The sequence below is a fragment of the Caulobacter endophyticus genome, from assembly GCF_029543245.1.
GTDB classification, from domain to species: Bacteria; Pseudomonadota; Alphaproteobacteria; order Caulobacterales; family Caulobacteraceae; genus Caulobacter; species Caulobacter endophyticus_A.
The window spans coordinates 1-55,531 of sequence record NZ_JARQWV010000024.1 but is presented as its reverse complement, the minus strand read 5'-3'; the positions used below and the strand labels follow the sequence as shown (position 1 = coordinate 55,531).

At 68.9% G+C, this 55,531-nt stretch carries 54 protein-coding genes (1 of these 54 cut by a window edge); 25 read left to right on the top strand and 29 right to left on the bottom strand.

What is annotated here, in order from left to right; genetic code table 11:
- From P7A99_RS20425 to P7A99_RS20405, 5 genes are all read right to left on the bottom strand, one after another.
- A protein-coding gene (locus P7A99_RS20425; RefSeq protein WP_277795590.1) for an alpha/beta fold hydrolase crosses the window boundary here: on the bottom strand, nucleotides 1-455 show its beginning. 505 nt of this gene lie to the left of the window's left edge; only the first 455 of its 960 coding nucleotides appear in the window; the start codon lies at nucleotides 453-455; its stop codon lies beyond the left edge, outside the window.
- 3 nt (nucleotides 456-458) lie between these two features.
- Nucleotides 459-767, bottom strand: coding sequence for an SCP2 sterol-binding domain-containing protein (locus P7A99_RS20420; protein WP_101715565.1), 309 nt, complete (start codon nucleotides 765-767; stop codon nucleotides 459-461).
- Between the two features lie 109 nt (nucleotides 768-876).
- The gene (locus P7A99_RS20415; protein ID WP_277795589.1) at nucleotides 877-1,545 is read right to left on the bottom strand and encodes a hypothetical protein; all 669 of its coding nucleotides are present in this window, start codon (nucleotides 1,543-1,545) and stop codon (nucleotides 877-879) included.
- Nucleotides 1,542-2,444, bottom strand: coding sequence for a class I SAM-dependent methyltransferase (locus tag P7A99_RS20410; protein WP_277795588.1), 903 nt, complete (start codon nucleotides 2,442-2,444; stop codon nucleotides 1,542-1,544). The genes P7A99_RS20415 and P7A99_RS20410 overlap by 4 nt, the downstream gene beginning before the upstream one ends.
- A gap of 114 nt (nucleotides 2,445-2,558) precedes the next feature.
- Nucleotides 2,559-3,401: a class I SAM-dependent methyltransferase gene (locus tag P7A99_RS20405; protein WP_277795587.1), complete on the bottom strand. Its 843-nt coding sequence runs from the start codon at nucleotides 3,399-3,401 to the stop codon at nucleotides 2,559-2,561.
- Between the two features lie 285 nt (nucleotides 3,402-3,686).
- Here P7A99_RS20405 and P7A99_RS20400 point away from each other — a divergent pair, with 285 nt between their 5' ends.
- The 5 genes from P7A99_RS20400 to P7A99_RS20380 all read left to right on the top strand — a co-directional run bounded on the left by P7A99_RS20400 (nucleotide 3,687) and on the right by P7A99_RS20380 (nucleotide 8,519).
- A complete protein-coding gene (locus P7A99_RS20400) occupies nucleotides 3,687-4,145 on the top strand; it encodes an Hsp20 family protein (protein WP_277795586.1) in 459 nt (152 codons plus the stop codon).
- 178 nt (nucleotides 4,146-4,323) lie between these two features.
- Complete coding sequence (locus P7A99_RS20395) at nucleotides 4,324-5,049, top strand: response regulator transcription factor (protein WP_277795585.1); 726 nt, start codon at nucleotides 4,324-4,326, stop codon at nucleotides 5,047-5,049.
- Nucleotides 5,046-6,638 (top strand): sensor histidine kinase, encoded by a 1,593-nt coding sequence (locus P7A99_RS20390; protein WP_277795584.1) that lies wholly within the window; start codon nucleotides 5,046-5,048, stop codon nucleotides 6,636-6,638. The genes P7A99_RS20395 and P7A99_RS20390 overlap by 4 nt, the downstream gene beginning before the upstream one ends.
- 92 nt (nucleotides 6,639-6,730) lie before the next feature.
- The gene (locus P7A99_RS20385) at nucleotides 6,731-6,931 is read left to right on the top strand and encodes a hypothetical protein (protein WP_277795583.1); all 201 of its coding nucleotides are present in this window, start codon (nucleotides 6,731-6,733) and stop codon (nucleotides 6,929-6,931) included.
- 73 nt (nucleotides 6,932-7,004) lie between these two features.
- Nucleotides 7,005-8,519 carry a dipeptidyl-peptidase 3 family protein gene (locus tag P7A99_RS20380; RefSeq protein WP_277795582.1) on the top strand — a complete coding sequence of 505 codons (1,515 nt, stop codon included), beginning with the start codon at nucleotides 7,005-7,007 and terminating at the stop codon, nucleotides 8,517-8,519.
- Nucleotides 8,520-8,706: 187 nt separating this feature from the next.
- On the opposite strand, the gene P7A99_RS20375 is transcribed toward P7A99_RS20380, so the two are convergent.
- A complete protein-coding gene (locus P7A99_RS20375; protein ID WP_277795581.1) occupies nucleotides 8,707-9,915 on the bottom strand; it encodes a M24 family metallopeptidase in 1,209 nt (402 codons plus the stop codon).
- A 183-nt stretch (nucleotides 9,916-10,098) separates the two neighbouring features.
- On the opposite strand from P7A99_RS20375, the gene P7A99_RS20370 reads away from it, so the two are divergent.
- Nucleotides 10,099-10,740 (top strand): GntR family transcriptional regulator, encoded by a 642-nt coding sequence (locus P7A99_RS20370; protein WP_277795580.1) that lies wholly within the window; start codon nucleotides 10,099-10,101, stop codon nucleotides 10,738-10,740.
- Here the strand turns inward: P7A99_RS20370 and P7A99_RS20365 are convergent.
- From P7A99_RS20365 to P7A99_RS20340, 6 genes are all read right to left on the bottom strand, one after another.
- Entirely contained in the window at nucleotides 10,737-11,522 is a 786-nt protein-coding gene (locus tag P7A99_RS20365) for an ABC transporter ATP-binding protein (RefSeq protein WP_277795579.1), read from the bottom strand. The genes P7A99_RS20370 and P7A99_RS20365 overlap by 4 nt on opposite strands.
- Before the next feature lie 14 nt (nucleotides 11,523-11,536).
- Nucleotides 11,537-12,469, bottom strand: coding sequence for a nitrate ABC transporter permease (gene ntrB / locus P7A99_RS20360; RefSeq protein WP_277795578.1), 933 nt, complete (start codon nucleotides 12,467-12,469; stop codon nucleotides 11,537-11,539).
- Between the two features lie 13 nt (nucleotides 12,470-12,482).
- Nucleotides 12,483-13,787: a CmpA/NrtA family ABC transporter substrate-binding protein gene (locus P7A99_RS20355; protein WP_431307695.1), complete on the bottom strand. Its 1,305-nt coding sequence runs from the start codon at nucleotides 13,785-13,787 to the stop codon at nucleotides 12,483-12,485.
- Nucleotides 13,788-13,795: 8 nt separating this feature from the next.
- Complete coding sequence (locus P7A99_RS20350) at nucleotides 13,796-15,163, bottom strand: alginate export family protein (protein WP_277795577.1); 1,368 nt, start codon at nucleotides 15,161-15,163, stop codon at nucleotides 13,796-13,798.
- 297 nt (nucleotides 15,164-15,460) lie between these two features.
- Complete coding sequence (locus P7A99_RS20345) at nucleotides 15,461-16,744, bottom strand: alginate export family protein (RefSeq protein WP_277795576.1); 1,284 nt, start codon at nucleotides 16,742-16,744, stop codon at nucleotides 15,461-15,463.
- Between the two features lie 145 nt (nucleotides 16,745-16,889).
- Nucleotides 16,890-17,528, bottom strand: a complete 639-nt coding sequence (locus P7A99_RS20340) for a TetR/AcrR family transcriptional regulator (protein ID WP_277795575.1) — start codon at nucleotides 17,526-17,528, stop codon at nucleotides 16,890-16,892.
- Between the two features lie 176 nt (nucleotides 17,529-17,704).
- Between P7A99_RS20340 and P7A99_RS20335 the strand changes: the two genes are divergently transcribed.
- The 5 genes from P7A99_RS20335 (at nucleotide 17,705) to clpA (ending at nucleotide 23,909) form a co-directional block, all read left to right on the top strand.
- On the top strand, nucleotides 17,705-19,117 hold the full coding sequence (locus P7A99_RS20335) for a glycosyltransferase (protein ID WP_277795574.1): 1,413 nt from the start codon (nucleotides 17,705-17,707) through the stop codon (nucleotides 19,115-19,117).
- Nucleotides 19,118-19,134: 17 nt separating this feature from the next.
- Nucleotides 19,135-20,046: a class I SAM-dependent methyltransferase gene (locus P7A99_RS20330; protein ID WP_277795573.1), complete on the top strand. Its 912-nt coding sequence runs from the start codon at nucleotides 19,135-19,137 to the stop codon at nucleotides 20,044-20,046.
- 9 nt (nucleotides 20,047-20,055) lie between these two features.
- A complete protein-coding gene (locus tag P7A99_RS20325) occupies nucleotides 20,056-20,847 on the top strand; it encodes a TrmH family RNA methyltransferase (RefSeq protein WP_277795572.1) in 792 nt (263 codons plus the stop codon).
- A gap of 402 nt (nucleotides 20,848-21,249) precedes the next feature.
- Nucleotides 21,250-21,576 (top strand): ATP-dependent Clp protease adapter ClpS, encoded by a 327-nt coding sequence (gene clpS / locus P7A99_RS20310; RefSeq protein ID WP_058347605.1) that lies wholly within the window; start codon nucleotides 21,250-21,252, stop codon nucleotides 21,574-21,576.
- Between the two features lie 11 nt (nucleotides 21,577-21,587).
- Entirely contained in the window at nucleotides 21,588-23,909 is a 2,322-nt protein-coding gene (gene clpA, locus P7A99_RS20305) for an ATP-dependent Clp protease ATP-binding subunit ClpA (RefSeq protein WP_277795571.1), read from the top strand.
- A 68-nt stretch (nucleotides 23,910-23,977) separates the two neighbouring features.
- Here the strand turns inward: clpA and P7A99_RS20300 are convergent, their stop codons facing one another.
- Nucleotides 23,978-24,415, bottom strand: coding sequence for a BLUF domain-containing protein (locus P7A99_RS20300; protein ID WP_277795570.1), 438 nt, complete (start codon nucleotides 24,413-24,415; stop codon nucleotides 23,978-23,980).
- 121 nt (nucleotides 24,416-24,536) lie between these two features.
- Here P7A99_RS20300 and P7A99_RS20295 point away from each other — a divergent pair, with 121 nt between their 5' ends.
- Nucleotides 24,537-24,878 (top strand): hypothetical protein, encoded by a 342-nt coding sequence (locus tag P7A99_RS20295; protein WP_277795569.1) that lies wholly within the window; start codon nucleotides 24,537-24,539, stop codon nucleotides 24,876-24,878.
- 23 nt (nucleotides 24,879-24,901) lie between these two features.
- On the opposite strand, the gene P7A99_RS20290 is transcribed toward P7A99_RS20295, so the two are convergent.
- Both P7A99_RS20290 and P7A99_RS20285 read right to left on the bottom strand, forming a co-directional pair.
- Nucleotides 24,902-25,567, bottom strand: coding sequence for a DUF2625 family protein (locus P7A99_RS20290; RefSeq protein ID WP_277795613.1), 666 nt, complete (start codon nucleotides 25,565-25,567; stop codon nucleotides 24,902-24,904).
- Between the two features lie 12 nt (nucleotides 25,568-25,579).
- The gene (locus tag P7A99_RS20285) at nucleotides 25,580-26,011 is read right to left on the bottom strand and encodes an HIT family protein (RefSeq protein WP_277795568.1); all 432 of its coding nucleotides are present in this window, start codon (nucleotides 26,009-26,011) and stop codon (nucleotides 25,580-25,582) included.
- Nucleotides 26,012-26,065: 54 nt separating this feature from the next.
- Between P7A99_RS20285 and P7A99_RS20280 the strand changes: the two genes are divergently transcribed.
- On the top strand, nucleotides 26,066-26,656 hold the full coding sequence (locus P7A99_RS20280) for a DUF4287 domain-containing protein (protein WP_277795567.1): 591 nt from the start codon (nucleotides 26,066-26,068) through the stop codon (nucleotides 26,654-26,656).
- A 50-nt stretch (nucleotides 26,657-26,706) separates the two neighbouring features.
- The gene (locus tag P7A99_RS20275; protein WP_277795566.1) at nucleotides 26,707-27,192 is read left to right on the top strand and encodes a pyridoxamine 5'-phosphate oxidase family protein; all 486 of its coding nucleotides are present in this window, start codon (nucleotides 26,707-26,709) and stop codon (nucleotides 27,190-27,192) included.
- 69 nt (nucleotides 27,193-27,261) lie between these two features.
- On the opposite strand, the gene P7A99_RS20270 is transcribed toward P7A99_RS20275, so the two are convergent.
- The 4 genes from P7A99_RS20270 to P7A99_RS20255 all read right to left on the bottom strand — a co-directional run bounded on the left by P7A99_RS20270 (nucleotide 27,262) and on the right by P7A99_RS20255 (nucleotide 30,308).
- A complete protein-coding gene (locus tag P7A99_RS20270) occupies nucleotides 27,262-28,422 on the bottom strand; it encodes a GNAT family N-acetyltransferase (RefSeq protein WP_277795565.1) in 1,161 nt (386 codons plus the stop codon).
- The gene (locus P7A99_RS20265) at nucleotides 28,419-29,192 is read right to left on the bottom strand and encodes a glycerophosphodiester phosphodiesterase (protein ID WP_277795564.1); all 774 of its coding nucleotides are present in this window, start codon (nucleotides 29,190-29,192) and stop codon (nucleotides 28,419-28,421) included. The genes P7A99_RS20270 and P7A99_RS20265 overlap by 4 nt, the downstream gene beginning before the upstream one ends.
- Complete coding sequence (locus P7A99_RS20260; protein ID WP_058347593.1) at nucleotides 29,192-29,650, bottom strand: RidA family protein; 459 nt, start codon at nucleotides 29,648-29,650, stop codon at nucleotides 29,192-29,194. The genes P7A99_RS20265 and P7A99_RS20260 overlap by 1 nt, the downstream gene beginning before the upstream one ends.
- Nucleotides 29,651-29,873: 223 nt before the next feature.
- Nucleotides 29,874-30,308, bottom strand: coding sequence for a phasin family protein (locus P7A99_RS20255; protein ID WP_165259949.1), 435 nt, complete (start codon nucleotides 30,306-30,308; stop codon nucleotides 29,874-29,876).
- Nucleotides 30,309-30,644: 336 nt separating this feature from the next.
- Here P7A99_RS20255 and P7A99_RS20250 point away from each other — a divergent pair, with 336 nt between their 5' ends.
- The gene (locus P7A99_RS20250; protein ID WP_277795563.1) at nucleotides 30,645-31,955 is read left to right on the top strand and encodes a D-alanyl-D-alanine carboxypeptidase family protein; all 1,311 of its coding nucleotides are present in this window, start codon (nucleotides 30,645-30,647) and stop codon (nucleotides 31,953-31,955) included.
- 232 nt (nucleotides 31,956-32,187) lie between these two features.
- Here the strand turns inward: P7A99_RS20250 and P7A99_RS20245 are convergent, their stop codons facing one another.
- Together P7A99_RS20245 and P7A99_RS20240 are read right to left on the bottom strand one after the other, a co-directional pair.
- Nucleotides 32,188-32,616, bottom strand: coding sequence for a J domain-containing protein (locus tag P7A99_RS20245; RefSeq protein WP_277795612.1), 429 nt, complete (start codon nucleotides 32,614-32,616; stop codon nucleotides 32,188-32,190).
- 30 nt (nucleotides 32,617-32,646) lie between these two features.
- The gene (locus P7A99_RS20240; protein WP_277795562.1) at nucleotides 32,647-33,483 is read right to left on the bottom strand and encodes a division plane positioning ATPase MipZ; all 837 of its coding nucleotides are present in this window, start codon (nucleotides 33,481-33,483) and stop codon (nucleotides 32,647-32,649) included.
- 201 nt (nucleotides 33,484-33,684) lie between these two features.
- Between P7A99_RS20240 and panC the strand changes: the two genes are divergently transcribed.
- The gene (panC, locus tag P7A99_RS20235; protein WP_277795561.1) at nucleotides 33,685-34,533 is read left to right on the top strand and encodes a pantoate--beta-alanine ligase; all 849 of its coding nucleotides are present in this window, start codon (nucleotides 33,685-33,687) and stop codon (nucleotides 34,531-34,533) included.
- Between the two features lie 182 nt (nucleotides 34,534-34,715).
- Here panC and P7A99_RS20230 read toward each other — a convergent pair whose 3' ends face one another.
- Nucleotides 34,716-35,114, bottom strand: coding sequence for a DUF1489 family protein (locus P7A99_RS20230; protein WP_277795560.1), 399 nt, complete (start codon nucleotides 35,112-35,114; stop codon nucleotides 34,716-34,718).
- A 113-nt stretch (nucleotides 35,115-35,227) separates the two neighbouring features.
- Nucleotides 35,228-37,192 carry an acetyl/propionyl/methylcrotonyl-CoA carboxylase subunit alpha gene (locus tag P7A99_RS20225; RefSeq protein WP_277795559.1) on the bottom strand — a complete coding sequence of 655 codons (1,965 nt, stop codon included), beginning with the start codon at nucleotides 37,190-37,192 and terminating at the stop codon, nucleotides 35,228-35,230.
- 259 nt (nucleotides 37,193-37,451) lie between these two features.
- On the opposite strand from P7A99_RS20225, the gene P7A99_RS20220 reads away from it, so the two are divergent.
- Nucleotides 37,452-38,435 (top strand): glycoside hydrolase family 43 protein, encoded by a 984-nt coding sequence (locus P7A99_RS20220; RefSeq protein ID WP_277795558.1) that lies wholly within the window; start codon nucleotides 37,452-37,454, stop codon nucleotides 38,433-38,435.
- 171 nt (nucleotides 38,436-38,606) lie between these two features.
- Here P7A99_RS20220 and P7A99_RS20215 read toward each other — a convergent pair whose 3' ends face one another.
- Both P7A99_RS20215 and P7A99_RS20210 read right to left on the bottom strand, forming a co-directional pair.
- Complete coding sequence (locus P7A99_RS20215) at nucleotides 38,607-39,524, bottom strand: SUMF1/EgtB/PvdO family nonheme iron enzyme (protein WP_277795557.1); 918 nt, start codon at nucleotides 39,522-39,524, stop codon at nucleotides 38,607-38,609.
- Nucleotides 39,524-41,293 (bottom strand): arylsulfatase, encoded by a 1,770-nt coding sequence (locus P7A99_RS20210; protein ID WP_277795556.1) that lies wholly within the window; start codon nucleotides 41,291-41,293, stop codon nucleotides 39,524-39,526. Before P7A99_RS20210 ends, P7A99_RS20215 begins: the two co-directional genes overlap by 1 nt.
- Nucleotides 41,294-41,520: 227 nt before the next feature.
- Here P7A99_RS20210 and P7A99_RS20205 point away from each other — a divergent pair, with 227 nt between their 5' ends.
- The 8 genes from P7A99_RS20205 to P7A99_RS20170 all read left to right on the top strand — a co-directional run bounded on the left by P7A99_RS20205 (nucleotide 41,521) and on the right by P7A99_RS20170 (nucleotide 51,383).
- Complete coding sequence (locus P7A99_RS20205; protein WP_277795555.1) at nucleotides 41,521-44,004, top strand: TonB-dependent receptor; 2,484 nt, start codon at nucleotides 41,521-41,523, stop codon at nucleotides 44,002-44,004.
- Between the two features lie 162 nt (nucleotides 44,005-44,166).
- The gene (locus P7A99_RS20200) at nucleotides 44,167-45,186 is read left to right on the top strand and encodes an aldo/keto reductase (RefSeq protein WP_277795554.1); all 1,020 of its coding nucleotides are present in this window, start codon (nucleotides 44,167-44,169) and stop codon (nucleotides 45,184-45,186) included.
- The gene (locus P7A99_RS20195; RefSeq protein ID WP_277795553.1) at nucleotides 45,183-45,476 is read left to right on the top strand and encodes a UxaA family hydrolase; all 294 of its coding nucleotides are present in this window, start codon (nucleotides 45,183-45,185) and stop codon (nucleotides 45,474-45,476) included. Before P7A99_RS20200 ends, P7A99_RS20195 begins: the two co-directional genes overlap by 4 nt.
- Nucleotides 45,473-46,681, top strand: coding sequence for a UxaA family hydrolase (locus tag P7A99_RS20190; RefSeq protein ID WP_277795552.1), 1,209 nt, complete (start codon nucleotides 45,473-45,475; stop codon nucleotides 46,679-46,681). The genes P7A99_RS20195 and P7A99_RS20190 overlap by 4 nt, the downstream gene beginning before the upstream one ends.
- 12 nt (nucleotides 46,682-46,693) lie before the next feature.
- Nucleotides 46,694-47,422, top strand: a complete 729-nt coding sequence (locus P7A99_RS20185; protein ID WP_277795551.1) for an SDR family oxidoreductase — start codon at nucleotides 46,694-46,696, stop codon at nucleotides 47,420-47,422.
- Nucleotide 47,423: 1 nt separating this feature from the next.
- Nucleotides 47,424-47,768 (top strand): L-rhamnose mutarotase, encoded by a 345-nt coding sequence (locus P7A99_RS20180; RefSeq protein ID WP_277795550.1) that lies wholly within the window; start codon nucleotides 47,424-47,426, stop codon nucleotides 47,766-47,768.
- A gap of 64 nt (nucleotides 47,769-47,832) precedes the next feature.
- Nucleotides 47,833-50,178, top strand: coding sequence for a glycoside hydrolase family 95 protein (locus P7A99_RS20175; RefSeq protein ID WP_277795549.1), 2,346 nt, complete (start codon nucleotides 47,833-47,835; stop codon nucleotides 50,176-50,178).
- Complete coding sequence (locus tag P7A99_RS20170) at nucleotides 50,175-51,383, top strand: glycoside hydrolase family protein (protein WP_277795548.1); 1,209 nt, start codon at nucleotides 50,175-50,177, stop codon at nucleotides 51,381-51,383. The genes P7A99_RS20175 and P7A99_RS20170 overlap by 4 nt, the downstream gene beginning before the upstream one ends.
- On the opposite strand, the gene P7A99_RS20165 is transcribed toward P7A99_RS20170, so the two are convergent.
- Genes P7A99_RS20165 through fucP form a run of 4 tightly spaced genes read right to left on the bottom strand, consistent with a single transcriptional unit; the run spans nucleotide 51,380 to nucleotide 55,276 of the window.
- Nucleotides 51,380-52,159, bottom strand: a complete 780-nt coding sequence (locus tag P7A99_RS20165; protein WP_277795547.1) for an IclR family transcriptional regulator — start codon at nucleotides 52,157-52,159, stop codon at nucleotides 51,380-51,382. The genes P7A99_RS20170 and P7A99_RS20165 overlap by 4 nt on opposite strands.
- A 5-nt stretch (nucleotides 52,160-52,164) precedes the next feature.
- On the bottom strand, nucleotides 52,165-52,968 hold the full coding sequence (locus P7A99_RS20160) for an amidohydrolase family protein (RefSeq protein WP_277795546.1): 804 nt from the start codon (nucleotides 52,966-52,968) through the stop codon (nucleotides 52,165-52,167).
- Entirely contained in the window at nucleotides 52,962-53,975 is a 1,014-nt protein-coding gene (locus tag P7A99_RS20155) for a zinc-binding alcohol dehydrogenase family protein (RefSeq protein WP_277795545.1), read from the bottom strand. Before P7A99_RS20155 ends, P7A99_RS20160 begins: the two co-directional genes overlap by 7 nt.
- Nucleotides 53,976-53,977: 2 nt before the next feature.
- Nucleotides 53,978-55,276 (bottom strand): L-fucose:H+ symporter permease, encoded by a 1,299-nt coding sequence (gene fucP, locus P7A99_RS20150; RefSeq protein ID WP_277795544.1) that lies wholly within the window; start codon nucleotides 55,274-55,276, stop codon nucleotides 53,978-53,980.
- Between the last annotated feature and the right edge of the window lie 255 nt (nucleotides 55,277-55,531).

The following is a 55,531-nucleotide window of genomic DNA, read 5'->3' as shown; positions in this document are numbered from 1 at the left end:
GCGGAAAACCGGGTTTCGCCGTGGGCCAGGACCAGGCTGGTCAGGCAGCCGCCCATCGAATGGCCCAGGGCTATCCAGGGCCTGGGCAGGCGCGTCTCGAAGGCCGCCAGCAGGGCCTGGTAGTCGCCGACGAAGTCGTGAAAGCCGGCCGCGTGGCCCTTCAGGCGATCGGGCAGAGCCCGGTGCGAAAGCCCCTGCCCTCGCCAGTCGTGCACCAGGACGACGAAGCCCCGCGCCAGCAGGTCGTCGACGACCTCGTAGTACTTCTCGATCGGCTCGCTGCGGCCCGGGCTGACCACCACCGAACCGCGCGGATCGCCCTTGGGCGAAAACTCTCTTGGGGAAAATAGGGCGGCGCGGAGGGTCGCCCCATCCGCGCCGGAAAACCATTCGGCCTGGCCGTGGTCGGGAACCGGCGCCTCGGGAATCGAGACCAGCGGCGCAGGTTCCCCCATGGCTTAGCGGAGCTTCGAGAACAGCGCCGCCATCTTGGACTGCAGCGCCATCGCCGCGCCCATGTCCGACAGCTTCAGCTTGCCGGTCATGACGGCCATGGTCGGGTCGAGCGAGCCGGCGCCGATGGCCAGGAAGTCTTCCTTCGACAGGGTCATGGTCAGGTCGGCCGGGCCGTCGTCGTTCGAGACCGAGCCGCCGTCGATGAGGATGACGCCTTCGCCCTTCAGGTCGAACTTCAGGCTCTTGCCCAGGCCGCTGTCGTCGCCAACGGCGGTTTTGATCTTGTCGGTGATTTCCTGCAACGTGGCCATAAACGCTGTCTCCCTCTTTTCTGCGCTTGAGCGTTCTGCGCGTGAAAACTTGGTGGGCACCCTGGCCGGAGCCGGGCCGCAAGTAAACACCGTTCAGACGCTCTCCACGCTATTTTTTGCTCTGGATGAAACCCACCCGCGCAGGAGTTCCGGACAGTCGCACGCGGGTCGCGCCCTTGAAGTCGGCCAGGCGAAGGATCGGCGTCTTGCCCGACAGCGGCAGCGGCTGGACCTTGCCGTCGGCGCCCACCACGACACCGCTCGCCGCGCCCGGAAAGCCAAAGCCGGTCATCTTGGGGGCCAGCATGGCCATGGGCCCGGCGGCCTTGCCGATGACGCCGTTGGTGGAATCGAGCACGGCCTTCAGCTCGGCCACCTCGTATTCGGCCGCCGGCTTGAGGACGGGCTCGATGATCAGGGTAGAGCCGAACTTGGCGTCGGCCGGAGCGTCGAACTCGACCTTCGAGCCGCCCTGCAACTGGGCCAGGGTCGGCAGGCGCTCGAAGCGGCCATCGCCGCCGATCGGCAGAGGCGTGCGCGCGCCGCCGGCCTCGACCAGGGTGGCCTTGAGGCCGGCCGCCGGCTTGCCGTCGCGCGACAGGGCGAAAGCGACCCGGGTTCGCGAGCGCTCCTGGGCCGGGACCTTCAGGAAGTTTTCCAGATAGCTGAAGACCTTGTCGGCCGGGGCCGTCTTGTTGGCCTGGGCCTGGGCGGCCGTACCAGCAACCAGCGTAAGGGCTACGGCCACCAGGACCCGGCGGGCGATGCGGGCGCTCACTTCGGCTTCACGAACTTGAGGGTCATGCGGTCGCTCTCCCCGATGGCGTCGTACTTGGCGTGGTCGAAGTCGGGCTCGGCCGGATCGCCGCGCGGCGCCGACAGGCGGGTCGGCGGCAGGGTCCAGACCCCGAACGGATGGTCCTTGGTGTCCTTGGGGTTGGCGTTGATCTCGCTTGATCCCGCCAGGACAAAGCCGGCCTCCTTGGCCAGTTGCTCGACATAGGCCTGCTGCACATAGCCGTCGGCGGCCAGCACGTCCTGCACGCGGCCGGGCTCGCCGCGATGCTCTTCGACGCCCAGGATTCCGCCGGGCTTCAGCGCCGCCAGGGCGTCCTTGAAGGCCTTTTCGGCGATGCCGCCGGCCATCCAGTTGTGCAGGTTGCGCAGGAACAGCACGCGATCGACGCTTCCGGCCGGCGCGACCGGACCGCTGTTGCGGCCGAAGGTGGTGATGTCGACCCTGCCGTAGAGCTTGGGCTTGGCCTCCAGCTTGCGGCGGAAAGCGGCGACCATGTCGGCGGCGGCGGGATCGGCCGGATCCGCCTCCAGCACGGCCTCATAGAGCTTGCCGCCGGTCGAGGCCAGGAACGGCGCCAGGATTTCGGTATACCAGCCGGCGCCGGGCCAGAACTCGACCACGGTCTGGCCGGGCTGGATCTCCCAGAACTCCAGGCTCTGCACCGGATGGCGCGAGGCGTCGCGGGCCTTGTCGGCGCTGCTGCGCCAGTCGCCGGCCACGGCGCCGGCCAGGGTGGACGCCCCGCCCTTGGCGGCGGCGGGCTTGGGCGCCTCGGCCTTGGCGGCCGGTTCGTCCTTCTTGCGGCCGCAGCCGACGAGGCCCGCCGCACCGGCGGCGACGAGCAGGCCGCGACGCGACCAGGAAGAGACTGGGTCCATCGATCCCCCGTTACGCATGGATCCCAGCCTAGACCGCGACCTTGTTCAAAACACGCCCGCGAAGCGCGGCCCTAGGGCCCCAAACACGCCCGTGGCGCTTCCCCCGAAGCGACCTCACGCCGGCTTCTTGAAGCGCAGGGTCATACGGTCGCTCTCGCCGATGGCGTCGTACTTGGCGCGATCGAAGTTCGGGTCGGCCGGCTGGCCCGACGGCGCGCTCTGACGGACGGGCGGCAGGGTCCAGACGCCGAAGGGGTGGTCCTTGGTGTCCTTCGGGTTGGCGTTGACCTCGGACTTGGCGTCCAGCTTGAAGCCGGCCTTCTCGGCAAGCGCCACGACGGTCGCGGTCGACAGATAGCCGTTGGCGCCCGCGCTCTTCTCGTCGGCGGGATCGGCGCGATGCTCCTCGACGGCCAGAACGCCGCCCGGCTTCAGCACGGCGAAGAAATCGGCGAACAGCTTGTCGGCCGTGCCGGGCTGGACCGTCCAGTTGTGGACGTTGCGGGCGGTCAGCACCAGATCGGCCGAGCCCGGCGCGCCCAGCGGCGCGGCGACCGGGCCGAAGTCGACGAACTTGACCTTGCCGTACTTGGCCTCGTCGGCGAAGCGGGCCTCGAAGGCCGCCCGGCCCTTGCGGGCGCCTTCCGACAGCTTGGGGTTGGCCAGGTCGGCGACGCCGGCGACGTAGGTTCCCTTGGTGGCCTTGGCGTAGGGCGCGAGGATCTCGGTCCAGTAGCCGCCGCCGGGCGAGACCTCGATCACGGTCTGGCCGGGCTTGAGCCCCCAGAACGCCAGGCTCTCGTAGGGATGGCGGGCGCCGTCGCGGGCGACGCTGGCCGGCGTGCGGTCGGGCGAGGCGACGGCCGCCTTCAGGGCGGCGTCGGCGGCCAGGGCGCCGGTGGTGGGAACAAGGGCCGCGGCGGCGGCCAGGATCAGCAGGTGGCGGCGGGCGGGCATGGTGTGTCTCCGTCGTCGTCGAGGTGACGGACCTTAACCTTGGGTGGCGGCCGATCAAGCGATTCCGGCCCGTCCGCCCCCTCGCCCGCCCACCTTGCCCAGGCGATGACCGACGCCGGCTGCATTCAAAAACGCCGCACCCCTTGAAGTCGAAAAACGACCTCCCAACTATTCAACCGAAGGCGCTGGCCAGCCGGGCCTTCCGGATCACAGACGACGCCGAAGTCGGGTCGTCGAAGGTTCGAACATGACTGCAACCTTGCTTGAAGAGAAGGTTCTACACTTATGCGTACTATCGACCTGTCGCCCCTGTACCGCTCGCTCGTCGGCTTCGACCGCCTGGCCGCGCAACTCGACGCCGCCGCCAAGACCGAAGCCGCCTCCGGCTATCCGCCCTACAACATCGAGCGCACCGACGAGAATTCCTACCGCATCGAGATCGCCGTCGCCGGCTTCAAGCCGGAAGAGCTGTCGATCGAGGCCAAGGAAGGCCTGCTGACCGTCTCGGGCCGCAAGGCGGCCAACGACGAGACCAAGCGCTACCTGCATCGCGGCCTCGCCGAGCGCAATTTCGACCGCCGCTTCCAGCTGGCCGACTACGTGGTGGTGACCGACGCGGCCCTGGCCGACGGCCTGCTGACCATCTCGCTGAAGCGTGAGCTGCCGGAAGCCCTCAAGCCCCGCACCATCCCGATCAGCACCGGCGCCGACACCGCCGTGATCGAAGGCGAAAAGGCCGCTTAAACCGCGACCGACCGTTTTTTTCTCTCTCTGACTTCCCCTCCGACTTTCGGGCGGCGCGATCTCGCGCCGCCCTTTTTTACGTCTGCACGGGATCTGCACGGCGCGGCCCGCAGGCTCTGCACGACGTGCGCCTATGCCCGCCGTTGACCCGAGGCGTCGCAAGCGGAACATCTGCGCCATGACTCAGCCGATCCTGATCGTCGACGACGAGCCGCATATCCGCGAGCTTCTGGCCTTCGCCCTGGGCAAGGCCGGCTACGCCACGGTCGAGGCCGCCGACGGCGAGGCGGCGCTGGAGGCGATCGCCGCCCACAAGCCGGCCTTGGTGGTGCTGGATATCAACATGCCGCGTCTGAACGGCCTGGACGTCTGCCGCCGCATCCGCGCCGAGGGCCAGCTGCCGGTGCTGCTGCTGTCGTCACGCGACGACGAGATCGACCGGGTGCTGGGCATCGAGCTGGGCGCCGACGACTACGTGGTCAAGCCGTTCAGCCCGCGCGAGGTGACGGCGAGGGTCAGCGCGATCCTGCGCCGCGCCGGCGCCGCCGCGTCGGTCGAGGAGCCCAAGCTGCTCAGCCACGGCCGCCTCAGCCTCGAGGCCGACGCCTGGCGAGCGGCCTGGGGCGGCGACGAGGCGACGCTGACCGTCACCGAGTTCGGCATCCTCTGGACCCTGGCCAGCGCTCCGCGCCGCGTCTTTACCCGCGACGCCATCATTGACCGTCTGCGCGGCCCGGGCTTCGCCCTGACCGACCGCACCATCGACAGCCACGTGCGCAACCTGCGGGCCAAGTTCGCCAAGCTGGGCGGCGCCGACGTCGTCGAGACCAAGCCGGGCATCGGCTATCGCCTGGGTCCCTGTCAGGGATCGGGCCAGGGCTCCGGCGAGAGCGCCGGGGCGTGATCACCGCGCTCACGAGCTTCAAGGACGCGATCAAGCGGCGCTGGCCGGCGCTGCGACTGCGCAGCATCCTGCTGGCGGTGCTGCTGTTCGCCGCCTGCATGCCGGCGATCGGCGGGGTGTTCCTGCGCAGCTACGAGAACACCCTGGTGCGCCAGACCGAGGCCGAGCTGGCCGCCCAGGGCGCGGCCCTGGCCGCCACCGCCGCAGCCCTGTGGCCTGGCGCGCCGCCGCCCGCCCCGGCGCTGCGCCCGGATCCCGAGAATCCCTACTACTATCGCCCCGAGCGTCCGAGCATCGACCTGTCGGCCGCCCGGATCCTGCCCGAGCGCCCGTCCCCCGCGCCGAGCGCGACACCGCCGCAGGCGGAGGCCGCCGCCGCCGCCGCCCGCCTGGACCACATCTTCGCCGACACCACCCGCAGCACCCTGGCCGCCATCGTCCTGACCGACGCGCAAGGACGCGTGGTGCGCGGCCTGGGCGCGGGCGGCGACCTGTCGGCCCTGCCCGAGGTGCGCGAGGCCCTGGCGGGTCGGCCCGAGACCGTGCTGCGCCGCAACGGCCAGTACCGCCAGCGCTCGATCTGGGAGCTGTTCAGCCGGGCCTCGGCCGTGCGCCTGCACCACGCCCGCCCCGTCGAGGTCGGCGGCAGGACGGTGGGGGTGCTGCTGCTGTCGCGTTCGCCGCGCGGCCTGTTCAAGGGCCTGCACGAGGATCGCGGCAAGCTGCTGCTGGGCGCCGGCGTCATACTGGTGGTGCTGTTCGGCCTTGCGGGCCTGGTCTCGCGCGGGGTGACCCGGCCGATCGAGCAGCTCAGCGCGGCCACCCGGGCCATGGCTACCGGCCGGGGCGAACCGCCCGAGACCCCGCGCACCGCCGCCGTCGAGATTCAGGCGCTGTACGACGACTTCCGGGCCATGTCCGCAGCGATCGACAGGCGCTCGCGCTATCTGCGCGACTTCGCCGCCGCGCTGAGCCACGAGTTCAAGACGCCGCTGGCCGGGGTGCGCGGCGCCATCGAGCTGCTGCAGGACCATTACCCCACCATGAGCCAGGCCGAGCGCGAGCGCTTTCTCGCGAACATCGCCGCCGACAACGCCCGGCTGTCGGCCCTGGTCGGGCGGCTCCTGGAACTGGCCCGCGCCGACATGGCCACGCCCGAGGCCGGGGTCGCCGCAGCCCCCGCCGCCGCCGCCAAGACCGTGGCCGCGGCCCTGTCGACGCCCGTCTTCGCGGTGACCACAAACCTGCCCGCCGACCTGCCGCCGGTCGCAGCCCCGCTGGCCATGATCGAAACCGTGCTGACCGTGCTGGTCGAGAACAGCCGTCAGGCCGGCGCCGGCAAGGTGGCGATCAGCGGTCATGATCGCGGCCGGACCGTCGTTCTGGTGGTCGCCGACGACGGACCGGGGGTGCCGCAGGCCGACGCCGCCCGACTGTTCGAGCCGTTCTTCACCACGCGCCGGGCCGAAGGCGGGACCGGCCTTGGCCTGTCGATCGCCCGCTCGCTGGCCCGCGCCCATGGCGGCGACGCAGCCTATGTCGCCGACCATGGCGGCGCGCGCTTTACCCTGTCGCTGCCGACGGCCTGAGCGTCTGCACGAAATCTCCACACGGGGTCCATCAGGGCGCTGCACGCCAGCCGTAGGGTGTTGATCACGCCTTCCCGGCCAGGAGATTTTCCATGCTGACCGCCGCCCCGCCCGCCTCCGACTGCCAGGTCGAACTCGACATCGCCGCCGGCCGCTGCACCTGGAGCGTCACCCGTCCCGACGGCATGCAGCTGTCCGGCCAGGCCGAGGACCCGACCTTCGCCCGCAACCAGAGCCACCTGGCCGCGGTGATGCTGGACGCCTTCGCCTCCCTGAAGCGGCGGCGCTTCTAGCTGCGCCTCGTCTTCGCCCCAAGGCGGGTGTAAGCGAAGGCCTCGCTTCATCCGCAAGGGCCACACCTCTTCCATGCGCGCGCTTCTCTCCCTCGCCCTGACGCTCGGCGTCTCGGCCGCCGCCCTCTCCGCTCCCATCGCCGTGCAGGCCGCGCCGCCGGAGAACTACGCGACCATCCGCATGAAGACCGACACCGCCTTCCTCAGCCCTGAGGAACGCAAGGTGGTGAACCTGCTGATCCAGGCCGCCGACCAGATGACGGCCATCTACGCCAAGCAGATGGTCGCCCAGGGCGGCCCCGACGGCCCCGGCCACGGCTTCTATCCCGCCGGCCTGACCAAGGCGCAGCTGGAGGCCTATCTGGCCGCCCATCCCGACCAGAAGGCCGCGCTGATGGACACCTACACGGTGGTCCGCCGCGACGGCGACAAGCTGGTCGCCGTGCCGTTCTCGGTCGCCTACGAGCCCGAACTGACCAAGGCCGCCGCCCTGCTGGACGAAGCCGCCCAGATCACCACCAACGCCAGCCTCAAGAAGTTCCTGACCCTTCGCGCCCAGTCGTTCCGCACCAACGACTACTTCCAGTCGGAAATGGCCTGGATGGACCTGGAGGGCACGCCCATCGAGGTGGCGATCGGCCCGTACGAGACCTACACCGACGAGTTGATGGGCCAGAAGGCCGCCTTCGAGGCCTTCGTCACCCTGAAGAACCCGGACGAGAGCAGCGCGCTCGACAAGTACAAGGCCTATCTGCGCGACATGGAGGCCAACCTGCCGGTGGCCGACGCCTACAAGAACTTCAAGCGCGGCGGGGCCTCGCCGATCGCCGTGGCCGAGCAGATCCGCGGCGGCGGCGACAATCTGCACGGCCCGCAGACCGTGGCCTTCAATCTGCCCAACGACGAGCGCGTGCGCGAGGCCAAGGGCGCCAAGAAGGTGATCCTGTCCAACGTGCTGGCCGCCAAGTACGAGGGCATCCTCAAGCCGATCGCCAGCCGCGTGCTGGTCGCCGACCAGGCCGCCCTGGTCAGCCAGAAGTACATGACGCTGGAGACCCTGTTCCACGAGCTGTCGCACAGCCTGGGCCCGGGCTCGATCGTCGTCGACGGCCGCGCCACCACCGTTTCGGCCGAGCTGAAGGACATCGGCGGCACCGCCGAGGAGGCCAAGGCCGACGTCATGGGCGCCTGGAACATCCTGTTCATGATGGACAAGGGCGAAATCCCGACCGCCGAGCGCCCGCAGCTTTTCGCCACCTACCTGGCCGGCATCTTCCGCGCCGCCCGCTGGGGCGACGAGGAGGCCCATGGCCGAGGTGCGGCGCTGCAGTACGGCTACCTCAAGGCCAAGGGCGCCTTCGTCTATGACCCGGCCCTGAAGCGCTTCCGCGTCGACAACGCCAGGATGGAGGCCGGCATGCGCGACCTGGTGGCCGATATCGTCAAGCTGCAAGGCGACGGCGACTATGCCGGCATGGTCGCCTTCTTCGACCGCTACGCCCATCTGGACGACGAGGCCCGCGGCGTGATCGCCACGCTGAAGGACATCCCGGTGGATATCGCGCCGGTCTATCCGGACAAGGTGTGAGATAGAAGGGTGCTCCCCCTGAAGGGGGAGCTGTCGCCCCCGGGGTACGGCCAAAGGCCGGCCCGAGGATAAACTCCGCCGACTGCGGGGGAAGGGACTGCGGCGTCGGCGGATGAACTGACCTCATCAGATACTTCCCCCTCCGGCCCTTCGGGCCACCTCCCCCTTCGGGGGGAGGATCTGTGGCCTACCCCTTCAGCCCGAACGGATCGTCGATCGAGGGCGACGGCGGCGTGAACCAGGCCGCGCCGGTTTCCGTGACGTACATGTGGTCCTCCAGCCGCACGCCGAAGCGGCCGGGGATCACGATCATCGGCTCGTTGGAAAAGCACATGCCCGGGGCCAGCGGCGTGGCGTCGCCGCGCACGAGGTAGGGCCCCTCGTGGATCGACAGGCCGATGCCGTGGCCGGTGCGGTGCGGCAGGCCCGGCAGGGCGTAGTCGGGACCCAGGCCGTGGCGCTCCAGCACCTGGCGGGCGACGGCGTCGATGGTCTCGCACGGCAAGCCCGGACGGACGGCGGCGAAGGCGGCGGCTTGCGCCTCGTGCTCGATCTCCCAAATCCGGCGATGCTCGGCCGACGGCGTTCCGAACACATAGGTGCGGGTGATGTCGGCCTGGTATCCCTCGACCTGGCAGCCGGTGTCGATCAGCACCAGGTCGCCGTCGGCCAGTTCCTGGTCGCCCGGCAGGCCGTGGGGATAGGCCGTGGCCTCGCCGAACTGCACGGCGCAGAAGGTCGAGCCGCCGCCGCTGGCCGCGCGGTGGGCCTCGTCGATGAAGCGCTTGACCTCGCTGGCCCGCACGCCAGGGGCCAGCACCGCGCCGGCGCGGCGATGAACGTCCAGCGTGATCGCCTTGGCGTAGCGCAGCAGGGCCAACTCAGCCTGCGACTTCACGCCCCGGCAACCGTCGACCACCGCCCCTGCGTCCTTCACCGACAGCGACGGCGCGGTCTCGCGCAGGGCCGAGAACAGCGAGAAAGGCGCAGCCGGGTCGAGGGCCAGCACATCGGCGCCCAGCTCCGCCAGCGACCGGCCGACCAGGGCGGCGGGGCTCTCGTGCTCCTGCCAGAGGCGGATCTCGACCTCGACCTTCAGATCGGCCTGCAGCGAGCCCAGCTCGAAGGCGGGGCAGATCATCACCGGCGCGCCGGTCACCGGCAGCAGCAGCGCGACCAGGCGCTCGGTCGCCCCCCACGGCACGCCGGTGAAATAGCGCAGCGAGGCGCCGGCCCCGATCAGCAGGGCGTCTGCGCCAAGGGCGCGGGTCAGCCTCCTCGCCTTCTCCAGACGCGCCGCGTACTCGGCCGCGCCGATGGCCGGCGGCCGGCCGGCGCGCGGCGAGAGGCCGGCCAGCTCGGCGGCCATGGTCGATCCGCCCACGCCCAGGGTCATGTGGTGTTCCTCGTCATTCCGTGACGACCGGCGCGCGCCGGTCGATGTCGGATACAGGATCGGCGGATTCGCCCGCGTTCCGCGGCCCGAACATGACCGAGGTTTTAATCCGGATCGTCCGATATTCTGCTATATGGACCTTCTCGACGCGGGGGCGTCGATCAGGGGCCCAGTTCACAGCGCATGAGTATTGTCGTCCGCACTCTGTCCGACCAGACCTACGAGATCGTGCGACGGAGAATCCTCACGGGCGACATGCCGCCGGGAACGGCGGTGCGGCAGGACACCATCGCCGCCGAGCTGGGCGTCTCGAAGATCCCGCTGCGCGAGGCCTTGAGCCGGCTGGAAAAGGACGGCCTGCTGAGCTCCTACCCCAACAAGGGCTACGTGGTGCGCCAGGCCTCGACCGAGGAGGCCAGCGAGGTCTTCGCCCTGCGCCTGAAGCTGGAGCCCGGCGCGGCGGCCGAGGCCGCCCTGAAGGCAGGCCCCGAAGACCATGCCTGGGCCGAGACCGCGCTGGCGGCGCTGGAAGCCGAGCTGGGCAAGCCCGACGGCGACCACGTGACCTGCAACCGCGCCTTCCACATGGCCCTGGTCCGTCCCGGCGGACACATCACCAGCCAACTCGTCGAGCGCTTGCAGATCCTGTCGGAACGCTATGTGCGCATCCACCTGGAGCCGCTGGGCCGCAACGAACGCGCCAGCCGCGAACACCGCATCATCCTCAACGCATGGAAGGCCGGCGACGCTGCGCTGGTCGAGGCGCTGATCGCCGAGCACATCGAGGGCACGCTGGCCGACCTGCGCCAGCAGCTTGCCGCCTAGGCCGCCTTTCTAGCGTAGAGGAACTCGATCACCGCCGCCCGGGCGTGGACGTATGAGGCGTCCTCCGCCACCGCCAGGCGGTCGCGCGGCCTGGCCAGATCCACCGGCCGCACCTCGCCGATCGTGGCGCGCGGACCGTTGGTCATCATCACGATGCGGTCCGACAGCAGCACCGCCTCGTCGACGTCGTGGGTGACCATCAGGACGGTGTTGTTGAGGCCTGCCTGGATCTCCATCACGCTGTCCTGAAGGTGGGCGCGGGTCAGGGCGTCCAGCGCCCCGAACGGCTCGTCCAGCAGCAGCACCTTGGGCTGCATGGCCAGCGCCCGGGCGATGCCGACCCGCTGCTTCATGCCGCCGGAGATCTCGGACGGCCGCTTGTCGATGGCGTGGGTCATCTTGACGAGGTCGAGGTTGTGCAGCGTCCAGTCGCGGCGCTCGGCGGCGGATTTCTTGCCGGCGAACACCTTGTCGACCGCCAGCTGCACGTTCTCGCGCACCGACAGCCACGGCAGCAGCGAGTGGTTCTGGAACACCACCGCCCGCTCGGGCCCCGGCGCGCTGACAGCCTCGCGGTCGAGGATCACCGCCCCGGTGCTGGCTGGCACGAGGCCCGCCACCACGTTCAGCAGGGTGGACTTGCCGCAGCCCGAATGGCCGATGATCGAGACGAACTCGCCCTTGGCCACCTGAAGCTCGACGCCGCGCAGCACTTCGGAAGCGCCCGCGCCATGCCCGAAGGTGACGCCCAGGTTCTCGATGGAGAGATAGGCCTTGCCCATGATGGTTGTCCTTCTCAAGCGGCCGCGTTGCCGCGGGAGACGATGCGGCCCAGCAGGGCGACGATGCGGTCCAGGGCGAAGCCCGTCAGGCCCACCCACGCCAGGGCCACGACGATGTCGGAGATGCGCGAGGCGTTGTACTGGTCCCAGATGAAGAAGCCGACGCCGACGCCGCCCAGCAGCATCTCGGAGGCGACGATGGCCAGCCAGCTCATCCCCACCCCGATGCGCAGGCCCGTGAAGATGTAGGGCGTGGTCGAGGGCAGCAGGATCTTGAAGAAGTACTCGATCGGCGAAAGCCGCAGCACGCGGGCGACGTTGCGATAGTCCTCGGGGATGTTCCTCACGCCGACGGCTGTGTTGATGATGATCGGCCAGATCGAGGTGACGAAGATCACGAACAGGGCCGAGGGGTTGGCCTCGTGGAAGGCCGCCAGCGAGATCGGCAGCCAGGCCAGGGGCGGCACTGTGCGCAGCACCTGGAAGATCGGATCCAGCCCCCGATGCGCCCAGCGGTTGGCGCCGATCAGCACGCCCAGGCCCACGCCGACCACCGCCGAGATCGAGAAGCCGACCGCGACGCGCTTGAGGCTGGTCAGCACGTGCCAGAACAGGCCCTTGTCGACCCCGCCGCGGTCGTAGAACGGATCGACGATCAGTTCCTTCGACTCCAGCCAGATCCGCGAGGGCGATGGCAGGCCTTCATAGGAGTCTCCGCAAAGCCCCTGCCACAGCGCCATCACCACAAGCAGGGTCAGGACCGGCGGGACGACGGCGGCGGCGAGCGCCCCCGCCTTGCGACCGAGGCCGGCCGCTCCGGGGATCTTCGGAGCGGCCGGCGCGGCCGCCGTCGCCGACTCCGTTGCCGGCGAGGCGACCGCAACCTGGGCCTTCACAGGAGCCGCGACAGGCGCGGCCTCGGCGAAGTCGGGCTTGGGATAGGTCATGGGGATACCCTCCTCAGACGAGCTTCTTGATGGGCTGGCTGGCGAGGTAGGCGCCCGGATTGGCCGGATCGAACACCTTGCCGTCGAAGAACCGCTCGGGGCCGCGGCTGTCGCCGGCCGGGCCGCTTTGGCCGATGGACTTGGCGGCGGCGCGCCAGATGTCGGCGCGGTTGACCTTGTTGACGAGGGCCTGCTTGTTGACCCCCTGCCCGATCACGCCCCAGCGGATGTTCTCGGTGACGAACCACAGGTCGTGCGACTTGAAGGGGAAGCTGGCGTTGTCGGCCCAGAACTTCATGACGTGGGGCGAGCCTGTGACCTTGCGGCCATCGCCGTAGTCGATGACGCCCTGCTGGCGGGGCAGGATGTCGCCCATCGGCACGTTGATGTACTGCCGGCCCGAGACGATCGAGCACATGGCCGCCTTGTTGCCCGGCTTGTCGCACCACATCTGGGCCTCGAGCACGGCGGCGGTCAGGGCCTGGGCCGCGCGCGGATAGCGGTCGACCCAGTCGGCCCGCATGCCCAGCGCCTTCTCCGGATGGTTCATCCACAGCTCGCTGGTGGTGGTGGCGGTGTAGCCGATGCGCTGGTTGACGGTCTGGCCGTTCCACGGCTCGCCCACGCAGAAGGCGTCCTGGGTGCCGGCCTTGAGGTTGGCCACCATCTGCGGCGGCGGGATGACGATGGTCGAGACGTCGACGTCCGGATTGATGCCCGCCGCGGCCAGCCAGTAGCGGACCCACAGGTCGTGAGTGCCGCCCCGGAAGGTCATGGCCACCTTGGCGATGTTGCCCGAGGCCTTCAGCTGGGCGAACTTGGCCTTGGCCCCGGCGGCGCTCAGGCCCACCTTCACGGCCTTCAGGTCGTTGCCGACCGAGATCGCCTGGCCGTTGGTGTTGAGCCTGGCCAGCACGTACATCGGCAGCGGCTTGCCGCCGGTCTGGACGCCGAGGGTGAACTGCAGCGGCATGGGCGAGAGGATGTGCGCGCCGTCGATGCCGCCGCCGCCCGAGCCCAGCACCAGGTTGTCGCGCGTGGCGGCCCACGAGGCCTGCTTGACCACCTCGACATCGGGCAGGCCGTGCTTGGCGAAGAAGCCCCGCTCCTTGGCGATGATCAGCGGCGAGCTGTCGGTCAGGGCGATGAAGCCCAGGCGCGCCTTGGCGGTCTCGGGGCCCGCGCCGGCGGCATGGGCCCCGGCCGGGAACGCAGCCTTGACGGCGGCCATGGTGGCGGCGGCCCCGATCAGGGCGGTGCGCCGAGAAACGCTCATGGAGACGCCCTGCTGGAGAGCGGTCTTGTCGGTCTTGGTCATGATCGGGCTCACAGCTTGTATTCGAGGGAGAACCAGGCCTTGGTCCGCGAGGCCGGCGGGGCCAGGGTCCCGGCCGGCACGGTCGTTTCGCGCTGGAAGTCGGCGTACTTCACCAGCAGGGAGAGCTTGGGCGTGATCGCCGCGGTCAGCTGGACCTCCCATTCGTGGCCGAGGTCGGCGCCGGTGCGCTGGTCGTCGAAGTCGTGGTAGCGGACCAGGATGTCGCTGTTGAAGAAGTAGGTCTTCTTGAAGCGCGGCTTGACGTTGAGGCCCACGTTCAGGTCCTTCAGGCCGTCGGCGAAGCTCTTGTTGCCGCCGGGCGACACCCACGAGTCCGACCAGCCGTTGAAGGCGTGCACCGTGCCCAGCGGCGTGGTGAAGCCGCGCGTCCCGTCGCCTTCCAGCTGCTCGTAGGCCAAGCGGGCGGTGTAGATGTCGAAGGTCCCCGCCACCTCGCCGGCCCAGTAGTCGAGATCGTAGCTCGGCGTATTGCCGTGCCAGTCGCTCTGGCGGGCGAAGGTCGCGCCATAGGCCACCTGGTAGAGGCCGACCCAGGTCTTGCCCGAGGCCTTGCCCCCCTTGGTGATCGACGAGTTGATCGGCGAGTTGCCGAAATCCAGCGCGTAGACGAAGCCTTGCAGGCGCAGCGCCTCGGCCGGCGACCAGGTGACGTTCAGGAGGTGGCTGTCGCTGTCCCAGTCGCGCAGTTCGCCCAGGATGCGATTGACGTGGGTGAGGTAGGCGTAGGTCCCTTTCACCCGGCCCGCCGCGAAATCGGCGCGCACGCCGTCGAAGGTCTGCTCGTCCTGGCGCCAGGCCACCCCGCCGACGAAGCGCTGATCGTCGAGCACGATGCGCTGGCGGCCGGCGGTGACTTGCAGCGCCGCGCTCGGCGTCCAGGTCACCTGGGCGCGGTTGAGCTCGGTGACGTCGGGGTCGTTGACGATCGGATAGCGGGCCTTGTCGGCGCCGTTCAGCGGCGGCGTGGTCGCGCCGGGCACGTTGACGGCGTAGTGCTCAGGGCCGATCTGGCGGACGTCCTCGAATTCGATCAGGCCCTTGAAACCGTGGAAGTCGCCGGTCTCCCAGCCGAGCCGGGTGCGCACCGTGTAGGCGTTGGCCCGTTCGCGCAGATTGGCCTGGTCGACCGTCTCGTAGCGCGCCCGAACCTCGAAGATCGGCTTGCCGGCCAGCATCTGGTCGCTGAAAGTCGGCGGCGGCGCGGGCGGAGGCGGCGGTTCGGCCGCCTCCGCCACGGCTTCCGGCTCGGCGGCCGGCGGCGTGGTTTCGGCTGTCGTCTGGGCGTGCGTTCCCGATGCCCACAGCAGCGCTGCGAGCCCGGCGCCGAGCGTGAGCCCGGCCCTCTTCGTGTTCATGCCTCTTCCCCTCAGGCCAAAAAAAAACGCCCGGCAAGGGCGTGAGCCCCTCCGGACGTCGTTGTCCAAAACAGTCGCCGACCCCGTCGTCGGCGTCAGGGCCTCGCGGCCCGTCGCGGAACGTCGTTGCCCCGCGTGTCGTGATCAGGGACGCATCGACCGCCGGGGGACGGCAATCGACAAACCGTCGTTATCGGTTGTTTCGCAGGTGCGGCGCCCGTTTTTGCGCAGCAGCACGGCGCCCAAGACTTGGGCGGCGCCCGCAAACCGGGCGCCCTCCTCTCGCTACGGACGATCTCAGAGCTTGTACTCGAGGGTGAACCACACCTTCTTGCGCGACGCGGGCGGCGCCGGGGTACCGCTCGGCACGCTCGATACCCGGTCGAAGCCGGCGTACTTCAGCTGGGCCGACAGCTTCGGGGCGATGGTCGCCGTCAGCTGGGCGTTCCACTCGTGGCCCAGATCCGCGCCCGTGCGGTCGTCGTCGAAGTCGTGATAGCGGACAAGCAGCTCCGGGCTGGCGAAGTTGCGCACCTTGATCTTCGGCTTCAGCGTGACGGTGAAGTTCAGGTCGTCCAGGCCGTCGGAAAAGCTCTTGTTGCCGCCCAGCGACGACCAGGCGTCGGCCCAGCCGTAGAAGCCGTGGGCCGCGCCCAGCGGTGCGCCGAAACCCCGCGTGCCGTCGCCTTCCAGCGTGTGGTAGCCGATCTGAGCCGTGTAGATGCCGCGCGTGGCCGCGAACTCGCCGCCCAGATAGTCGAGCTCGTAGTCGGCGGTGGCGCGGTGATAGTCGCTCTGGCGGGCGAAACCGGCCGAATAGTTCAGGGTGTAGGCCCCGGCCTTGGCCTTGCCGACGGCCCGCGCGCCCTTGGTGATCGAGGTGTTGAGCGGCGAGTCCGAGAAATCGAGCGCGTAGACGAAGCCCGTCGCCTTCAGGGCCTCCGAGAAGGTCCAGCTGGCGTTGACGAAATGGCTGTCGCTGTCCCAGTCTCGGCGCTCGCCCAGCGCCCGGTTGACGCGGGTGACGTAGACATAGGTTCCCTTGAAGCGGCTCAGCGACAGGTCGGCGCGCAGGCCGTCATAGGTCTGCTCGTCCTGGCGCCACGCGGCGGCGGCGACGAAGCGCTGGTCGTCGAACTGGATCTTCTGGCGGCCGGCGGTCAGCTGCAGGGTCTTGGACGGCGTCCATTGCAGCTGGACGCGGTTCACCTCGGTGACGTTCGGGTCGTTGATCGCCGGGAAGCGGGCCTTGTCGGCGCCGTTCAGCGGGGTGGAGACGCCCGGCGTGGTGATGGCGAAGTGCTCGGGGCCGATGCGGCGAACGTCGTCGAACTCGATCAGGGCCTTCACGTCATGCCAGGCGCCGGTCTCCCAGCCGAAGCGCGTGCGCACCGTCGTGCCTTCGGCGTTGTTGCGCAGGGTGGCGGTCTTGGTCTGGTCGTAGCGCTCGTAGCGGGCGCGGATCTCCAGCAGCGGCTTGCCGGCCTTCACCGCATCCAGCAGCGACGCCTCCTGCGCATTCGCGCCGCTCGCCCAGGCCAGGGCCGCAAGGCCCGCACACACAACATGAAGTCTGCTCATGCGGCGGGGCTCTAGGGCCCAAGGGTTAACCCGCTACCACCACCGCGCCATCGAACGACGTTGTATTTGCGAAGGCCGGCTAAGCTTCTGGCGGCGCGGGGAAATTCGGCAGGTGCGACCGTTTGTCGCCGCCCCCGCCCGACTGCTACCTGTCGGCGATCAGGCCGTGCATCACCCCGTCCAGCGTGACCTGCATCAGTTCCTCGGCCGGCGCCCAGCTGCGGCTGGGCTTGGTGATGACCAGCGAGACGATGCCGTGACAGGCGGCCCACAGCACCTGGGCGGCGCTTTCGGCGGTGCCGGTCTTCAGGCGGCCGGCGGCGGCGATCTCGCGGATCGGACCGCTGAACTCGTCGAAGCAGCGGTCGCCGAGATCCGACACCGCCTGCTGCTTCTCGATCGAGATCGCCTCGTTCGAGCCGCAGAACACCAGTTGGTAGGTGTTGGGGTTCTCGAAGGCGAAACGCATGTAGGCGTCCAGCATCCGCCGCACCTTCTCGACCGCGTCGATCGGCTCCTGCGACAGGGCGACATTGATCGACAGCAGCTTCTCGATAGCCTCCTTGCCGATCTCCAGCAGGATCTGATCTTTGTCGCGAAAGTGCATATAGAGCGCGGTCGAGGACACGCCCACGGCGTCGGCGATCTTGCGGATCGTCGCCCCGGCATAGCCCTCGGCGATGAAGATCTTCTCGGCGGCGGCCAGGATCTCGCCCCGGCGCATGTGGCCATCGCCCTTGGGCTTGCGGGCGGACCTGGGCGGCTTCTTCAACGCGACGGTCACGATACGGTACTTCCTCCCTCTTCCCCGACCTGACACTAAACGGGAATCACCCAGGCCCGACAAGCGGAACACCGTTTTACGTAGAACGCGTATTTTTCCATTTGACACTTTATGGTTGAACTAATCGAGTCGCTCCCGCTGAAAGGCCAAGGTTCAGGCCGGGGTTGGGGGACGACATGGCGCGCGAGGAACGGCGGCTGCACGTCGATGGGCTGGATCATGCGATCCTGCCCGATCCGCCGCTCGTCACACCGGCTCCCGCCGCCGACGGCGCGCACAGACGATTGAGCCCGGGCCAGGCGGTCGCGCTCTCGACGATCGCCTTGGGACTGGTCGTCGCGCTGACGGCCGCGCCAGGCCAGGCGCTAGACGTCCTCCGCTGGACGGGCCTTACGCTGTTCGCTCTGCTGGCCACGCTGCGGCTGGCCGCCGCCTGCACGCCCCGCCGCTTGGTCGTCGCGCCGCCCCTGCCCGACCACGCCCTGCCCGCCTATACCGTGCTCGCACCGCTCTACAAGGAAGCCTCGGTGGCGGCCGAACTGGTGACCAATCTCGAGCGCCTCGACTATCCGCGCGACCGGTTGCAGGTGCTGATCGTGCTGGAAGCCGACGACGCCGAGACCATCGCCGCCTTTCACGCCTTGCCGCTGCCCGCCTTCGTCCAGGTGCTGGTCGCGCCGCCGGGCGGACCCAAGACCAAGCCGAGAGCCTGCAACCACGCCCTGGAGCGGGCGCGTGGCGAGCTTTTGGTGATCTACGACGCCGAGGACGCGCCCGATCCGGGCCAACTTCGCGAGGCCGCCGCCCGCTTCGCCGCCGCCCCGACGGCGCTGGCCTGCCTCCAGGCGCCGCTGAGGATCGAAATCCCCGCCATTTCGGGCCTTCTTCCCCGTCAGTTCCAGCAGGAGTATGCCGCGCACTTCGAAGTTCTGCTGCCGGCCCTGGCCCGCTGGCGGCTGGCCTTTCCGCTTGGCGGCACCAGCAACCACTTCAAGACCGCGCCCCTGCGGGCCGTCGGCGGCTGGGACGCCTTCAACGTGACGGAAGACGCCGACGTCGGCTTCCGCCTGGCGGCGGCCGGCTACACGCTCGACGTCATCGACCGCCCGACGCTGGAAACCGCCCCGACCACCTGGAAAGCCTGGCGGCCGCAACGGGCGCGGTGGATCAAAGGCCATCTGGCCACCCTGCTGGTGCATCTGCGCGGCCCGGCCGCCCGGCGTCCCCGCGTGGCCATGGCGCTGTTCCTGACCCTCTTCCTGTCGCTGGTCTCCACGCACCTGCATGCGCCGATCTTCGCCGGCGCCGTGCTTATGATCCTGCTGGACCTGGCGCCGGACGGCCATGCCGCGCTCGACGGACCGGGCCTGGTGCTTTTCGGCTACGCCTGGATGGGTTCGGCCATCGCCGCCGCGGTCGGCAGGCGGCGCGCAGGGGGCCGGGCCAGGGCCCTGGACCTGCTTGGCCTGCCGCTGATCTGGCTGTTGCAGGGCTGGGCCGGATGCCATGCGCTGTGGCAGTTCGTGCGGCGTCCGCACCACTGGGACAAGACCCCGCACGCGCCTCGGGCTGGACGACGCTTGGCCTGAGCGCGTATGGCGTGGCCATGCATCCGACCATCGCCGCCTCTCCCCTCGTCATGCGCACCACCGGCTGGGCCGACTACGCCCTGCTCGACAGCGGGCGCGGCAAGAAGCTGGAGCGCTACGGCCGCTACACCGTCGTCCGCCCCGAGCCGCAGTGCTTCTGGGAGCCCCGCCTGCCCGCCAGCGCCTGGGACGAGGCCGACGCCGTGTTCGACCCGTCCGACGAGGACGAGGCCGGCCGCTGGCGCTTCCGCGGCAAGCCGATCGAGAAGTTCGACCTGGCCTGGGGCGAGGCGAAGTTCCACGGCCAGTTCACGCCGTTCCGCCACCTGGCCTTCTTCCCCGAGCAGGCCGCCAACTGGGCCTGGCAGGACGAACGCGTTCGCGCCTTCGTCAAGGCGCGCGGCCGCCAGCCCAAGATCCTGAACCTGTTCGGCTACACCGGCGTGGCCAGCCTGGTCTGCGCCGCCGCCGGCGCGCACGTCACCCACGTCGACGCCTCCAAGAAGTCTGTCGGCTTCGCGCGCGAGAACGCCGCCTTCGCCGGCCTCGCCGACAAGCCGATCCGCTGGATCGTCGAGGACGCCCGCCGCTTCGTCGCCCGCGAGGTGCGCCGCGGCAACGTCTATGACGGCATCATCCTGGACCCGCCGAAGTTCGGCCGCGGCCCCGACGGCGAGGTCTGGCGCCTGTTCGAGGACCTGCCGGCCCTGGCCGCCGACTGCGCCGCGCTGCTGGCCGAGGACGCCGACTTTCTGCTGATGAACGCCTATGCGGCCCGCGTCTCCGGCGCGGCCATGTCGGGCCTGCTGGCCCAGGCGCTGGACGGCCGCGCCGGCGTCATCGACTGGGGCGAGCTGTCCCTGGTGGAAGACAAGGGCGACCGCCAGATCGGCCTGTCGTTCTTCGCCCGCTGGTCGTCGGAGGCCTAAAGTACAGACATGAGCGTCAAGACCGTCACCTCCCTGACCAACGCCACGGTGAAAGCCGTCCGCGCCCTGCACATGCGCAAGGAGCGCGAGGACAGCGGCCTGTTCCTGGCCGAGGGCCTGAAGATCGTCATCGAGGCGATCGACTGCGGCCACGCGCCCAAGATCCTGATGTACGGCCCCGACGCGGCCGACCACCCGATGCTGCAAAAGGCCGCCAAGGCCTGCGCCGCGGCCGGCGGCGAGGTCATCGAGGTCAACCGCGAGATCCTGGAAAAGGTCTCGCGTCGCGACAATCCTCAAGCCGTGGTCGGCGTGTTCAAGCAGGTATACACGCCGCTATCGGCCATCGTGCCGCAGAGCGCCGACTGCTGGGTGGCTCTTCAGGCCGTCCGCGACCCGGGCAATCTGGGCACCATCATCCGCACGGCCGACGCGGCCGGCGCCGGCGGGGTGATCCTGGTGGGCGACTGCGTCGATCCCTATTCGGTGGAAGGCGTGCGCGCGACCATGGGCTCGGTCTTCGCCGTGAAGATCGCCAAGGCCAGCGTGCAGGAGTTCCTGGCCTGGCGCGAGGAGTGGCCCGGCAGCGTGGTCGGCACCCTGCTGACCGCCACCGTCGACCACAAGAGCGCCGATTACGTGAAGCCCTCGCTGATCCTGATGGGCAACGAACAGCAGGGCCTGCCGCCCGAACTGGCCGCCGCCTGCGACGTCAACGTCAAGATCCCCATGCGCGGCCGCGCCGACAGCCTGAACCTGTCGGTGGCCACCGGGATCATGATCTACACGGTGACGGGCTGATTTCCCGGTTCCCTCTCCCCTTGCGGGAGAGGGTGGCCCGCGAAGCGGGTCGGGTGAGGGGTCGATGAACGGCGCCGCAGCGAAGCGGAACGGCTGGGCGCGATGTCAGACGTCTGAGAGACCCCTCATCCGTCGGCTATCGCCGACACCTTCTCCCGCAAGGGGAGAAGGAACAAGCGCTCCCCCGCCCCCTTGCGCGACAACGCGCCGCACACCATTTCGCAGCCTCGCCGCGGGAACGCACAGGCCCCTTTCGCCGCTCTCCCAAACGTGAAGCCGATTTCGACGGCGCCCCTGTGCTAAAGCGGCGCAGTCGGGCGGCGGCCTCTTCCAAAGCCGCCGCTTTTCCATATCTAATTCATGAAGGCGGGTGATTTGCTTCCCGCCGGGAGAAAGCGGTCGATGGCCGAGCGAAAGCAAGGCGGAAATACAGGCGCGGGCTCTTCGGTCGTCACGGAAGTGAAGCCGAAGACGCAGAAGCCCTCGCTTTATCGCGTACTGATCCTGAACGACGACTACACCCCCATGGAGTTCGTCGTTTACGTGCTCGAACGGTTCTTCAACAAGTCGCGCGAAGACGCGACACGGATCATGTTGCACGTTCACCAGAACGGCGTCGGCGTCTGTGGTGTTTTCACCTACGAAGTCGCCGAGACCAAAGTCGCCCAGGTGATCGACTCAGCCCGCAGACATCAGCACCCGCTGCAGTGCACCATGGAAAAGGATTGAGGAGCCTCCCCTTGCCCTCTTTTTCGCGTCCTCTCGAAGAATCCCTGCATCGCGCCGTCGCGTACGCCAATCAGCGAAAGCATGAGTACGCGACCCTCGAACACCTTCTGCTGTCGCTGACCGACGACGACGACGCCGCCGGCGTCATGCGCGCCTGCGACGTGGACCTGGCCGCCCTGAAGAAGAGCCTGGTCAACTATCTCGACGTCGAACTGTCGTCCCTGGTGGTCGACGACGAAGAGGACGCCAAGCCCACGGCGGGCTTCCAGCGCGTGATCCAGCGCGCCGTGATCCACGTCCAGTCGTCCGGCCGCGAGGAAGTGACCGGCGCCAACGTCCTGGTCGCCATCTTCTCCGAACGCGAGAGCCACGCCGCCTACTTCCTGCAGGAGCAGGACATGACGCGGTACGACGCGGTGAACTTCATCGCCCACGGCATCGCCAAGAAGGCCGGCGCTTCGGAGCCCAAGGCCGCCAAGGGCGCGACCGCGGTCGAGGAAGATCAGGAAAAGCCCAACACCAAGACCGGCGGCGAGGCCCTCGAGGCCTATTGCGTCGACCTCAACGAAAAGGCCCGCCAGGGCAAGGTCGACCCGCTGATCGGCCGCGCGAACGAAGTGGAACGCGCGATCCAGATCCTCTGCCGTCGCACCAAGAACAACCCGCTGCTCGTGGGCGACCCCGGCGTCGGCAAGACCGCCATCGCCGAAGGCCTGGCGCGCAAGATCATCACCCACCAGGTGCCTGAAGTCCTGGCGGAAGCCACCATCTACTCGCTCGACATGGGCGCGCTGCTGGCCGGCACCCGCTATCGCGGCGACTTCGAGGAACGCGTCAAGCAGGTGGTCAAGGAGCTCGAGAACCACCCGAACGCGGTGCTGTTCATCGACGAGATCCACACCGTCATCGGCGCCGGCGCGACCAGCGGCGGGGCGATGGACGCGTCGAACCTGCTCAAGCCCGCCCTGGCCTCGGGCACCCTGCGCTGCATGGGCTCGACCACCTACAAGGAGTTCCGCCAGCACTTCGAAAAGGACCGGGCCCTGGTCCGTCGCTTCCAGAAGATCGACGTGAACGAGCCGACGGTGGAAGACACCATCAAGATCCTCAAGGGCCTGAAGACCTACTACGAGGACTTCCACAAGCTGAAATACACCAACGAGGCCCTCAAGGTCGCCGTTGAGCTGTCGGCCAAGTACATCACCGACCGCAAGCTGCCCGACAAGGCGATCGACGTGATCGACGAGGCGGGCGCGGGCCAGATGCTGCTGCCGGAAAGCCGTCGCAAGAAGACCATCGGCGTCAAGGAGATCGAGGCCGTCGTCGCCAAGATCGCCCGTATCCCGCCCAAGTCGGTCAGCAAGTCGGACACCGAGGCCCTGAAGGAACTCGAGAACGACCTGAAGCGCGCCGTGTTCGGCCAGGAAGAGGCCCTGATCCAGCTGTCGGCCGCCATGAAACTGGCGCGCGCCGGCCTGCGCGAACCGAACAAGCCGATCGGCTCGTATCTGTTCAGCGGCCCGACCGGCGTCGGTAAGACCGAAGCCGCCAAGCAGCTGGCCCAGACCCTGGGCATCGAGATGCTGCGCTTCGACATGTCGGAATACATGGAGCGCCATACCGTGAGCCGCCTGATCGGCGCCCCTCCCGGCTATGTCGGCTTCGACCAGGGCGGCCAGCTGACCGACGCGGTCGACCAGCACCCGCACGCCGTCGTCCTGCTCGACGAGATCGAGAAGGCGCACGGGGATGTCTACAACATCCTGCTGCAGGTGATGGACAACGGCACCCTGACCGACAGCAACGGCAAGAAGGTCGACTTCCGCAACGTGGTCCTGATCATGACCACCAATGCGGGGGCCTCCGACGCCCAGCGCAACTCGATCGGCTTCGGCCGGTCGAAGGTCGAGGGCGAAGAGGACGCCGCGCTCAAGCGCCTGTTCACGCCGGAGTTCCGCAACCGCCTGGACGCCGTCGTGGCCTTCAAGCCGCTGACGCCGGAGATCATCCGCCAGGTCGTGCAGAAGTTCGTCATGCAACTGGAGGCGCAACTCGCCGACCGCAATATCACGATCGAACTGGCCGACGACGCGGCCGACTGGCTGGCCAAGAACGGCTTCGACGAGCTCTACGGCGCCCGTCCGCTGGCCCGGGTCATCCAGGAGCACATCAAGAAGCCGCTGGCCGACGACATCCTGTTCGGCCGCCTGACCCGCGGGGGCCACGTCAAGGTGGTGCTCGAGAACGGCAAGATCGGCTTCGAGATCGAAAGCGCCTCGGAAGGCAAGTCCGGCAAGTCGGACGACGCCGAGGAGCCGGCCCTGGCCGAATGAGGCTGGAAGCTGCCTGAACATGGAAAGGCCCGGAGCGATCCGGGCCTTTTTCTTTGGGGCTTGGCGCCTTAGCGCAGGTGGCGTGCGCCCAGCAGCGACAGCAGGCGGATCGCCCGCTCCTCGTCCAAGCCCGCCGGCGTGAAGTGCTCCAACCCCACCTCCGACAGCGCCGAGGCGTCTTCCGCCTCAAGCCGCCGCTGGCCCATGTTCCAGTCGCTGAACAGCCGCCGCTCGGCCGGGCCGTCGGCGATCAGCACCACCTCGTCGTGGCGCGGGTCGGCGCCGATCCGCTCATAGGCCTGGGCGACGGTCTGGCCGGGCCCTTCCAGCACCTGCAGGAACCGCCCCTCCCCGGCCGCCAGAAAGCCGGTGATGTCGTCGATGCGATTGTTCTGGATCGACTTGACGACCACCGCCCGCAGGGTCTCGTCGATGGCCGCCGGATCGGCCGCCCGACTGGCGTAGACGAGACGGTAAAGCCCGCGCCGGGCCAGGGGATCGGTCATTCGCTATCCTTCACCGGCCGCTGAAGCTGGACCTTCTGGGAAAGCCCCAGGCCCGGAAAGGTTCGCTTGCGCTCACGCAAGGGATGTAGACAAAACAAGAACAAACGAGTAGCGTGAGTTCATGAGCAACATTCCCTTCGACACCCTGAGCGCTTCAAAGCGCCTGCGTGAGGCAGGGATGGAGGCGCGCGCAGCCGAGGCTGTCGTGGAACTGGTGCAGCAGACGACGATGCTTCCCGACATCAGCGAACTGGCGACACGTTCAGAGCTTCAAGCCGTAAAGACCGAACTGAAGAGCGAACTCAAAGGCGAGATCGCCTCGGTCCGCAGTGAACTCGCTCTTACCGAGGCCCGTATCCGCGCTGACCTCAGCGAGAAGATCCGCCTTCAGGGCTGGGCGCTGCTGGGCGGCATGGCGGTGCTGGTGTCGATCTCGACCGCGCTGATCAAGCTGCTGCCCTGAAGATTGGCCTTCGACAATGACCGCTAGCCGACGGTAAACCCGCAGAAATCGAGACGAAGTCTCAGACTTTCGGCGGCGCTGACCACGGATACGCTCGGTCGCCCCTCCCTCGCCTCCCTCGACCACAGGAAGGGGTAGAACGCGTATGCCTCGTCGAAGGCGGGACGCGGCCGCGCTTCATATTCGTCGAGGTGCGCGAACGGCTCGTAGAGCTGCTTCAGGTCGCCCGTCAGGCACCACTCGACGAAATCCGCATAGCCGACGCCGAGCGGCGCCCAGGCGATGTCGTCAGCCGCCAGATGGAAGACCTCGCCCGGCCGGCCCGCGCCGAACCGCCCTCCATTGAGCGCGAACAGCCCGCCTAAGACGTCATCGGCCACGACGATCACATCAGGGTAGCTGCCGTCGAGAGGCGCGCCGGTCAGCGCGGCGGTCTGCGGAAGCGAGCGGACAAGGCCCCCACCGAGCAGCCGCAGGAAGCCGTCCGCCACCGCCACGCCGCCGGTCTCGTAAGCGATCGCGCCGAGCATCGAGCGCGTAGTGACCTGCAGGCCCGTCAGCGTCTCGATCCGCATCCTCTGGTCGGGCGGCAGCAACACACCGCCGTTGCCCGCCGGATCGTCGATCCAGGTCCGCAGCAGCGGCAAGGCGGAATCCGTCTCATCCAGCAGGTCGAGGAGCGAGCGCACCAAGTGTCCGCCCTAGAGCGCCGCGCTGATCTTGGCGGCCAGGGCCTTCAGCTCCTCGATATCGGCCATGCCTTCGCCATGCCGCCCCAGGTCCTCGTTTTCGTATCGAGGAATGACGTGGAAATGCAGGTGGAAGACGCTCTGCCCCGCTGGCGCGCCGTTGAACTGGGTGACGACCACGCCTGCCGGGTCCAGCGCCTTGGTGACGGCCCGGGCCGCCTTCTGCACCGCGCCGATCAGGCGGCCCAGGGTCTTGGGCTCGGCTTCCAACACATTGCGCGCCTTGGAGGTCTTGGAGATCACCAGCAGGTGGCCGCGCGACTGCGGGAAGGCGTCCATGAAGGCCAGGACCTCGTCGTCCTCGAACACCTTCACGCTCGGGATCTCGCCGCAAACGATCTTGGCGAAGATATTGTCCGGGTCGTAGGTTCCGTGAAGGCTCATGGTCGTCTCCATTGCGTGGGACAGGCTCTAGCAAACCAGGGAGGGCGCGCAAGCATGGGCAAGACCGACGAGACGGGCCAGGGCCTGACCGAACGCCAGAAGAAGTGGTTCGCCTCGGTGCAGGCGAGCCTCGAGCGCGACACCGGCAAGACCCTGGAGCAGTGGGTCGAGATCGTCCGCCGCGACTGCAAGGAGACCAAACCCAAGGCCCGCATCGACTGGCTGAAGGCCAATCATGGTCTTGGCGTGAACCGAGCGGCGCACATTCTGGGCGTCGCCTTCCCGTCCGAACTGGGCTGGGACGACGCCGAGGGCCTGCGCGCGGCGCTGTGGACCGACCCGGCCTCGACCGCGATCCTGGCGGCGATCGAGGCGGCCGTGGCAGATTTCCCGGGACTGGTCACGGGCCAGCGCAAGGCCTTCACCGCCTGGTCCAACAAGGTGCAGTTTGCGGCCGCACGCCCCATCAAGGGCGGAACGGTGTCGCTGGGCCTGGCCCTGACGCCCGACGCCTCCCCTCGCCTGTCAGAGCCGAAGAACGAGAGCTGGTCCGAGCGGCTGAAGGCCAAGCTGGCCCTGGCTTCCCCGGCCGAGGTCGACGACGAGGTTAAGGCCCTGCTGAAGGCGGCCTGGGACCGCTCCTGACGGGAACGGCGCCGGGCGCGGCCACGTTCTGACGGTGGGAGGACAAGACCATGTCCAAGGAAGCCGATCTCACCACCAAGTTCTGGAAGGCCCTGAAGGCCGACCGCACCGTCATGCTGGGCCTGCCCGATGTCGAGGGCGGCCACAGCCAGCCCATGACCGCCCTGATGGAGGGCGAGCAAGGCGGCCCGCTGTGGATCTTCACCTCGGCCGACTGCGACATGGTCGCCGCCCTACACCACGAGCGCGACGCGGTGATGCACTTCGCCTCCAAGGGCCACGACCTGTTCGCCGAGATCGACGGCCGCCTGCGCATCGACAACGACCGCCAGGCCATAGACGGCCTCTGGAGCCCGTTCGTGGCCGCCTGGTTCACCGGCAAGACCGATCCGGCGCTTCGCCTGCTGCGCTTCGAGCCCGAGCACGCGCGGATCTGGCTTAACGAGAACAGCCTGTTCGCCGGCATGAAGCTGATGCTGGGCCATGACCCGAAACGCGACTATCGCGACAAGGTGGCCGAGGTCAGCCTGCACTAACTTCGGGTGAGGTTGGCGGACTTGAGCGGGACTGCGCCACCACTCCACCAACGCCCTCACCAGCGTGTTCTAGGTTTCGTGCCGGAAGGGCGAATACTCCTCGGTGAGCATTACCATGTCCTCCGCCACCGCCTCGCGCTCGCGCTCCAGGTAGCGGGCGACGGGCTCGCGTAGCGCCGGGTCGGCGATCCAGTGGGCCGAGTAGACGGCGCTGGGCAGGTAGCCGCGGGCGATCTTGTGCTGGCCTTGCGCGCCGGCCTCGACGCGCGGCAGGCCAAGGCGGATCGCGTGCTCGATGGCCTGGTAGTAGCAGAGCTCGAAATGCAGGAACGGCACGTCCTCGGTGCAGCCCCAGTGGCGGCCGTAGAGGCAATCGCGGCCGAGCAGGTTCAGCGCGCCGGCGATCCACGGCCCGCCCGGCCGCCGGGCCAGGATCAGCAGCACCTTGTCGGCCATCCGCTCGTGCAGCAGCGAGAAGAAGCGGCGGTTCAGATAGGGCCGCCCCCACTTGCGGGCGCCGGTGTCCATGTAGAAGCCGAAGAAGGCGTCCCAGTGTTCGTGGGTAAGCGCCTCGCCGCTCAGGGCCACGATCTCCAGCCCATCCTGGGCGTCGCGACGCTCACGGCGGATGGTCTTGCGGCGGTTGGAGGACAGGGCCGCCAGGAAGTCGTCGAACGTGGCGTAGCCGGCGTTCTCCCAGTGATACTGCTGGTCCTGCCGGCGCAGCAGGCCGCGGTCGCCCATCCAGTCCCACTCGTCCTCCGTCGGGAAGGTCACGTGCAGCGACGAGGCGCCGATGCGCTCGCAAAGGGTCAGCGCTCCGCCCAGGAGGGCCGAACGCGCCTCGTCGGGATCGGCGTCGGGCCGGGCGATCAGGCGCGGGCCGGTGACCGGCGAGAACGGCGCCGAGCACTGGAGCTTGGGATAATAGCTGCCCCCTGCCCGTTCGTAGGCGTCGGCCCAGGCGTGGTCGAAGACGTATTCGCCCTGGCTGTGGTTCTTCAGATAGAGCGGCATCACCCCGGCGATAGCGCCGTCGGTGTCGGAGACGCTGACGTGATGCGGCGCCCAGCCGGTGCGATCGGCCGCGCAGCCGCTCTCTTCGAGGATGTCGAGGAAGTCGAAACTGACGAAGGGATCGCCGGAAGCGCCGGCGCAGGCGTCCCAGGCCTCGCGGCCGATATCGGCGATGCGGCGGTGAACGCGCACCTCCGCCTTAAGCGAACTCACGCAGCGAAGCCCTCGAAGATCAGGTTGTCGCAATGGTCGGAGACGGCGTCCCACTGCTCGGGCGAGCGCACCGTCCAGGCGACGATGGGCATGCCCTTGGCGCGGAAGACGTCGGCTCGCGGGCTGGGCAGCATGTCGAGCCCCAACGCAAGGAAGTCCGGCCGCGCCAGTTCCACCTGCTCCAGGGCGGCCAGCGACTTGCGCAGCTCCGGCGCCAGCTTGCGGGCGTTCTCGTCGTTCCAGCTGTAGGAATCCAGGCCCCGCAGCACCTGCGGATTATGGTCGGCGAACCAGGCGTGGGAGTACGGGTTGAAGCCGATCACGGCGATCGGACCATTGTGGTCGATCAGGATCTCCGAGACCTTCTTCTCCAGCTCGCCCACCTCGCCGAACGGGGTCTTCAGCTCGATCTGCACCATGGCCCGGTGACCGATCACCGCCAGGGCGTCGGCCAGGGTCGGGATGGTCTCGTCCGTGCCCGACAGCTTCATGGCGGAAAGCTCGGCGGCGGTATGATCGCGCAGCCGGCCCTCCACGCCCGTCAGGCGCTCCAGGCGATCGTCGTGGAAGACCACCGCCTGGCCATCGGCCGTCAGCTGGACGTCCAGCTCGATGGAGTAGCCTTTCGCGCAGGCGGCCTGGAAGGCGGCCAGCGAGTTCTCGGGCGCGCCGCCCTGCGTCCACAGCCCCCGGTGCGCGATCGGCGGATCGAAGAGGCGTTCCCACGCCTCGCCGAACACCTCGGTCCCGGGCCGCGGACGCGCGCGCATCAGAAGACCTCCACCACCGCGTCGACCTCGACGGCGAAGCCCAGCGGCAGCTTGTAGACGCCGACAGCCGAACGGGCGTGGCGGCCGGCGTCGCCGAACACCTCGACCATCAGGTCCGAGCAGCCGTTGATGACCTTGGGAATGTCGATGAAGTCGGGGCCGGCCTGCACGAAGCCGCCCAGCTTGACCACCCGGGCCACCTTGTCGAGGTCGCCGACCGCGGCCTTGATCTGGGCCAGCAGGTTCACGCCGCACAGGCGCGCGGCCTTCTGGGCGGTTTCAAGGTCGACGTCGACGCCGACCGTGCCCTTGATGCCGCCGGCCGGGTCGATCGAAATCTGGCCAGAGATGTGGACGAGGTTGCCCGAGCGCACGAACGGCACATAGTTGGCCACCGGGGCCACCGGCTGCGGAAGCGTGATCCCCAGACCCGCCAGACGCTCTTCCACCTTCGACATTCAAACGCTCCCTTACCGAGAGCGCATGCTTAGCAAGGGCGGGCCTTCGTACAAGGAAAAAGGCCCGGACGCGGGGTCCGGCCCCAGGCGCACAAGAAAAAAGGCCCGGCCCCAGGGTCCGGGCCAAGGCGCACAAGAAAAAAGGCCCGGACCGCGAGGTCCGAGCCTGAAGGCTGGGTAGACTTGGAAACGGCCCGCAAGCGGGGCCGTTCCGAATTTCGAATTAGCGAGCGGCCTGGAACTTCTCGACCGTGGCGGTGACGCGCTCGTTCAGCGGCTTCACCGAGTCCTTGATCGAGGCCGAGACGATCTCCGAGGCCTTGCTCAGCTGGGCGATGTAGGCTTCCAGGGCCGACTTGGCCCAGGCGGTCTGCAGCTCGACGGCTTCCTGCACGCTCTTGGCGGCGGCGAGCGCCTTGGCGGCGGCCACTTGGTCTTCGGCGGCCTTCTTCGAGTAGGCGAAGGCTTCGGCGCCCAGGGCTTCAGCGCCCTTGGTGGCGGCGGTCACCGAGGCGACCACGGCTTCGAGGTTCTTCTTGGAATGGGTGTTGGCTTCGGCCAGGGCGGCGAGGGACTTGTCGACACCATCCTTGAACGCCTGGTTGCTGGCGGAGGTGTACTGCTCGACGGTGCTCTTCAGGGTCTCGGTGACGGCCATGGGGAGGGCTCCTGGGCGGGTCATGGTGGGACGACGCGACCTTGTTAGGGTTTTCGGGCCGCGATCCCGCGCCATGCGTTGGGACGACATGGTTTTCTCATGTTGCAGTGCAGCAGTCAAACGATTTTGTGCAGCGCACCATAACCCTAGGTGAAGCTGCTCCGTACTCGGACCGCATGCCGAGCGAAGCGTTGCCGCAACGCCTAAGTTTTATCTTAATCTGCGGCGAAAGCGCTCACCAGTTGTTTACTTTGGCGTAAGGCGACAACGCGCATGCTAGCTCTCACGCGTGTGGCGGTGCGGAACCGCTCAGTTCAAATGACGGACGTTTGTCGCATGTTCGCCAAGCTTAACTCCGCCCGTCGCCTCCTCGTCGCCGCCGGCCTCGCCGCGGCTTCGCTGGTCGGCGTCGCTGCTCCCACCGTCGCTTCGGCTCAGATCCCGTACCTGCAGCTGAACGCCGCCGAACCCAAGTACGCGGCCATCGTGATCGACGCCAATTCGGGCGAGGTGCTGTACGACAAGCGCGCCGACAGCCCGCGCTATCCGGCCTCGGTCACCAAGGTGATGACGCTGTACCTGACGTTCGAGGCGCTCAGCGAAGGCCGCCTGAAGCTGACCGACCGCGTGCCGATCTCGCCGCGCGCCGCCGCCCAGGCTCCCACCAAGATGGGCCTGCGTCCGGGCGACAGCCTCAGCGTCGACGAGGCGATTCGCGCCATGGCCGTGAAGTCGGCCAACGACATCGCCACCGCCATGGCCGAGAAGCTGGGCGGCAGCGAAAGCCGCTTCGCCGCCCTGATGACCCTGAGGGGCCAGGAGCTGGGGATGCGCAACACCCGCTTCGTGAACGCCTCGGGCCTGCCCGACAGCCGCCAGATCAGCACCGCGCGCGACCTGGCCATCCTGTCGCGCGCCACGATGCGCGACTTCCCGCAGTACTATTCCTACTTCAGCCTCAAGGGCTTCGAGTTCCGCGGCGGCTACATCCGCGGTCACAACCGTCTGCTCTCCAGCATGGAGGGCTTCGACGGCCTGAAGACCGGCTACACCAACGCCTCGGGCTACAACCTCGCCGGCTCGGCCGTGCGCGACGGCCGCCGCCTGATCGCCGTGGTTCTGGGCGGTTCGTCGACCGCCTGGCGCGACAACAACATGGAAGACCTGCTGACCACCGGCTTCGACGTGATGCGCCGCCGCTCGCACGGCGAACGCACCAGCATCGCCGCCAACCTCTATGAAGACGATCCGACCGGTCCGATCATGCGCCCCTCCTCGGAAGAGGGCGACGGCGACCAGGCCGGCCTGAAGATCGTGCTGACAGACAACCCGCGCCCCGCGCCGGTGAAGGTCTCGCCCACCCTCAAGGCCGCCAAGGACGCCGGCAAGCCGGCCCCGAAGAAGGCCAAGGGCGAATGGAGCGTCCAAGTCGGCGCCTTCCAGTCCAAGAGCCTGGCCAACAAGCAGCTGGGCATCGTCCGTGATCGCTTCGCCAAGGCCGTGGCCGACGCCGAGGGCGCCGTGGTCAGCGCCGCCGGCGGCGCCTTCCGCGCCCAGTTCCAGGGCATGACCGCCGACGCCGCCCGCGCGGCCTGCTCGGCGATCAGCGCCAAGCGCCAGCCCTGCATGGTCATCGCTCCGCGCTGATCAGAAGCCCTGCGATCTACAATTGAAAAGCCGGCAACCTCACGGTTGCCGGCTTTTTCATTGCACTTGAACGGGTCGTTTCCCCTCCTCCGAGCATCCCCGCGAAGGCGGGGATCCAAGCAGAGGCAGCGGGTCTATCGCCGAGCGCGCTTCACCCTGAAAATCAGCTTGGGTCCCCGCCTTCGCGGGGATTGAACGGTGATGGGTGCGCAGAGGTCCGGGCGCCGGGGCCTCACCGCCCCTTCAGCAGTCGATCCCGCGCCGCGTTCAGCTGCGCGGCCAGGCCCGCCGTGCCGCCCTTGTCGGGATGGGCCAGGCGGATCAGGCGGGCATAGGCGGCCTGGATCTCGTCGGGGCCGGCCTTGGCGTCGACGCCGAGAATGGAGCGGGCCTCGCTGGCCGACAGCTGGGCCTTGCCCGTTTCGGAGACCTTGCGGATCACCGGCCGCTGGCGGGCCGAGGTGGCGCACCACAGACCCAGCACGCACAGCGCCAGGGTCGCCGGCCACTGACTGCGGACGCCGGCATAGGCGGCGGCGGCGAAGGCGGCGGCCGAGGCCACGCCGGCGCCGACGCGCCAGCCCTCGCCGACCAGAAGCGGCTTTCGCTTTCCCCACAGCAGCCAGGCGACGACCACCGCGCCGAGGATCAGATAGAACAGCATGCGCGGACCCGGCGCCGCCCCAACGGATTACTGGGCGGCGAGCAGAGTTTCGCCCGAGAAGGCGGCCAGGCCAAGCGAGTGCATCAGGGCCCGCAACTCCTGGCGCGCGGCCAGATGCTGCAGCGACACCGGCACCGGACGCACCTGGGTCGACAGGTCGGCGATGGTCAGGCCGAACGGGAACAGTTCGCGATAGATCACGCGGTCGCGCAGGCCGGGGCCCATGCGGAAGCCCACGCGCTTGGCCAGGGCCGTCAGGCGGTCTTCCAGGCGCTTGCGGTTACGGGCCTCGGTGGTGGCCAGGCGGTTGCGCAGCACCACCCAGTCCAGCGGCTGGCGCTGGCCGGCCATGGCGCGGGCCTTGCGGGCCTCCCACACCGTCTGGGAATAGAGGCTGGGCTTCTGCAGCTCCATGGTCACCGGGTCGACGTGGCCCAGCATGTCGAAGTCGACGAAGCTGTCGTTCATCGGGGTGACGATCAGGTCGGCCAGGCCGTGGGCCATGCGCGTGATCTGGGTGTCGCCGCCGGGGGTGTCGATCAGCACGAAGTCGGCGACCTCGCGCGCGGCCAGGAACGCCTTCTCGAACGCGGCGACCTGCTCGGCCTCGGATCCGGCGGCCAGGGCCACGTCATCCTCGCTGAGACGGAAGGTCTGCGGCATCGGCAGCTTGACGTCGTTGCCGGCCAGCCAGGCCGCGCGGTTCTCGCAGAACCGCATGCTGGTGCACTGGCGCAGGTCCAGGTCCATGATGGCGACCCGGGCGCCGCCGTACAGCAGCGACGTCATCAGGTGCATCGCGATGGTGGACTTGCCGGCACCGCCCTTTTCGTTGCCGACGACGATCACGCGCGTTTCGGCCATAGGCTTCATCCTTCGTTCCGCCGACTCGGGCGAATCTAACCAAAATCTTAACGCGCATGAAACGCCCTGCGCGCTCCTAGCGTCAATCTTATGGCGCCCTGCGTCCACAGACTCGGTGTCGCAGGTGGACCCGCTGTCCCATATCGGCCATAAGCCGCGCGTCCGAACGCTCGTTTTTGCGTCGCAGCAGAGTCCCCCGACATGACCCGTATCGTCCGCACCGTCGCCGAACTGCGTGAACAGGTCCGCGCCTGGAAAGCCGCCGGCGAGCAGGTGGGGCTGATTCCGACCATGGGCGCGCTGCACGACGGCCACCTGTCGCTGATCCGCCTGGCCCAGACCCGCGTGAAGCGCACGGTGGCCAGCGTCTTCGTCAATCCCAAGCAGTTCGCCCCGCACGAGGACTTCGACGCCTATCCGCGCGGCGAAGCCCGCGACGCCGAACTTCTCGAAAGCGCCGGCTGCGACCTGCTGTTCGCGCCTAATGCGGCCGAAATGTACCCGCAGGGCTTCTCCACCACGATCAACCTGACGGGCGTCTCCGAACCGCTGGAAGGCGCGGCCCGCCCGCAGTTCTTCGGCGGCGTGGCCACCGTCGTCACCAAGCTGCTGATCCAGGCGGAACCGGACATCGCCGTCTTCGGCGAGAAGGACTACCAGCAGCTTCAGGTCATCCGCCGCGTGACCCGTGACCTTGATCTGCCCGTCGAGATCGTCGGCGCCCCGACCGCCCGCGCCGAGGACGGCCTGGCCCTCTCCTCGCGCAACGCCTACCTGTCGCCCGAGGAACGCGCCGCCGCCGTGGCCCTGCCCGACGCCATGAAGGCCGCCATCGCCGCCGTGCAGGCCGGCGAGCGCGTCGAGACGGCCGAGGCCGCCGGCAAGGCCGCGCTAGAGGCCGCCGGCTTCAGGCAGGTGGACTATTTCGATTTCCGCGACGCCGACGACCTGTCGCGTCTGGGGCCGGACGCGCTGCATGGCGCAAAGGCTCGCCTGCTGGCGGCCGCCTGGCTGGGCAAGACCCGCCTGATCGACAACATGGGCGCCTGAACGGGGGGGCGCCTGAGACGGCGCCCTTAAGCCTTCGTCACCAGGGCTAGGCCGACGGCGATCATCATCGCCAGGAACAGCAGACCCATGCCGAGCGCCATATAGGCCAGTCGCATCTTCGCTCTCCCCGTGAAGGTCGAGCGAGGATCGTCGCACGCCTGGGTTGATGATCCGCTAAGCGGTCACCAGGCGCCCAGCTCCCGCAGTTGGCGAGCCAGCTCGGGCGGCATTTCGGCGGCCTCGCCCTCGGTGAGGTCGGGCGGCGCGTCCTCGGGCTTCAGATAGCGCCAGCCCTGGAAGGCCCGGCGCGGCTGCGGCGCGACGCGGACGATGTTCGGATCGACCGTCACCTCGCAGCGCGCATTCTGCCCCTCGCCCACCGTGTCGATGGCCAGGATCGTCTGGCGGCACAGCACCTGGCCCTTGAACACGCGATACAGCGAGCCGCCGTCGAGGATCTCGTCGATCCGCTTGGGCGTCATCCGGGTGTGCATCACCCACGGATGGCCTTCCTTGTGCCAGGCGACGAGGTCGTCGATCGTGTCGCAGCCGACGACCAGCTTGATCATGTGCAGAGCCATGAGGCCGATTTAGCGCGTGGTGGCCGCGGCGCAAGCGGAAGGCTCGGACGAGCCCCGCTCCTCACCCGTAAAATCCCCGCTTTCGCGGGGATTTTACGGAGCTTGAGAGCTGGTTAGCCGGCCGCCTCCAGCCGCGCCAGCACCACGCCCTCGGCCACCTGGCCGCCGGCCACGGCCGACAGTTCGCCGACCACGCCGTCGAACGGGGCGGCCAGGGCGTGTTCCATCTTCATGGCTTCCAGCACCAACAGGGTCTGACCCTTGGTGACGGCCTGGCCGGCCGAGACCGCCACCGACACCACCTTGCCCGGCATGGGCGACAGGATCGCCCCGTCCGACGCCGCGCCATGGGCGCCGCCGCCGACTTGAGGCGCGAAATCGAACTCCCGCACGTCGCCGCCCTCGAACACATAGAGCGGATCGCGGCCGTAGACGCCGGGCAGCACGTCGACGTCGTCGAGCGGCCGGCCGTCCTCGACGGTGATGTCCCACGACCAGTCGTCGCCCGCGCCGGTCACCAGGCCCACGCGCAGCGGCACCCTGGCGCCGTCCACGGTCAGCGGCAGCGCCATGGCGGCGCGCGGCGCGCCCATGCGGAAGCCCAGCAGGCGCGACGGCGCGCTGGCCCACGGATCGGCCTTGGGCTGGTCGGCGGCCATGAAGGTCTCCAGCCGCTGGCCGATCGCGGCCAGGGTCGGAGCGTCAGAGAACCGGCGCTCGGTCAGCTCGTCCAGCCGCGCGGCGATGAAGCCGGTGTCGATCGCGCCCTCGACGAAGTCCGGATGGCTGGCGCAGGCGGCCAGGAAGGCGGCGTTGGTCTTCACGGGATAGACCTCGACCAGCTTGCAGGCCTCGGCCAGGCGATGGGCCGCGTCCTCGCGGTCGACGCCGTGGGCGATCAGCTTGGCGATCATCGGATCATAGAAGGGCGTGACCTCGCCGCCCTCCTCCACCGCGCTGTCGACGCGCACGTCGCCCTCGGGCAGGCGGAAATGCTTCAGCGGACCGGTCGAGGGCAGGAAGCCGGTGGCCGGGTTCTCGGCATAGAGGCGCGCCTCCATGGCCCAGCCCTGCAGCTCGATCTCGTCCTGCGCCAGGGGCAAGGGCTCGCCCGAGGCGACGCGCAGTTGCCATTCGACCAGGTCCTGGCCGGTGACCATCTCGGTGACCGGATGCTCGACCTGCAGGCGGGTGTTCATCTCCATGAACCAGATGCGGTCGGCGCGCAGGCCCTCGCTGGCGTCGGCGATGAACTCCACCGTGCCCGCGCCCACATAGCCGACGGCCTGGGCCGCGCGCACGGCCGCCCCGCACACCGCCTCACGCGTCTCCTCGTCCATGCCGGGGGCCGGAGCCTCCTCGATGACCTTCTGGTGGCGGCGTTGCAGCGAGCAGTCGCGCTCGAACAGGTGGACGACATCGCCGAACTGGTCGCCGAACACCTGCACCTCGATGTGGCGCGGGCTGGTGATCCATTTCTCAAGCAGGACGCGGTCGTCGCCGAAGCTGGCGGCGGCCTCGCGGCGGCACGAGCCCAGGGCTTCGACGAAATCTTCGGCCCGGTCGACCTTGCGCATGCCCTTGCCGCCGCCGCCGGCCACGGCCTTGATCAGCACGGGGAAGCCGATCTTCCCAGCCTCGGCGGTCAGCCGCTCGACCGACTGGTCGTCGCCCAGATAGCCGGGCGTGGTCGGCACGCCGGCCTCGATCATGACCTTCTTGGCGGCGTCCTTCAGGCCCATGGCGCGGATCGCCGACGGCGGCGGGCCGATCCAGACGAGCCCTGCATCGATCACCGCCTGGGCGAAGTCGGCGTTTTCCGACAGGAAGCCGTAGCCGGGGTGGATCGCCTCGGCGCCGGTCTGGCGCGCGGCGGCCAGGATCTTGGCCGGGTCGAGATAGCTCTCACGGGCCGGCGAGCCGCCGATCAGGATGGCCATGTCGGCCTCCATCACGAACGGGGCGTGGGTGTCGGCCTCGGAATGGACGGCGATGGTGCGAACGCCCATCTCGCGCGCGGTGCGGATGATCCGGCGCGCGATCTCGCCGCGATTGGCGATCAGAACCGACTCGATCAACGCGTTCCTCCTCGGGACGAGGCGGTATAGGGCCAGCCTCTGTCGCATGCTTCGTTATCGGCCGAGGTTTATGCCCTAAAACACCGATAGACCAGCACGACCTTTGCCGCACACCACGGCAACGCCGCCAGCTTGCCCCCTGCCCTCGCCGTTGCAAAGCGCCGCCATGTCTTCCTAGATCGCGCTCCGTAAAAGCGTGCCTGGAGGAAACATGGCCATCGACACCTCGCGACGGGCTGTGGCCCTCGGGACAGCCGCCATGGCGCTCCTTCCCGCCGCTGCCCGCGCCGAGCCGACGCTGCGCCTGCCGAACATGCCGCTGCACGACCCGTTCATGGTCGCCGACCAGAAGGCGGGCCTCTACCGGCTCTACACGTCCAACATCGCCCGCCTCAGCGGAACGCCGGGCCTGGGCGTGATGATGTATGTCAGCCACGATCTGCTGGACTGGGAAAAGCCGCGCTGCGTTTTTCGGGCGCCCACCGACGCCTGGTTCAAGGGCGGGGCCTGGGCGCCGGAGGTTCATGAGTGGCGGGGCCGCTGGTTCCTGTTCGCCACCTTCCACGACGAGGCGGCCCTGCTGCCGCCGACCGGCAAGCGCAAGCCCTACCGGCGCGGCACGATCCTGGCGGTCGCCGACAGTCCCGAGGGCCCGTTCACCGTGGTCCGCGCCGGCGAGCCGGTCGCGCCGAAAGCGCTGATGACCTTGGACGGCACGCTCTATATCGCGCCCGACGGGCGGCCCTGGTACGTCTATTCGCGCGAATGGCTGCAGGTGGGCGACGGGGCGATCGAGGCCCTGCCCCTGACCGACGATCTGGCCGCCGCCGGTCCGCCCCGCACGCTGTTCACCGCCAGCCAGGCGCCGTGGGCCGACGGCAAGAAGCAGCCGGAAGGCGATCTGGCCTACGTCACCGACGGCCCGCAGCTGTTCACGACGAAGACGGGCCAACTGCTGATGCTGTGGTCCAGCTACGACAAGAACGGTTACGTCCAGTCGCAAGCCCGCTCGAAAAGCGGAACGATCGAAGGGCCCTGGGAGCAGTTGCCGCCGCTGGTCCGCCATGACAGCGGCCACGGCATGCTGTTCCACCGCTTCGACGGCCAGTTGATGATGGTGGTCCACCGCCCCTTCAAGAACGCCCGCGGCAAGCTCTACGAGATGCGCGACGCGGGGGATCGGCTGGAGATCGTGCGCCAGCGGGTGGATCTGGATGGGGATCCCAAACCCCTCTCTCTTTGAGAGAGGGAGGGGCCCGCCGCGCAAGCGGTGGGAGGGTGAGAGGTTTCACCGCCTGCCGGCAAAATACCGCCCGCTCCAACATCCCAGCGCAACACAAAGATCCGTACTCCAGTCCGACAAGCTGAAACCTCTCACCCTCCCATGGCTTCGCCATGGCCCCCTCCCTCTCTCTCAGAGAGAGGGTTTTGCATACGCCACCCGGAACCCCACGTGCGAGGTCCCGATGCCCTCCTCCTGGGCCTGCCAGGCGGCGGGGCGGAAGTTGGCGCAGTAGTTGAAGGCGCAGAGGAACGAGCCGCCCTTGATCAGGCGTTCGACGCCCGAGGTTCCGGCGGCGCTGGCCGTCCACTCCCAGACGTTGCCGATCATGTCGACCAGGCCGAAGGCGTTGGGCGAGAAGCAGCCGACCGGCGCGAGACCGGTGAAGTGGTCCTCATTGCTCTGGGCCAACGGAAACTCGCCCTGCCAGGTGTTGGCCATGGGCTTGCCGTCGTCGTCATAGGCCCAGGCCTGGGGCGCGCGCGGACCGGACTGGTCGCCGCGCGCGGCCCGCTCCCACTCGGCTTCGGTAGGCAGGCGGCCGCCGGCCCAGCGGGCATAGGCGGCCGCGTCGGCATAGGCCACGTGCACCACCGGTTCGTCGGCATGGGCCAGGTCGTCGGCCCCGCCGCCGTGCGGCCGGCGCCAGTTGGCGCGCGGCGTCAGCTTCCACCACTGGGCCGCATCATCCATGCCCGACAGGTGTTCCGGCTGGACGAACACCGCCGAGGCCCCGTCGCGCTCGCCTTGCGTGACATAGCCGGTGGCGTCGACGAAGGCGGCGAACTGGCGGTTGGTCACCTCGTGGCGGTCGAGCCAGAAGCCCTCGACCTTGACCGCCCTGCCCGGTCGCCCGGGGCCGTCCTCGCCCAGCGACACCTGGCCGGCGGGAATGAAAGCGCGGCCTTCCTGGGTCTTGCAGGCGCCCGCGGGCGCGGCGCGGATCGCCGCAACCTCGACGCCAGCCGGATCGGCGGTCGTGAAGCCGCCGGCCGCAAGGCCCGCGACCAGGGCGACCACCGCCGCGGCTCCAGGAAGGCCGCGCCGCATCAGCGCGCGCCGGCCTTGGCGGGCGCGGCGCTACCAGCCGCGGGCGGCGGCGGCAGGACCACGCCGTTCTGGGCGGCGTAGCGGTTCCAGGCCTCGACCAGTTCCTTCAGCTTGTCGGGTTGGCTGGACGCCAGATCAACGGCCTCGGCCGGATCGCTCTTGAGGTTGAAGAGCTGCCAGTTGGCCGGCAGCACCGCCTCGCGTGAATAGGCCGCCCCTCCTGGGGCCGACGGCAGATAGACCGCCTTCCATTCGCCCTGGCGCACGGCGCGTCGGAAGAACAGCTCCCAGGCCACCAGGTCCTGCGGTCCGCGCACCCCGGCGTCGGCGCTGGCCAGGGCTGGCACCCACGAGCGGCCGATCGAGGGCGCAACGGCGCGGCCGCGATAGGTCTCGGGACGCTTCACCCCGGCCAGTTCCAGCACCGTGGCCTCGACGTCGGCCACGTGGGCCAGGGAGTCGACGATGCGGCCGTCGCCCTTGACGCCCGGCCCCTCGACGATGGCCGGCGTGTGGATGCCGCCCTCTGTGGTGTAGCCCTTGACCTGGCGGGTCGGCGCCGTGGCCGCCTGGGCCCAGCCCGGGCCGTAGCCCACGTGCGAGGAGCCGGCGCCCAGATTGTCGAAGCTGTTGTCGATGCCCAGCGTGGCGATCTTGGCCGGATCGGCGACGCCGCGCACGGTGTCGATACGGCTGCCCTCGGCGCCATTGTCCGACAGGAAGACGATGACGGTGTTTTCGTACTGGCCCGAGGCCTTCAGCGCAGCGACCACCTTGCCGATGTTCTGGTCCATGCGGTCGACCATCGCCGCGTAGATCTCCATGCGGCGCGACTGGTCCTTCTTCTGCTCAGGCGTCAGGGACTTCCAGGCTGGTGTGTCGATGAACGGGTGCGGCTTGACGTCCTTCGGAACCAGACCCAGCGCCTTCAGCCTGGCCAGCCGCTGCTCGCGCAGCGCCTCGTAGCCGGCGTCGTACCGGCCCTTGTACTTGGCGATGGTCTCGGGCGGGGCTTGCAGCGGCCAGTGCGGCTCGGTGAAGGTCAGGTAGGCGAAGAACGGCCGGCTGTCGCCCGCGCCCTCGCGGATGAACTGGGCCATCTTGTCGCCGTAGAAGTCGGCCGAGTAGACGCCCTTGGGATAGGTCACCACCTTGCCGTCTTCGCGGAAGGTCGAGGCGGCGCCGGCTGCCTTGTAGGCCTCGGTCTGGTCCTCGCCGAAGTGGTTCTGCAACCCCTGCAGCAGGGCGTAGGAACGCTCGAAGCCGCGCGCCGTCGGCGACTGGTCGTCGGCCAAACCGAGGTGCCACTTGCCGGCCATCAGGGTGCGATAGCCGCCGTCGCGCAGCAGCTCGGCCACGGTCACCGAACGCTCGTTGAGATAGCCCTCGTAGCCCGGCCGGCCCTTCTGCCCCGGGGTCAGCACCTCGGCCATCGAGCCCAGGCCCACCTGATGATTGTCGGACCCCGTCATCAGCATCGAGCGGGTCGGCGAGCAGGTCGGCGCGGTGTGGAAGCCCGACAGCCGCACGCCGGCCTTGGCCAGGGCGTCGAGATTGGGCGTCTCGATCTCGCCGCCGAACGCGCCCAGATCAGAATAGCCCAAGTCATCGGCGACGATGACCAAGAAGTTCGGACGCTTCTCGACGGCGCGGGTCGCGGCTGGAACCGTAGGTTCCGCGGCGTAGGCGAAGCCGCCCGCAAGGCTGGTCGCGGCGATCAGGGCGCCGGCCAGAAGCCGTCCGCGCAGGGTCGTGTGATGGGTCTTCATGACGCTTTCCCTCGTGTTCTCCCTGTCCCCTAAGGCCTATGGCGCCAAGCGCTCTTACGACAATTTCGAAACGCCCTGTTGAGAATTTCTGCAATGCCGATCGGAGTAGTTGGGATTTAAAGCTCCCTCCGCACCGCAACGACGACGCATCGGCGAAGGGCCCGCCGACGCGTCATTCAACGTCGTTTTTCTGCGGTTGTTCTTGCCGTTTATGGGGGCTCCTCGCGATGTCGGGCGTACTCGTTTCTATTCACCAGGCGAATACTCGCCGTGACCACAACCAAGGCGCGGCGCTGCGCCGCCTGACCCTGGCCGCCTCGTGCGTCGCCCTCATGGCCGGCGCCGCGCCCGCCTTCGCCGCCGAGACTCCTGCGAGCCCCGAGCCGACCACCGCCTCGGCGGACGACGCCGTGGGCCTCGAGCCGACCACCGCCTCGGCCGACGACGCCGTCGGCCTCGACGCCGTGGTCGTCACCGCCCGCCGCCGCGACGAGGACGCCCAGACCGTGCCCGTCGCCGTCTCGGCCTTCGGCGGCGCCCAGCTGGAAGCCGCCCGCGCCTTCAACGTCCGCGACCTGCAGACCCTGTCGCCCAGCCTGTCGGTCAGCGTCACCAACCCGCGCAACACCAGCATCAACATCCGAGGTCTGGGCAACAACGTCTCGGTCTATAACGACGGCCTGCAATCGGCCGTCGGCGTCTATCTCGACCAGGTGTATCTCGGCCGTCCGGGCCAGGCGGTGTTCGACCTCGCCGACCTCGACTCCGTGCAGGTGCTGCGCGGCCCGCAGGGCACGCTGTTCGGCAAGAACACCTCGGCCGGCGCCCTCGTGATCGCCACCAAGGAACCCAAGTTCACGCCGGAGTTCTCGGCCGACGTCACCGGCGGCAACTACGACTACTTCCAGGCCCACCTGATCACCTCGGGCCCGATCGTCGAGGACAAGCTGGCCTACCGCGTCTCGCTGGCCAACACCCAGCGCGGCGGCTACATGACCAACGTCTATGACGGGTCGAAAACCCAGGATTATCACGACTTCGGCGGCCGGGTTCAGTTCCTGCTGACCCCGAACGAAAGCCTTTCGATCAAGCTTTCAGGCGACTACGGCCAGCAGTATTCCAACACCAGCGCCAGCGTGCTGACCGGCCTCTTCACCAACTACGCCGACAGCGGCGCGGCCTATCCGAACGGCTATCTGGCCCGCGCCGCCCGCGTCGGCTTCACGCCGCCGCCGATCGATCCGGAGGCGCGCCGCGTCTCGACCAACACCAAGAACAGCTATTTCGAGACCCATGGCGGGGTCTCGGCCATCGTCGACTACAAGCTGGCCGACGCCACCATCACTTCAGTCACCGCCTGGCGCGGCTGGCGCTGGCGGCCGCACAACGACGCCGACGGCACGACCGTCTCGGCGATCATCGACGCCCACCAGGACAACGACCAGCAGCAGTTCAGCCAGGAACTGCGCATCCGCTCGGAAGGCGACCGCAAGCTCGATTACGTCGCCGGCCTCTACTACTTCTGGCAGGACCTCGAGGCCGAGGCGGTCAACTACTACGGCCCGGCGGCGGCCGACTGGCTGCTGGCCCCGGCGGCGGCCTCGGCCACGGTGCGGGCGGCGGCGCTGAACAACTACTCGATCGTCAGCCACTCCAGCCCGGAGACCACCAGCGCGGCGGCCTTCGCGCAGGGCACCTGGCACGTCACCGACCGCTTCGATATCACCGGCGGGCTGCGCTACACCTACGAGAAGATGACCGGCTGGTTCGACCAGACGGCCTGGGGCGCGGACCTTTCGGGCCTCAGCAGCGCCGACCAGGCCACGGCCCGCAACCTGCGCGCCCGCTTCGGCGCGGCCAACAGCTTCTCGTCCAAGACCTCTGGCGACAGCCTCACCGGCAACATCACCCTGGCCTACACCTTCGACAACGGCCCGCTGGTCTATGCGACCTACGCGCGGGGCTACAAGGCCGGCGGCCTGAACCTGTCGAACATCAACACCTCCGGCGCCAACGCCGTCGATCCGGTCATCGCGCCGGAGACCATCGACGCCTATGAGGCGGGCCTGAAGAGCACCTGGTTCGACCGTCGCCTGACCGCCAACCTCGCCCTCTTCTGGACCGAGGACGACGGCTACCAGACCACGGCGGTCAATCTGATCAACAACGCCAGCTACCTGACCAACGCCGGCAGCGTGCGCAGTCGCGGCGTCGAGCTTGATTTGCGGGCGGCGCCGATCGAGGGCCTGACCCTCTACGGTTCGACCACCTACAACGACGCCAGCTATACCAGCTACGAGCAGGCCGCCTGCCCGATCGAGATTCAGCTGGCGACCTATTGCAACCTCACCGGCCGCCGCCTGCCCGGCGCGTCGCTGTGGGCCGCCTCGACGGGCGGCGAATACCGCAGGGCCGCCGGAACCTGGCGTGGCGACGGCCTGACGGCCTATGCCGGCTACGACGCCAGCTACAAGTCGTCCTACTACACCAGCGCCTCGAACTCGGAATATTCGAAGATCAAGGGCTACACCCTGCTGAACCTGCGGGCCGGGATCGGCGCCGAGGACGGCAGCTGGGACCTTCAGGTCTGGGGCCGCAACGTCTTCGACAAGCTCTACTACCTGTCGCTCGGCGCGGGGAACACCGGCGCCATCACCGGCACGCTTGGCGATCCGCGCACCTTCGGCGTCACCCTGCGCGTGCGGCGCTAGACCTCTTCTTCTCCTGCTTCCCCTGACTGGGCCCGCTTCACGGCGGGCCCTTTTTCTTTGGCCGGATGGCTGCGCTTGATGCTTGGCCGATTGACTCGTTGCGTGACCAATGGAATTTTACCAGCAACATCGATTTTATAAATAAACGGGATGGAAGCGCGAATGGACGTCGCCCAACAGCGATCGCAGACCCTGGCGCGGCTGCCGCGACTGGGCTTCGGCGGCGCGGCCGTGGGCAACCTCTATGCCGCCGTCTCCGACGCCCAGGCCCGAGCGGTGATCGACGCGGCGCTGGCCGCGGGCATCCGCTATTTCGACACCGCCCCGCACTACGGCTTCGGCCTCAGCGAGACCCGCCACGGCGAGGCGCTGGCCGGCCGCGAGGTGATGATCTCCACCAAGGTCGGCCGCGTGCTGGAGCCGGTCGCCTTCCCCGCCCGCGATCGCCACGGCTTCGTCGACGCCGCCCCGTTCGAGCCGGTGTTCGACTACAGCTACGACGGCGTCATGCGGTCGTTCGAGGCCAGCCTCCAACGGCTGCAACGCGACCGGGTCGACATCCTGCTGGCCCACGACCTGGGCCGCGACACCCACGGCGAGGCCCACGCCAGCCACATGCGCGCCTTCCTGGACGGCGGCTACAAGGCCATGCGCGAGCTGAAGGACGCGGGCGCGGCCGGCGCCATCGGGCTGGGCGTCAACGAACAGGCGGTCTGCGACGAGGCGCTGGACCACGCCGACCTCGACGTCTTCCTGCTGGCCGGCCGCTACACCCTGCTGGAACAGACCGCGCTGGACGGCTTCCTGCCCCGTTGCGAGCAGCGCGGCGTGAAGATCATCGTCGGCGGGCCGTTCAATTCCGGCGCCCTGGTCGAGACGCCCGGCGGGGGTCCGATCCACTACAACTACGCCCCGGCCGACGCCGGGATCGTCGCGCGGGTGGAGCGCCTGCGCCGGGTCTGCGCCGCCCATGGCGTTCCGCTGGCGGCCGCCGCCCTGCAATTTCCCCTCGCCCACCCGGCCGTGGCCAGCGTCATCCCGGGCATGGCCAGCCCGGCTCAGGTCGCCGACGCCGTGGCCTGGATGGAGGCCCCGCTTCCCGCCGCCCTCTGGAACGACCTGCGCGCCGAAGGCCTGCTGCATCCAGGCGCGCCCACGCCCGCCTCGCGAGCCGCCGCGTGAAGCCGATCCTGCTGCATCCGGACGACAACGTCCTCGTGCTGGCCGCCGCGATCCAGGCCGGCCAGGCGATCGAGATCGACGGCGCGACATTGGCTGCGCCCCAGGACGTCGCCGTCGGTCACAAGATCGCCCGCCATGCCCTCAGCGTCGGCGACAAGGTGCTGAAGTACGGCGCGCCGATCGGATCGATGACCGCGCCCGCCACGGCCGGCGCCCACGTCCACATGCACAACATGAAGAGCGACTACATCGCCAGCCACACCCGGCAAGCCACCGGAGAGGCGTCATGAGCGCGCTCACCGGCTTCCTGCGCGCCGACGGCCGCAAGGGCATCCGCAACGTCGTGGCGGTGGCCTACCTCGTCGAGTGCGCCCACCACGTGGCCCGGACGATCGTCACCAGGAGCGACGACACCGACGTCCACCTGATCGGCTTTCCCGGCTGCTATCCCAACGCCTACGCGCTGAAGGTCATGCAGGCGATCGGCACGCATCCCAATGTCGGCGGGGTGCTGCTGATCTCGCTGGGCTGCGAGAGCTTCAATCGCGAGGCCCTGCGCGCCGTGATCGCCGCCAGCGGCCGCCCAGTCGAGGTGCTGGTCATCCAGGAAAGCGGCGGCACCGCCGAGACGGTCCGCAAGGGCGTCGAGGCCGTGGCGCGCCTGAAGGCCACCGCCGACCAGACGCCGCGCGTTCCCATGGACGTCTCCGAACTGGTCATCGGCACCATCTGCGGCGGCTCGGACGGCACCAGCGGCATCACCGCCAACCCCGCCGTCGGCCGGGCCTTCGACCGCCTGGGCGCGGCCGGCGCGGCCTGCGTCTTCGAGGAGACGGGCGAACTGGTGGGCTGCGAGAAGATCATGGCCGACCGGGCCCTGACCCCGGAACTCGGGATCGAACTGGAAGCCAGCGTCCGCAAGGCCGAGGCCTACTACACCGTCATGGGCTACGGCAGCTTCGCGCCCGGCAACGCCGAGGGCGGGCTGACCACCCAGGAAGAGAAGTCGATGGGGGCCTATTCCAAGTCGGGCTCGGCCCCGATCGTCGGCATCCTCAAGCCCGGCGACCAGCCGGTCAGCGGCGGCCTCTACCTGCTCGACGTTGTGCCCGACGGCGAGGTGCGGTTCGGCTTTCCCAACATCTCCGACAACGCCGAGATCGTCGAACTGATCGCCTGCGGGGCGCACCTGACGCTCTTCACCACCGGCCGCGGCTCGGTCGTCGGCTCGGCGATCTCGCCGGTCATCAAGGTCTGCGCCAATCCCGAGACCTACCGCAAGCTCTCCGGCGACATGGACGTCGACGCCGGCCGGATCATGGAAGGCCGCGGCACGCTCGACGAGGTCGGCGACGAGATCTTCGACCTGGTCCTGGCCGTGGCCGGCGGGGCGCGGACGGTGTCCGAGGCGCTGGGCCACCAGGAATTCATCCTCACCTACAAGGCCTTCGACCCGATCGGTCCGGCCTGCCTGCCGCTGCGGCGCGTGAGTTAAGGGGCGACACCGATGGGAAGACTTTCAGGCAAGACCGCCCTGGTCACGGCGGCCGCCCAGGGCATCGGCAAGGCCAGCGCCGAGCTCTTCGCCCGCGAAGGCGCGCGGGTGATCGCCACCGACCTCAACGGGGATCTGCTGGCCGGCATCGAAGGCTGCGAAGGCCGCCGCCTCGACGTGCGCGATCCCGACGCCATCACCGCCCTGGCCGCAGAACTGGGCGCGATCGACGTACTGTTCAACTGCGCCGGCTACGTCCATTCCGGCACGATCCTCGACTGCGACGAACAGGCCTGGGCCTTCTCCAACGACCTCAACGTCACGGCCCAGTACCGCGCGATCCGCGCCTTCCTGCCGGCCATGCTGGCGGCCGGCGGCGGCTCGATCGTCAACATGGCCTCGGTGGCCAGCTCGATCAAAGGCGTGCCGAACCGCTTTGCCTACGGCGCCACCAAGGCCGCGGTGATCGGCCTGACCAAGGCCGTGGCCGCCGACTTCGTGGGCCAGGGGATCCGCTGCAACGCCATCTGTCCGGGCACGGTCGACACGCCGTCGCTGAACCAGCGCCTGGCCGACACCGGCGACTACGAAGCCGCCCACCAGGCCTTCACCGCCCGCCAGCCGATGGGCCGCCTGGGCAAGCCGGAAGAGCTGGCCCAGCTGGCGCTGTATCTCGCCAGCGACGAGTCGGCCTTCACCACGGGCCAGATCCACATCATCGACGGCGGCTGGATCAACTGACGTGCGCCGCTGCCTCGCCCTCGACCTCAAGGACGACGCCGACCTGATCGCCCGCTACGAGGCCTGGCACCGCCCCGGCGCGGTTCCCGAACCCGTGGTCCGATCGATCCGGGCGGCCGGCATCCTCGAGATGGAGATCTGGCGGGTCCAGGATCGGCTGTTCATGCTCATCGAGGCGGGCCCCGATTTCTCGCCGCAGGCCAAGGCGGCGGCCGACATGGACTCGCGCGACGTCCGCGCCTGGGAGCGGCTGATGTCGGCCTTCCAGAAGCCCCTGCCCGGCTCGGCGTCCGACGAGAAGTGGCGCGACATGCGCCGGATCTTCGCCCTTTCCGAGCAGCCCTGACCCTCCGGCCGCTCTTCCCGACACCACGATTGTTTTCGCTTTCAGAACGAGGCACGGCGACAAGATGAATGTGACCCGCAGAACCGCCCTGGCCGCCACAGCCGGCGTCTCCCTGGTCGCCGCCTCGCCCGTGCGCGCCGCCCCCGCCAAGACCTCCGCGCCGCGCCTGTGGTATCGCCAGCCGGCCAAGGAATGGGTCGAGGCCCTGCCCGTCGGCTCGGGCAAGCTGGGCGCAATGGTGTTCGGCGGCGTCGCGGCCGAGCGCCTGCAACTGAACGAAGACACCCTGTGGGCGGGCGGCGCGTATGAGCCGATCAACCCCGAGGCCAACGCCGCCCTGCCCGAGATCCGCCGCCTGATCGACGCGGGCGAGTACGCCAAGGCCACCGATCTGGCCGACGCCAAGTTCATGGCCCTGCCCAAGCGCCAGATGTCGTACCAGACCATCGGCGACCTCAAGCTCGACTTCCCCGGCCTGCCGCAGGCCGTCGAAGGCTATGTCCGCGACCTCGATCTCGACGGCGCGATCACCACCACGCACTTCACCGCCGGCGGCGTCAGCCACCTGCGCGAGGTCATCGCCAGCCATCCCGACGGCGTCATCGCCGTGCGCCTGACCGCCAGCCGCAAGGGGGCGATCGATGTCGACCTGTCGTTCAGCTCCCCTCTCAAGTCCAAGCCCGCCTCATCGGTCGAGGGCGCGCACCTGATCCTCGCCGGCAAGAACGAGGCCTCGCAGGGCATCGACGCCCGCCTGACCTTCGAGACCCGCGTCGAGGTCCGCGCCAAGGGCGGCCAGGTCTCGGGCGCCGACGGCAAGCTGTCGGTGAAGGGCGCCGACGAGGTGCTGCTGCTGATCGCCGCCGCCACCAGCTATCGCCGCTATGACGACGTCTCGGGCGACCCGGCCGTGCTGAACAAGGCCACGCTCGCCAAGCTCAAGGGCAAGCCCTGGGCGAAGATCCTGGCCGAGCACCAGGCCGATCACCGCGCCCTGTTCCGCCGCTTCAGCGTCGACTTCGGCCGAACCCGCGCCGACCTCCTGCCCACTGACGAGCGGATCAAGCAGTCGCCGACTACCGACGATCCGTCGCTGGAGGCCCTGTACTTCCAGTACGGCCGCTACCTGCTGATCGCCTGCTCGCGCCCGGGCAGCCAGCCGGCCAACCTGCAGGGAATCTGGAACGACAAGACCTTCGCCCCCTGGGGCGGCAAGTACACGATCAACATCAACACCGAGATGAACTACTGGCCGGCCGAGCCGACCGACCTGCCCGAGCTGGTCGAGCCGCTGATCGCGCTGGTTTCCGACATCGCCCAGACCGGCGAGCGCATGGCCAGGGCCATGTACGGCGCCCGCGGCTGGGTCACCCACCACAACACCGACCTCTGGAGAGCAACGGGTCCGATCGACGGCGCCAAGTTCGGCGTCTGGCCCACCGGCGGCGCCTGGCTGTGCAAGCACGTCTGGGATCACTATGACTACGGCCGCGACAAGGCCTATCTGGCCCGCGTCTATCCGCTGATGAAGGGCTCGGCCCGCTTCTTCCTCGACACCCTGGTGGTCGACCCGAAGTTCGGCGTGCTGGTGACCAACCCGTCGATCTCGCCCGAGAACAACCACGGCCACGGCTCGTCCCTGGTCGCCGGGCCGACCATGGACCAGGCGATCATCCGCGACCTGTTCGACAACTGCCTGAAGGCCGAGGCGATCCTGGGTGCTGACGCCGCCTTCGTCGCCGAGGTGAAGGCCGCCCGCGACAAGCTCGCCCCCTACAAGATCGGCAAGGACGGCCAACTTCAGGAGTGGCAGGAGGACTGGGACGCCGACGCCAACGACATCCATCACCGCCACGTCTCCCACCTCTACGGCCTGTTTCCGTCTGACCAGATCTCGGTCGACACCACGCCGGATCTCGCCAAGGCGGCCAGGACCTCGCTGGTCACGCGCGGCGACCTGTCGACCGGCTGGGCCATCGCCTGGCGCCTGAACCTCTGGGCCCGCCTGGGCGACGGCGACCGCGCCCACAGCATCCTCAAGCTGTTGCTGGGTCCCGAGCGCACCTATCCCAACATGTTCGACGCCCACCCGCCGTTCCAGATCGACGGCAATTTCGGCGGAACCTCGGGCATGACCGAGCTGGTCATGCAGAGCCGCAATGACCGCATCTACCTACTGCCGGCCCTGCCCAAGAGCTGGCCCACCGGCCAGATGACCGGCCTGCGCGCCCGCGGCGCGGTCGGCGTCGACGTGCGCTGGAGCGGCGGCAAGCTGACCGAGGCCGTCCTGACCGCCAAGGAAGCCGGCAGGCACACCGTGGTGCTGGCCGGCTCGACGCTGGATCTCGACCTCAAGAAAGGCCAGCGCGTGCGGCTGGCCGCCGCCAACGGCGTGCTTAAGCGGGCATGACGCGCCAGGTGTCCAAGCGGAGTTTTTCGATTTCGTCGCGTTCGAGCACGCTGGCCCTGGCGGCGGCGCTGTTCCTGGCTCCGATCGCCCCGCCCGCCGTCGCGGCGGCTCAGGCGCCGGCCGCCCCGGCTGCCCCAGAGGTCGTGCCGACGCTCGGCCCCAAGCCCTTCATCGGCTACTTCAAGCCCATGCCGCGCGCCAGGCTGTCGACGACCGCCTGGGGCGCAGCCGAGGTCGGACCGCGCGATCCGCGCAACGGCCTGGAAGACCTCTCGATGGCCCGGTGGAACTACTGGGACGGCCAGATCCTGAAAGGTCCCGACGGCAAGTACCGCATGTTCGCCAGCCGCTGGGACCAGGCGCTGGGCCACAAAGCCTGGGGCCAGTCGCTGGCCGTCAGCGCGATCAGCGACACCCTCTATGGCCCCTATCGCGACCGCGGCCTGACCTGGCCCGACAACCAGGGCGGCCTTGGCCACAACGTCACGGCCCTGAAGATGCACGACGGCCGCTACGCCGTGGTGGTCAGCGAGACACGCGGCGGCGACGTCTTCGTTTCCGACAGCATCGACGGTCCCTGGACGCAGCTCGGAACGATCAGCTTCGACCAGAGCCGCTTCCAGCTGGTCAAGACGCCCGGCGACGCAGCCCTGCGTGACACGCCGACCGCCACGCCCGCAAAGCCGGCCAATTTCAGCGTCCTGCTGCGGCCCGACGGCGCCTATCAGATCGTGCCGCGCTCGGGCCAGATCCTGATCAGCCGAGCCGGAATTCTCGGCCCCTACGAAGTGATGGGCGACAGCGTCTATCGCGGCGTCGACGGCATACCGCAGCGCGACATGCGCGCCTTCGAGGACCCCGTGCTCTGGTACAGCGGCGGCCTCTACCACATCGTCGTCAACCAGTGGCGCGAGCGCCGCGCCTATCACCTGGTCTCGCGCGACGGCGTCACGGGGTGGCGCGTCCAGGGCCTGGCCTACGAGCCCGGCGCCGACTTCATCCGCTACGCCGACGGGACCAAGAACCACTGGAACAAGCTCGAACGCCCGGGCGTGGTGATGGAGAACGGCCACATCGTCGCCATGACCTTCTCCGTCGTCGACACCCCCAAGGACGACCAGACCGGCGACAACGACCACGGCAGCAAGATCATCGTCGTGCCCTTCGATGGCGCGGCGATGGACCGGGACCTGGCGGGGCTTTAGACCCCGTTCCTCGCCGTCGGGCCGATCTCGGCGCTGATGGCGGCGGCGTGGCGTTGCAGGTTGGCGATGGTGTCGGGCATCGAGATCGCGCTGGGCGTATCGACATAGGGGCAGGTCAGAGCCGCCACCACGCCGTCGGCCCCGTGGACGGGAACCGACAGGTCGATGACGGCCGATGTCACGTAGCTGGCCGCCTGCACGTGGCCGTCCCTGCGGGCCTGGGCCGCGGCGGCCAGGAAAGTCTCCCAGGCCGACTTGGCGACCCCCTCGCGCAGTTGCCCGCCCCAACGCTCGCGCACCCGCTCGGGCTGGAAGGCGAACAGCACGAGGCCCGAGGTCGCCTCGACGATCTTGCGGCGATAGCCCACGCGCACGGAATAGCCCTGGTCGCCCGGGGCCTCGATGCGCGCCACCACCACCATCTGGTCGCCGCTGGCCACGGCCAGGTGGCACGACTGGCCGGTGACCTGGCACGAGGCCCGCATCTCCGGCAGGGCCGCTTCCAGAAGGTCCTTGGCCGGCGCGCGGGTCATGCCCAGGGCGAACAGTTTGTTGGTCAGCACCAGGCCGTCCTCGTCGGCGGCGCGGCCGACATAGCCCCGCGCCTCCAGCACCTGGACCATCCGGAACAGCTCGCTGGACGAGCGGTCGAGCGCCGCCGAGATCTGCGCCAGGGTCAGGCCGCCCCGGTGCGCGGCCAAGAGCTCCAGCACGTCGAGGCCCTTTTCCAGGGCGGGAGCGCGATATTCTCGCTTCTTGGCGGGCGCGTCGGACATGGCTTCTATAAGCGATAGAATCGGCGCGCCGTCTCGCCAAATAGCGCCGCTCGCCCGGCCGGCGGGACCCAGGCCTCGCCCATCTCCCGCCAGCTGGCGTAGTCGCCGGCCAGGTTCAGCACCGGCCAGTCGCTGCCCCACATCAGCCGCTCGGGGCCGAACACGTCCAGCAGATGCGCGACATAGGGTGCGACCGCCTCGATGGTCGCCGCCTCCCCCGCCTCGGTCAGCAGGCCCGAGAGCTTGCAGTGCACGCCCTGCTCGGCCGCCAGGGCGGCGATGTCGCCCCGCCAGGGATCAAGCCTCCCCTCCCCGATCGCCGGCTTGCCGCCGTGGTCGATCACCACCCGCAGCTCCGGCCAGCGCCGCACGAAGGCCAGCAAGGACGACAGATGGCGCGGCCTGACCAGCGCGTCGAAGGCCAGCCCGGCCTCAACCATCGCCGCGATCGCCGGTCCCAGGGCCGGATCGAGGATCCAGTCCGACGCCAGGTCCTGAAGCATCGGCCGCAGGCCTTTGAGTTTCGGATCCCTTGCCAGGGCCAGAACCTTCGCCGGCGCGTCGGGCGCGGCCAGGTCCGTCCAGCCTACGACGCCCAGCGCCAGTGGATCGGCCGCGGCCAGCTCCAGCAGCCATGCCGTGTCGCGCTCGCTGGGCTGCGACTGCACCAGCACCACGCCGTCCGGTCCGCCCGCCGCGCGCAGGTCGTCCAGGCCAAAGTCGCGATGGATCGCCGACAGGTCCGGCGTCGGCCATTCGTGGTCGTTTTTCCCAATCCGCCAGACGTGGCAGTGGGCGTCGATCAGCACGCGACGATGGCCTTGATCACCCCGGCCGCCGGCTCCATCCAGCCCGGCAGCGCCTGGGCCAGATCCCGCAGCTCGGCCTTATGGCTGTTCAGCGCCGCCGTCGGCACCAGGCCCGCCCGGATCGCCGCCAGCACGTGCTCGAAATCCTCGATCGTGGCGTTGCGGCTGCCCAGCAGCGACATCTCGCGCTTGTGGAACTCGGGGTCGGAGAAGGTGATGTCGGCCGCCACCACCGAGATCAGCACATAGCTGCCGCCGTGGCCGACATAGGCAAAGCCCTGCTCCATCGCCGCCGGATTGCCGGTGGCGTCGAACACCACGTCATAGAACGCCCCGTCGGTCAGTTCGGACAGCGACTCGGCCGTCCGGTCGCTCAGGCTCACCGCCTGTTCGACGCCCAGATGCTCGGCGCAGAACGCCAGCCGGTCCTCGCGACCGTCCAGCACCGTCACCCGCGCCCCGGCCAGCCGCGCGAACAGCGCGGCGGCGATGCCGATCGGCCCTGCGCCGACCACCAGCGCCGACTGCCCCGGCTCGATCCGCGCCCGGCGCACGGCGTGGGCGCCGATGGCGAGGAACTCGACCATGGCCGCCTCGTCCAGCCCCACGCCCTGCACCTTGCGCACGAAGCCCTGCGGCACGGCCAGGTACTCGGCCAGGCCGCCGTCGATGTGCACGCCCAGCACCCGGATGTTCATGCAGCAGTTGGTCTTGCCCTTGGCGCAGGCCGGGCACGACCCACACGACAGGTAGGGCATGACATAGGCGTGGTCGCCGGGGGCCAGCCCGCCGCCCGCCGGCGCGGCGACCACCTCGCCCGACAGCTCATGGCCCATCACCCGCGGATAGGACAGATAGGGCTGGGTGCCGCGATAGATGTGCATGTCGGTGCCGCACACCCCTACCCTGCGCACGCGCAGCAGAACCTCGTCCGGCCCCGGCGCCGGCATCGGCCGGCGCTCCAGCACCAGTTCGCCGGGCGCGGCGCAGACCAGAACATCCATCATCCTCAGTGACCTCCGACCAGCACGGCGTCGTGGGCGCTCACCTCGCGTCGGCGGGCGGTGATCGCGAACAGCCCGACTACGGCGAAGCAGGCGCAGGGCACGAGGATCGCCGTCCGGATCGAGCTGGCGTCCGACAGCGCGCCCATCGCCGCCGTCAGCACCGCCCCGCCGATGATGCTCATCACCAGGAACGACGAGCCGGTTTTGGTCAGCGGTCCCAGGCCCTTCAGCGAACTGGCGAAGATGGTCGGGAACATGATCGACATGAAGAAGCTGGTGGCCGCCAGGGCCAACAGGCCCGTGTGGCCGCCGACAGCCACGGCCACCAGGGTCAAGGCCACGTTGGCGGCGGCGAACAGCGCCATCAGCCGCGAGGGATCGACCCGGCTCATCAGCGCCGTGCCGGCGAACCGGCCGGCCATGAAGCCGACCAGCGACCACGACAGATAGGCCGCCGCCGTCTTCTCGCCCATGCCCGGAACCTGATCCTGGCCGTAGCGGATCATGTAGCTCCACACGCCCACCTGGGCGCCGACATAGAAGAACTGCGCCGCCACCCCGAACAGGAAGCGCGGGCGCGAGAACAGGCCTAGGATCGGCTTGTCGGCCTTGTCTTCCGGCGCATCGGCGCTCGGACGGCTGGCCTGGATCGGAAAGCGCGTGAAGGCCACCAGCAGCGCCCAGGTCAGCACCACGGCGGCGATGATCAGGTAGGGAACCTGGGTCGACTGGGCCTCGGCGGCCTGGAAGGCCGACAGCTGCGCCGGCGTCATGGCCGCGAACTCCGCCTTGGTCGGCTCGACGCCCGACAGGATGAACTGGCGGCCGACCACCACGGCGGTGATCGCGCCCAGCGGATTGAAGGCCTGGGCCAGGTTCAACCGCTGCTCGGCCCGCGCGGGATCGCCCAGCACGGTGATCAGCGGATTGGCCGAGGTCTCCAGGAACGCCAGGCCCGAGGCAATGACGAACAGCGCGCTCAGGAACAGCTCGTAGCGGCGCAGCTCGGCCGCCGGCCAGAACAGCAGCGCCCCTGCCCCGAACAGGACGAGGCCGACGATCACCGCGGCCTTGTAGCCATGGCGGCGCATCAGGAGCCCCGCCGGCAGGGCCAGGAAGAAGTAGCCGAGATAGAAGGCCGACTGCACCAGGCCCGACTGCAGGTCGGTGAGGAAGAAGGCCTTCTTCAGGTGCGGGATCAGCACGTCATTGAGGTTGTTGGCCACGCCCCACAGGAAGAACAGCGCGACGATCAGCACCAGCGGCGCGAGGCCCGCGCGTGTTGTGGGGTCCTTGGTCATGACGCTTCTCCTCCCGGCCGCGCCCTCTGACGGAGCGCCTGCCGACAAGGCATCATATATGAACTAGATCGTCAAATATGAAATCTATCGCCTGACACGGAACGGCCGCGCTCAGCGAAAACAGGGCCGAAAACGACGAAAGCCCCCAGCGCTGGACTGGGGGCTTTACGTAGGAAGATTTGGGTGCGGGGACAGGATTTGAACCTGTGACCTTCAGGTTATGAGCCTGACGAGCTACCGGGCTGCTCCACCCCG

Coding starts and splice junctions, on each gene's coding strand:
- P7A99_RS20420 (WP_101715565.1), bottom strand. CDS start 767: ATGGCCACGTTGCAGGAAATCACCGACAAGATCAAAACCGCCGTTGGC.
- P7A99_RS20410 (WP_277795588.1), bottom strand. CDS start 2,444: ATGGACCCAGTCTCTTCCTGGTCGCGTCGCGGCCTGCTCGTCGCCGCC.
- P7A99_RS20405 (WP_277795587.1), bottom strand. CDS start 3,401: ATGCCCGCCCGCCGCCACCTGCTGATCCTGGCCGCCGCCGCGGCCCTT.
- P7A99_RS20400 (WP_277795586.1), top strand. CDS start 3,687: ATGCGTACTATCGACCTGTCGCCCCTGTACCGCTCGCTCGTCGGCTTC.
- P7A99_RS20395 (WP_277795585.1), top strand. CDS start 4,324: ATGACTCAGCCGATCCTGATCGTCGACGACGAGCCGCATATCCGCGAG.
- P7A99_RS20385 (WP_277795583.1), top strand. CDS start 6,731: ATGCTGACCGCCGCCCCGCCCGCCTCCGACTGCCAGGTCGAACTCGAC.
- P7A99_RS20380 (WP_277795582.1), top strand. CDS start 7,005: ATGCGCGCGCTTCTCTCCCTCGCCCTGACGCTCGGCGTCTCGGCCGCC.
- P7A99_RS20375 (WP_277795581.1), bottom strand. CDS start 9,915: ATGACCCTGGGCGTGGGCGGATCGACCATGGCCGCCGAGCTGGCCGGC.
- P7A99_RS20370 (WP_277795580.1), top strand. CDS start 10,099: ATGAGTATTGTCGTCCGCACTCTGTCCGACCAGACCTACGAGATCGTG.
- P7A99_RS20365 (WP_277795579.1), bottom strand. CDS start 11,522: ATGGGCAAGGCCTATCTCTCCATCGAGAACCTGGGCGTCACCTTCGGG.
- ntrB (WP_277795578.1), bottom strand. CDS start 12,469: ATGACCTATCCCAAGCCCGACTTCGCCGAGGCCGCGCCTGTCGCGGCT.
- P7A99_RS20355 (WP_431307695.1), bottom strand. CDS start 13,787: ATGACCAAGACCGACAAGACCGCTCTCCAGCAGGGCGTCTCCATGAGC.
- P7A99_RS20350 (WP_277795577.1), bottom strand. CDS start 15,163: ATGAACACGAAGAGGGCCGGGCTCACGCTCGGCGCCGGGCTCGCAGCG.
- P7A99_RS20345 (WP_277795576.1), bottom strand. CDS start 16,744: ATGAGCAGACTTCATGTTGTGTGTGCGGGCCTTGCGGCCCTGGCCTGG.
- P7A99_RS20335 (WP_277795574.1), top strand. CDS start 17,705: ATGGCGCGCGAGGAACGGCGGCTGCACGTCGATGGGCTGGATCATGCG.
- P7A99_RS20330 (WP_277795573.1), top strand. CDS start 19,135: ATGCATCCGACCATCGCCGCCTCTCCCCTCGTCATGCGCACCACCGGC.
- P7A99_RS20325 (WP_277795572.1), top strand. CDS start 20,056: ATGAGCGTCAAGACCGTCACCTCCCTGACCAACGCCACGGTGAAAGCC.
- clpS (WP_058347605.1), top strand. CDS start 21,250: ATGGCCGAGCGAAAGCAAGGCGGAAATACAGGCGCGGGCTCTTCGGTC.
- P7A99_RS20300 (WP_277795570.1), bottom strand. CDS start 24,415: ATGACCGATCCCCTGGCCCGGCGCGGGCTTTACCGTCTCGTCTACGCC.
- P7A99_RS20295 (WP_277795569.1), top strand. CDS start 24,537: ATGAGCAACATTCCCTTCGACACCCTGAGCGCTTCAAAGCGCCTGCGT.
- P7A99_RS20285 (WP_277795568.1), bottom strand. CDS start 26,011: ATGAGCCTTCACGGAACCTACGACCCGGACAATATCTTCGCCAAGATC.
- P7A99_RS20280 (WP_277795567.1), top strand. CDS start 26,066: ATGGGCAAGACCGACGAGACGGGCCAGGGCCTGACCGAACGCCAGAAG.
- P7A99_RS20275 (WP_277795566.1), top strand. CDS start 26,707: ATGTCCAAGGAAGCCGATCTCACCACCAAGTTCTGGAAGGCCCTGAAG.
- P7A99_RS20265 (WP_277795564.1), bottom strand. CDS start 29,192: ATGCGCGCGCGTCCGCGGCCCGGGACCGAGGTGTTCGGCGAGGCGTGG.
- P7A99_RS20260 (WP_058347593.1), bottom strand. CDS start 29,650: ATGTCGAAGGTGGAAGAGCGTCTGGCGGGTCTGGGGATCACGCTTCCG.
- P7A99_RS20255 (WP_165259949.1), bottom strand. CDS start 30,308: ATGGCCGTCACCGAGACCCTGAAGAGCACCGTCGAGCAGTACACCTCC.
- P7A99_RS20250 (WP_277795563.1), top strand. CDS start 30,645: ATGTTCGCCAAGCTTAACTCCGCCCGTCGCCTCCTCGTCGCCGCCGGC.
- P7A99_RS20240 (WP_277795562.1), bottom strand. CDS start 33,483: ATGGCCGAAACGCGCGTGATCGTCGTCGGCAACGAAAAGGGCGGTGCC.
- panC (WP_277795561.1), top strand. CDS start 33,685: ATGACCCGTATCGTCCGCACCGTCGCCGAACTGCGTGAACAGGTCCGC.
- P7A99_RS20230 (WP_277795560.1), bottom strand. CDS start 35,114: ATGGCTCTGCACATGATCAAGCTGGTCGTCGGCTGCGACACGATCGAC.
- P7A99_RS20220 (WP_277795558.1), top strand. CDS start 37,452: ATGGCGCTCCTTCCCGCCGCTGCCCGCGCCGAGCCGACGCTGCGCCTG.
- P7A99_RS20215 (WP_277795557.1), bottom strand. CDS start 39,524: ATGCGGCGCGGCCTTCCTGGAGCCGCGGCGGTGGTCGCCCTGGTCGCG.
- P7A99_RS20210 (WP_277795556.1), bottom strand. CDS start 41,293: ATGAAGACCCATCACACGACCCTGCGCGGACGGCTTCTGGCCGGCGCC.
- P7A99_RS20205 (WP_277795555.1), top strand. CDS start 41,521: ATGTCGGGCGTACTCGTTTCTATTCACCAGGCGAATACTCGCCGTGAC.
- P7A99_RS20200 (WP_277795554.1), top strand. CDS start 44,167: ATGGACGTCGCCCAACAGCGATCGCAGACCCTGGCGCGGCTGCCGCGA.
- P7A99_RS20190 (WP_277795552.1), top strand. CDS start 45,473: ATGAGCGCGCTCACCGGCTTCCTGCGCGCCGACGGCCGCAAGGGCATC.
- P7A99_RS20185 (WP_277795551.1), top strand. CDS start 46,694: ATGGGAAGACTTTCAGGCAAGACCGCCCTGGTCACGGCGGCCGCCCAG.
- P7A99_RS20175 (WP_277795549.1), top strand. CDS start 47,833: ATGAATGTGACCCGCAGAACCGCCCTGGCCGCCACAGCCGGCGTCTCC.
- P7A99_RS20170 (WP_277795548.1), top strand. CDS start 50,175: ATGACGCGCCAGGTGTCCAAGCGGAGTTTTTCGATTTCGTCGCGTTCG.
- P7A99_RS20165 (WP_277795547.1), bottom strand. CDS start 52,159: ATGTCCGACGCGCCCGCCAAGAAGCGAGAATATCGCGCTCCCGCCCTG.
- P7A99_RS20155 (WP_277795545.1), bottom strand. CDS start 53,975: ATGATGGATGTTCTGGTCTGCGCCGCGCCCGGCGAACTGGTGCTGGAG.
- fucP (WP_277795544.1), bottom strand. CDS start 55,276: ATGACCAAGGACCCCACAACACGCGCGGGCCTCGCGCCGCTGGTGCTG.